Annotated in this window: 46 protein-coding genes and 3 tRNA genes (2 of these 49 only partly in view); 28 read left to right on the top strand and 21 right to left on the bottom strand. The window is 61.9% G+C overall.

Translation table 11 applies throughout. The features are described from left to right. The 8 genes from Q4S41_RS17995 to Q4S41_RS17960 form a co-directional block, all read left to right on the top strand. A protein-coding gene (locus tag Q4S41_RS17995) for a pirin family protein (protein WP_305032524.1) crosses the window boundary here: on the top strand, window positions 1–302 show its end. Its footprint begins 409 nt before the window's first position; only the last 302 of its 711 coding nucleotides appear in the window; the start codon falls outside the window, past its left edge; its stop codon occupies window positions 300–302. A 121-nt stretch (window positions 303–423) separates the two neighbouring features. Then, the gene (gene purU, locus Q4S41_RS17990; RefSeq protein WP_305032523.1) at window positions 424–1,257 is read left to right on the top strand and encodes a formyltetrahydrofolate deformylase; all 834 of its coding nucleotides are present in this window, start codon (window positions 424–426) and stop codon (window positions 1,255–1,257) included. A gap of 102 nt (window positions 1,258–1,359) precedes the next feature. Continuing rightward, complete coding sequence (locus Q4S41_RS17985; protein ID WP_305032522.1) at window positions 1,360–1,878, top strand: pyridoxamine 5'-phosphate oxidase family protein; 519 nt, start codon at window positions 1,360–1,362, stop codon at window positions 1,876–1,878. A gap of 164 nt (window positions 1,879–2,042) precedes the next feature. Then, window positions 2,043–2,726: an SIR2 family NAD-dependent protein deacylase gene (locus tag Q4S41_RS17980; protein WP_305032521.1), complete on the top strand. Its 684-nt coding sequence runs from the start codon at window positions 2,043–2,045 to the stop codon at window positions 2,724–2,726. A 169-nt stretch (window positions 2,727–2,895) separates the two neighbouring features. Next, window positions 2,896–3,138: a hypothetical protein gene (locus Q4S41_RS17975; RefSeq protein ID WP_305032520.1), complete on the top strand. Its 243-nt coding sequence runs from the start codon at window positions 2,896–2,898 to the stop codon at window positions 3,136–3,138. Window positions 3,139–3,309: 171 nt separating this feature from the next. Then, on the top strand, window positions 3,310–3,864 hold the full coding sequence (locus Q4S41_RS17970; RefSeq protein WP_305032519.1) for a metal-dependent hydrolase: 555 nt from the start codon (window positions 3,310–3,312) through the stop codon (window positions 3,862–3,864). Window positions 3,865–3,930: 66 nt separating this feature from the next. Further along, complete coding sequence (locus tag Q4S41_RS17965) at window positions 3,931–7,650, top strand: hypothetical protein (protein ID WP_305032518.1); 3,720 nt, start codon at window positions 3,931–3,933, stop codon at window positions 7,648–7,650. Window positions 7,651–7,752: 102 nt separating this feature from the next. Then, window positions 7,753–8,742, top strand: coding sequence for a Ppx/GppA phosphatase family protein (locus Q4S41_RS17960; RefSeq protein WP_305032517.1), 990 nt, complete (start codon window positions 7,753–7,755; stop codon window positions 8,740–8,742). A 132-nt stretch (window positions 8,743–8,874) separates the two neighbouring features. Here the strand turns inward: Q4S41_RS17960 and ppk1 are convergent, their stop codons facing one another. The 11 genes from ppk1 to Q4S41_RS17905 form a co-directional block, all read right to left on the bottom strand. Next, on the bottom strand, window positions 8,875–11,235 hold the full coding sequence (gene ppk1, locus Q4S41_RS17955; protein ID WP_305032516.1) for a polyphosphate kinase 1: 2,361 nt from the start codon (window positions 11,233–11,235) through the stop codon (window positions 8,875–8,877). 102 nt (window positions 11,236–11,337) lie between these two features. Continuing rightward, the gene (locus tag Q4S41_RS17950; RefSeq protein ID WP_305032515.1) at window positions 11,338–12,570 is read right to left on the bottom strand and encodes a sensor histidine kinase; all 1,233 of its coding nucleotides are present in this window, start codon (window positions 12,568–12,570) and stop codon (window positions 11,338–11,340) included. Window positions 12,571–12,581: 11 nt separating this feature from the next. Beyond that, window positions 12,582–13,028, bottom strand: coding sequence for a response regulator (locus tag Q4S41_RS17945; protein WP_305032514.1), 447 nt, complete (start codon window positions 13,026–13,028; stop codon window positions 12,582–12,584). Between the two features lie 6 nt (window positions 13,029–13,034). Then, window positions 13,035–15,341 carry an ATP-binding protein gene (locus Q4S41_RS17940; RefSeq protein ID WP_305032513.1) on the bottom strand — a complete coding sequence of 769 codons (2,307 nt, stop codon included), beginning with the start codon at window positions 15,339–15,341 and terminating at the stop codon, window positions 13,035–13,037. Then, window positions 15,323–15,919, bottom strand: a complete 597-nt coding sequence (locus Q4S41_RS17935; RefSeq protein WP_305032512.1) for a biliverdin-producing heme oxygenase — start codon at window positions 15,917–15,919, stop codon at window positions 15,323–15,325. Before Q4S41_RS17935 ends, Q4S41_RS17940 begins: the two co-directional genes overlap by 19 nt. Window positions 15,920–16,033: 114 nt before the next feature. Next, entirely contained in the window at window positions 16,034–16,423 is a 390-nt protein-coding gene (locus tag Q4S41_RS17930) for a RidA family protein (RefSeq protein WP_305032511.1), read from the bottom strand. 74 nt (window positions 16,424–16,497) lie between these two features. Next, on the bottom strand, window positions 16,498–18,492 hold the full coding sequence (gene gyrB, locus Q4S41_RS17925) for a DNA topoisomerase (ATP-hydrolyzing) subunit B (protein ID WP_305032510.1): 1,995 nt from the start codon (window positions 18,490–18,492) through the stop codon (window positions 16,498–16,500). Window positions 18,493–18,719: 227 nt separating this feature from the next. Further along, window positions 18,720–20,216, bottom strand: a complete 1,497-nt coding sequence (locus tag Q4S41_RS17920) for a T9SS type A sorting domain-containing protein (RefSeq protein WP_305032509.1) — start codon at window positions 20,214–20,216, stop codon at window positions 18,720–18,722. A gap of 599 nt (window positions 20,217–20,815) precedes the next feature. Continuing rightward, window positions 20,816–20,889: transfer RNA gene (locus Q4S41_RS17915), tRNA-Arg, on the bottom strand. A 22-nt stretch (window positions 20,890–20,911) separates the two neighbouring features. Beyond that, window positions 20,912–20,985: transfer RNA gene (locus tag Q4S41_RS17910), tRNA-Pro, on the bottom strand. Window positions 20,986–21,066: 81 nt separating this feature from the next. Next, a tRNA-Ser gene (locus tag Q4S41_RS17905) sits at window positions 21,067–21,154 on the bottom strand. 164 nt (window positions 21,155–21,318) lie between these two features. Here Q4S41_RS17905 and Q4S41_RS17900 point away from each other — a divergent pair. The 6 genes from Q4S41_RS17900 (at window position 21,319) to hisS (ending at window position 31,026) form a co-directional block, all read left to right on the top strand. Continuing rightward, entirely contained in the window at window positions 21,319–22,284 is a 966-nt protein-coding gene (locus Q4S41_RS17900) for a VWA domain-containing protein (protein WP_305032508.1), read from the top strand. Continuing rightward, window positions 22,281–23,300 (top strand): tetratricopeptide repeat protein, encoded by a 1,020-nt coding sequence (locus tag Q4S41_RS17895; RefSeq protein ID WP_305032507.1) that lies wholly within the window; start codon window positions 22,281–22,283, stop codon window positions 23,298–23,300. Before Q4S41_RS17900 ends, Q4S41_RS17895 begins: the two co-directional genes overlap by 4 nt. A 139-nt stretch (window positions 23,301–23,439) precedes the next feature. Continuing rightward, window positions 23,440–24,624 (top strand): acetyl-CoA C-acyltransferase, encoded by a 1,185-nt coding sequence (locus Q4S41_RS17890; RefSeq protein ID WP_305032506.1) that lies wholly within the window; start codon window positions 23,440–23,442, stop codon window positions 24,622–24,624. A gap of 225 nt (window positions 24,625–24,849) precedes the next feature. After that, the gene (locus Q4S41_RS17885; RefSeq protein WP_305032505.1) at window positions 24,850–26,304 is read left to right on the top strand and encodes a toxin-antitoxin system YwqK family antitoxin; all 1,455 of its coding nucleotides are present in this window, start codon (window positions 24,850–24,852) and stop codon (window positions 26,302–26,304) included. A 582-nt stretch (window positions 26,305–26,886) separates the two neighbouring features. Then, window positions 26,887–29,418, top strand: a complete 2,532-nt coding sequence (locus Q4S41_RS17880) for a TonB-dependent receptor domain-containing protein (protein ID WP_305032504.1) — start codon at window positions 26,887–26,889, stop codon at window positions 29,416–29,418. Between the two features lie 174 nt (window positions 29,419–29,592). Then, on the top strand, window positions 29,593–31,026 hold the full coding sequence (gene hisS, locus Q4S41_RS17875) for a histidine--tRNA ligase (protein WP_305032503.1): 1,434 nt from the start codon (window positions 29,593–29,595) through the stop codon (window positions 31,024–31,026). A gap of 81 nt (window positions 31,027–31,107) precedes the next feature. On the opposite strand, the gene Q4S41_RS17870 is transcribed toward hisS, so the two are convergent. Then, window positions 31,108–32,814: a T9SS type A sorting domain-containing protein gene (locus tag Q4S41_RS17870; protein ID WP_305032502.1), complete on the bottom strand. Its 1,707-nt coding sequence runs from the start codon at window positions 32,812–32,814 to the stop codon at window positions 31,108–31,110. Window positions 32,815–32,998: 184 nt separating this feature from the next. Between Q4S41_RS17870 and hutH the strand changes: the two genes are divergently transcribed. The 5 genes from hutH (at window position 32,999) to Q4S41_RS17845 (ending at window position 38,537) form a co-directional block, all read left to right on the top strand. Then, a complete protein-coding gene (hutH, locus tag Q4S41_RS17865) occupies window positions 32,999–34,492 on the top strand; it encodes a histidine ammonia-lyase (RefSeq protein ID WP_305032501.1) in 1,494 nt (497 codons plus the stop codon). Between the two features lie 244 nt (window positions 34,493–34,736). Next, on the top strand, window positions 34,737–36,668 hold the full coding sequence (locus tag Q4S41_RS17860) for a T9SS type B sorting domain-containing protein (RefSeq protein WP_305032500.1): 1,932 nt from the start codon (window positions 34,737–34,739) through the stop codon (window positions 36,666–36,668). A 131-nt stretch (window positions 36,669–36,799) separates the two neighbouring features. Continuing rightward, window positions 36,800–37,138 (top strand): YbaB/EbfC family nucleoid-associated protein, encoded by a 339-nt coding sequence (locus Q4S41_RS17855; protein WP_198070429.1) that lies wholly within the window; start codon window positions 36,800–36,802, stop codon window positions 37,136–37,138. Continuing rightward, window positions 37,122–38,177: a glycosyltransferase family 2 protein gene (locus tag Q4S41_RS17850; protein ID WP_305032499.1), complete on the top strand. Its 1,056-nt coding sequence runs from the start codon at window positions 37,122–37,124 to the stop codon at window positions 38,175–38,177. The genes Q4S41_RS17855 and Q4S41_RS17850 overlap by 17 nt, the downstream gene beginning before the upstream one ends. 99 nt (window positions 38,178–38,276) lie before the next feature. Next, window positions 38,277–38,537 carry a hypothetical protein gene (locus Q4S41_RS17845; protein WP_305032498.1) on the top strand — a complete coding sequence of 87 codons (261 nt, stop codon included), beginning with the start codon at window positions 38,277–38,279 and terminating at the stop codon, window positions 38,535–38,537. Between the two features lie 15 nt (window positions 38,538–38,552). Here Q4S41_RS17845 and Q4S41_RS17840 read toward each other — a convergent pair whose 3' ends face one another. After that, entirely contained in the window at window positions 38,553–38,771 is a 219-nt protein-coding gene (locus Q4S41_RS17840; RefSeq protein ID WP_046242767.1) for a PspC domain-containing protein, read from the bottom strand. Between the two features lie 162 nt (window positions 38,772–38,933). Here Q4S41_RS17840 and Q4S41_RS17835 point away from each other — a divergent pair, with 162 nt between their 5' ends. The 3 genes from Q4S41_RS17835 (at window position 38,934) to Q4S41_RS17825 (ending at window position 42,578) form a co-directional block, all read left to right on the top strand. Then, the gene (locus Q4S41_RS17835) at window positions 38,934–40,745 is read left to right on the top strand and encodes a tetratricopeptide repeat protein (protein WP_305032497.1); all 1,812 of its coding nucleotides are present in this window, start codon (window positions 38,934–38,936) and stop codon (window positions 40,743–40,745) included. Window positions 40,746–40,828: 83 nt separating this feature from the next. Next, on the top strand, window positions 40,829–41,812 hold the full coding sequence (locus Q4S41_RS17830; RefSeq protein WP_305032496.1) for a pyruvate dehydrogenase complex E1 component subunit beta: 984 nt from the start codon (window positions 40,829–40,831) through the stop codon (window positions 41,810–41,812). 187 nt (window positions 41,813–41,999) lie between these two features. Further along, complete coding sequence (locus Q4S41_RS17825; RefSeq protein ID WP_305032495.1) at window positions 42,000–42,578, top strand: DinB family protein; 579 nt, start codon at window positions 42,000–42,002, stop codon at window positions 42,576–42,578. Between the two features lie 50 nt (window positions 42,579–42,628). On the opposite strand, the gene Q4S41_RS17820 is transcribed toward Q4S41_RS17825, so the two are convergent. Further along, window positions 42,629–43,057, bottom strand: a complete 429-nt coding sequence (locus Q4S41_RS17820; protein WP_305032494.1) for an acyl-CoA thioesterase — start codon at window positions 43,055–43,057, stop codon at window positions 42,629–42,631. A gap of 97 nt (window positions 43,058–43,154) precedes the next feature. Next, window positions 43,155–43,886: a class I SAM-dependent methyltransferase gene (locus tag Q4S41_RS17815; protein ID WP_305032493.1), complete on the bottom strand. Its 732-nt coding sequence runs from the start codon at window positions 43,884–43,886 to the stop codon at window positions 43,155–43,157. A 137-nt stretch (window positions 43,887–44,023) separates the two neighbouring features. On the opposite strand from Q4S41_RS17815, the gene Q4S41_RS17810 reads away from it, so the two are divergent. Then, window positions 44,024–44,197, top strand: a complete 174-nt coding sequence (locus Q4S41_RS17810) for a DUF2256 domain-containing protein (RefSeq protein ID WP_305032492.1) — start codon at window positions 44,024–44,026, stop codon at window positions 44,195–44,197. 86 nt (window positions 44,198–44,283) lie between these two features. After that, entirely contained in the window at window positions 44,284–44,592 is a 309-nt protein-coding gene (locus Q4S41_RS17805; protein WP_305032491.1) for a hypothetical protein, read from the top strand. Here Q4S41_RS17805 and Q4S41_RS17800 read toward each other — a convergent pair. The 3 genes from Q4S41_RS17800 to ffh form a co-directional block, all read right to left on the bottom strand. Then, a complete protein-coding gene (locus Q4S41_RS17800) occupies window positions 44,589–45,413 on the bottom strand; it encodes a molybdopterin-dependent oxidoreductase (protein WP_305032490.1) in 825 nt (274 codons plus the stop codon). The two genes, Q4S41_RS17805 and Q4S41_RS17800, sit on opposite strands and share 4 nt — an antisense overlap. 11 nt (window positions 45,414–45,424) lie before the next feature. Then, window positions 45,425–46,153 (bottom strand): cytochrome b/b6 domain-containing protein, encoded by a 729-nt coding sequence (locus Q4S41_RS17795; protein ID WP_305032489.1) that lies wholly within the window; start codon window positions 46,151–46,153, stop codon window positions 45,425–45,427. A gap of 362 nt (window positions 46,154–46,515) precedes the next feature. Further along, on the bottom strand, window positions 46,516–47,880 hold the full coding sequence (ffh, locus tag Q4S41_RS17790) for a signal recognition particle protein (RefSeq protein ID WP_305032488.1): 1,365 nt from the start codon (window positions 47,878–47,880) through the stop codon (window positions 46,516–46,518). 156 nt (window positions 47,881–48,036) lie between these two features. Between ffh and Q4S41_RS17785 the strand changes: the two genes are divergently transcribed. Both Q4S41_RS17785 and Q4S41_RS17780 read left to right on the top strand, forming a co-directional pair. After that, on the top strand, window positions 48,037–49,347 hold the full coding sequence (locus Q4S41_RS17785) for a glycosyltransferase family 4 protein (RefSeq protein WP_305032487.1): 1,311 nt from the start codon (window positions 48,037–48,039) through the stop codon (window positions 49,345–49,347). A 15-nt stretch (window positions 49,348–49,362) separates the two neighbouring features. Beyond that, a complete protein-coding gene (locus Q4S41_RS17780) occupies window positions 49,363–51,087 on the top strand; it encodes a DUF6044 family protein (RefSeq protein WP_305032486.1) in 1,725 nt (574 codons plus the stop codon). A 6-nt stretch (window positions 51,088–51,093) separates the two neighbouring features. Here Q4S41_RS17780 and Q4S41_RS17775 read toward each other — a convergent pair whose 3' ends face one another. Then, the gene (locus tag Q4S41_RS17775) at window positions 51,094–52,029 is read right to left on the bottom strand and encodes a hypothetical protein (protein ID WP_305032485.1); all 936 of its coding nucleotides are present in this window, start codon (window positions 52,027–52,029) and stop codon (window positions 51,094–51,096) included. Continuing rightward, window positions 52,026–53,498 carry an MBOAT family O-acyltransferase gene (locus Q4S41_RS17770; protein ID WP_305032484.1) on the bottom strand — a complete coding sequence of 491 codons (1,473 nt, stop codon included), beginning with the start codon at window positions 53,496–53,498 and terminating at the stop codon, window positions 52,026–52,028. The genes Q4S41_RS17775 and Q4S41_RS17770 overlap by 4 nt, the downstream gene beginning before the upstream one ends. 231 nt (window positions 53,499–53,729) lie before the next feature. Here Q4S41_RS17770 and pseB point away from each other — a divergent pair, with 231 nt between their 5' ends. Then, on the top strand, window positions 53,730–54,749 hold the full coding sequence (gene pseB, locus Q4S41_RS17765; protein WP_305032483.1) for a UDP-N-acetylglucosamine 4,6-dehydratase (inverting): 1,020 nt from the start codon (window positions 53,730–53,732) through the stop codon (window positions 54,747–54,749). A 3-nt stretch (window positions 54,750–54,752) separates the two neighbouring features. On the opposite strand, the gene Q4S41_RS17760 is transcribed toward pseB, so the two are convergent. Continuing rightward, the gene (locus Q4S41_RS17760; RefSeq protein ID WP_305032482.1) at window positions 54,753–56,753 is read right to left on the bottom strand and encodes a T9SS type B sorting domain-containing protein; all 2,001 of its coding nucleotides are present in this window, start codon (window positions 56,751–56,753) and stop codon (window positions 54,753–54,755) included. A gap of 257 nt (window positions 56,754–57,010) precedes the next feature. Here Q4S41_RS17760 and pseC point away from each other — a divergent pair, with 257 nt between their 5' ends. Next, window positions 57,011–57,671: the 5' portion of a UDP-4-amino-4,6-dideoxy-N-acetyl-beta-L-altrosamine transaminase gene (pseC, locus tag Q4S41_RS17755; protein WP_305032481.1), read on the top strand. It continues 533 nt past the right edge of the window; the window shows 661 of its 1,194 coding nt (coding positions 1–661); the start codon lies at window positions 57,011–57,013; the stop codon falls past the right edge of the window.

Here is a 57,671-nt window from a genome sequence, read left to right as displayed (position 1 = left end):
AAGCCCAGCGCGTGAACCAGCTCACGACCATCGTGAGCAACGAGGAAGGCCAGGCCCACTGCTGGATAAACCAGAACGCCAAGCTCTCCCTCGGCTACTATACCGAAGCCCAAACGGTGCCCTACACCTTCCGGCCGCTGAACAAGCTGCTGTTTCTGTTCGTCATCAGCGGCTCCGTCACGGTGGCGGGCCAGGAGGTGGGCACCCGCGACAGCCTCGGCATCTGGGAAACGGATAATGTGAGCATAGCGGCGGCGGCTGGCACGCGGTTTCTGCTTATTGAGTGCCCGATTAACCACTGAGTTTTACTTGGCTTCACGACCAATCAGCCCGTTGCCCCCGCAGCGGGCTTTTTTTTGCCGCCTCCCCGGTCGCCCTCCCCCGCCAGCGGCTACATTTACGCCTTCCGCTTTCCCTTTTTTTATGGCGCAATTCCTCCTCATTCACTGCCCCGACGAGCCGGGGCTGGTTTACAAAATCACGGGCGTGCTCTTTCGGCACGGCCTCAACATCCTGCGCAACGGCGAATTTGTGGAGCGCGAGAACAGCCAGTTTTTCATGCGCACCGAGTTTGCCGGCGACTTCGAGCCCACCCGGCTGCACGCTGAGTTGACGGAATTACTGCCGCCCGGCTCCAGCATCCGCTTCTCCGACAACCACCCCAAGAACATTGTGCTCATGGCCACCAAGGAGCACCACTGCCTCAGCGAGCTGCTGGTGCGTCATGCCTTTGGGGAGCTCAATGCCCGCGTGCTGGCCGTCATCAGCAACTACGAGGTGCTCGGCGACCTCACCCGGCGCTTCGACATTCCGTTTCACTTCATCTCGCACCAAGGCATCAGCCGCGAGGCCCACGAGGCCGCCGTGCTGGCCACCCTGGCCCCCTACCGCCCCGAATTTGTGGTGCTGGCCAAGTACATGCGCATCCTCTCATCGGAGTTTGTGGCGCACTACCCCAACCGGCTCATCAACATTCACCACTCCTTTCTGCCGGCCTTCGTGGGGGCCAGCCCCTACGCCCAGGCCTACGAGCGGGGCGTAAAAATCATCGGGGCCACCGCCCATTTCGTCAACGAGCAGCTCGACCAGGGCCCCATCATTCACCAAAGCGTTATCCCCATCGACCACACCCAGAGCGCCCGCGAAATGGCCCAGGCCGGCCGCGACGTAGAAAAAATTGTGCTGGCCCACTCCCTCAAGATGGTGTTTGACGAGCAGGTATTTGTGAACCGCAACAAGACCGTCATTTTTGATTGAGGCAAGTCGGGTTATTGGTTGAACGTCATGCAGAGCGCAGCGAAGCATCTCGCGTGCTGCCACTAATCTTTTTTTTACGATTGAGTTACTACCACAAGCGCGATGCTTCGCTACGCTCTGCATGACGTTCTAAAAGCATCTTCACCAATAACCACCGCGCCCGCCCTGCCGTACTCCGCGCTCACGTATTCCATCCCCACCCTCATGGCCGAAACCACCCTCAAAGCCGTTGCCGCCAAAATGGCCAAGCTCGACATCACGATGCTCACCACCCACACCAGCCGCGGCCAGCTCAGCACCCGCCCCATGAGCAACAACGGCGACGTGGAATACGACGGCAACTCCTACTATTTCACCTACGAAGGCTCCCGCACCGTCTCCGACATCACCGAGAACCCGCACGTCAGCCTCGGCTTTTCTGGCCCCGACTACCTCTATGTGTCCGTGGTGGGCACGGCCACCCTCATCCGCCAGCGCGCCACCCTCGAAAAGCACTGGCTGCCCGAGCTGAAACGCTGGTTCAAAGACGGCATCGATACGCCCGGCATTGTGCTCATCCGCGTGCAGGCCCGGCGCCTCAAGTTCTGGCACGGCGAGGAAAATGGGGAAGTGACGCTGTAAGGGCAGTAAATTAGAATAGAGAAGAACGTCATGCAGAGCGCAGCGAAGCATCTTTACCGCAGTAGTAAACTCATTCGATTGAATTACTATTGGGGTAAAGATGCTTCGCTGCGCTCTGCATGACGTTCTATTAGTATCGTTCCTCCAAGTCCTACCCCAACCCCATGAAACACCTCGTCGTCCTCACCGGCGCCGGCGTCTCGGCCGAGTCCGGCATCCGCACGTTCCGCGACACCAACGGGCTGTGGGAAGACCACCGCGTCGAAGACGTGGCCTCGCCCGAAGGCTTTGCCCGCAACCCCGCACTGGTGCTCGATTTTTATAACCAGCGCCGCGCTCAGGCCCGCACCGTGCAGCCCAACGCCGCCCACCTAGCCCTGGCCGGCTTCGAGGAAGCCCCCGGCTGGCGCGTCAGCATCATCACCCAGAACGTGGACGACCTGCACGAGCGCGCCGGCTCCAGCGCCGTGCTGCACCTGCACGGCATGCTGAATGAGATGCGCTCCGTGGCCGACGAAGCCACCGTGTACCACTGCGAGGGCGACATCCACCTCGGCGACCTTGCCCCCGATGGCTCCCAGCTCCGTCCCCACATCGTGTGGTTTGGCGAGATGGTGCCCGCCATCGAAGAAGCCGCCGAAATCGTGAGCACCGCCGATGCCTTGCTTGTGGTGGGCACTTCCCTGCAAGTGTACCCGGCCGCGGGCCTGTTGCACTACGCCCCTGCCACCTGCCCCGTCTTCGTCATCGACCCGCACCAGCCCGAAGCCGGCCGCCGCGGCGTGCGCTACGTGGCCGAGGCCGCCAGCACCGGCGTGCCCAAGGTGCTTCAGGAGCTAGCGGGTTGATGGGTTGCCTGTTTGCCAGAACGTCCTGCTGAGCGCAGTCGAAACATCTCTACTGCAATAGTAATAATTACTGCTGCGGTAGAGATGCTTCGACTGCGCTCAGCAGGACGTTCTGGCTTTTTCTTGAAAAATCATCCATCAAATAATCTCTCTTTTCTACCTTAGCGCCATGTACAGAATCGTCACCAAATACCAGCTTTTCGGCCTGCGCAACGAGCACGACGCCGCCCACCAGCACAACCACATGATGCTAAGGCCCGTGGCGGGAGTGCCCGAATCCTTCGAAACCGAGCAAGCCGCCTTCGACTGGGCCCTGGGCAACCACGAAGACCTGCGCCACCACCCCGAATTCGTGGTGCTGCCCGTGCACCACATGGTTCTCACCTGGCGCCCCGAGGATGCCCCCCTCTAAAGGCGGCTTCTGGGCCGAGTTCTGGCCCAAAGCCCTCATCATTGCCGGCGTCGTCGTTGCCTTGTGGCTGCTGGAGCACTACGGCATCATCCGCCGCTGGTAAATTTTAGTTTGCGCTGGTCCGCCTCCCTTCGGGTGGGCGGACCAACTGCTTTTATTCTCGCTCGCTTCATGGCCTCCGCCTTCGCCCACGCCGCCCTGGGCGCCACCCTTGGCAAGCTGCTGCTGCCGCACCGGCGGCACTGGCCCTACTGGGTGGCGGCGGGCATCTGCGCTGCGCTGCCCGATGTGGATTCCATTGGCTACCGCCTGGGTGTGCCGTACGACAGCCTCTGGGGCCACCGCGGCCTCACGCATTCGCTGCTGGCGGCCGCGGTGGTAGCCGCATTGGGTACGCTGCTGGGCCAGTTGGCGCGGCCGGCGCAACGGCCGGCCGCCGGGCGACTGGCGTTGCTGCTGTTTCTGGCCACCGCCTCGCACGGCTTTCTTGATGCGCTTACGACCGGCGGGCTGGGGGTGGCATTCTTCAGCCCCTGGCACACGGAGCGGTATTTCTTTCCCTTCCGGCCCATCAAAGTTTCGCCGCTGAGCATCCGGGCTTTTCTGGGGGCGAAAGGACTGCGGGTGCTGGCCAGCGAGGCCATTTGGGTGGGGCTGCCGTGCCTGTTGCTGCTGTGGAGCCAGCGGTGGCGGCGGACAGCGTCCACCTCTTCGGCAGAAAACTAGCGGGTGGGCGGGCTGGGTGCATACTTTAGCCCGCGTTCTGCGTATTCCGGTGCATATCCATTCTTTATGCGCCTACAATTTCTCTCCGCGCTGGCCGCGCTTGGCCTTGCCGCTGGCCCGCTTTCGGCTCAAACCGCGCCCCCGGCTCACACCGTTTTCCTGCTGGGCAATACCGCCCAGGCCGAACTGCCCGCCGCCCGCCTCAAGCTGCTGCGTGCTACGCTGGAGCAGCAAACCGGTCCTTTCACGGTGGTGCACCTCGGCGACATCGTAAGCAACACCGGCTTGGCATCGAAGGGCGATACCGCCCTGGCCCAGGCCGCGCGCGACCGCGCCGACCAGCTTATTGCGCTGGTGAAGGGCCTGCCGCAGGGCAAAATATACTTCCTGCCCGGCGATAAGGACTGGGCCAACTCCGGCCGCGACGGCCTGAAAGCCGTGCGCCGCCTCGAAAAATACATCGAGAAGCAGCTGCCCGGCCAGAACGCCTTCATCCCCACCAACGGCTGCCCCGGCCCCGAAGTGGTGGACGTGGCCCCGCTGGTGCGCCTCGTGGCCATCAACACGCCTTGGTTCACGCACCCCTACGACCGGCCCGAAGCGCCTGATACGGATTGCAAGACCCTCACCAAGGAGGAGTTCCGCGAGCAGATTCAGGACCTGATTGACGACACCAAGAACAAGAACGTGCTGCTGCTGGGCCACCACCCGGTGGTGAGCAACGGTGTGTACGCCGGCCACGAGCCGCTGTCGCGCCACTTGAGCCCGCCGGTGTTCGGCACCATCTACGCCGCCTACCGCCAGAACGTGGGTTCGCCTCGCGACCTGGCCAGCCCCGGCTACCAGGAGCTGCGCAAGGAACTGCTGAACACGCTGCAAAGCAACCCCGGCGTTATTTACGCTGCCGCCCACGATTTCAGCCTGCAAATCACCCCCTTCCAGGGCAACTATCACGTGGTCAGCGGCAGCTTTGCCGAAAGTGAGCACGTGGGCGCCAAAGGCCAGTCGCTCTACAGCAAAAGCGAAGAAGGCTACACTACTCTCGAATACTTCGCCGATGGCACCGTAAAAACGCACGTTTTTGCCTTCGATAACAATGGCCAGGCGGCCAAAGACGCCTACACCGCCACCCTCTTCCGCTCGGCCTGCGCTGAAGGCGGCGACCAGAAAGCGCCCGCAAATCCCTTCATCACCAATTGCCCCGGTGCCACCAAAACCGTAGCTGAGGCCAAGCCCGACGCCCCATTCCAGGCCATGACGACCGTGGTGCCCGGCCCCGAATACAAACCCACGGGCAGCCGTAATTTCTTCATTGGCAAAATCTACCGCTCTTCCTGGCTGCAGCCGGTGACGGTAAAAACCCTGGATTTAGGTACCGAGAAAGGTGGCCTGCGCCCCACGGGCAAAGGCGGTGGACGCCAGACGACTTCGCTCAAGCTGGTGGCGGCCGACAGCTCGGAGTACGTTTTCCGCTCCGTGGACAAGGACGTCACCAAGATTCTGCCGCCGGAGCTGCGCAACTCCATTGCTTCGGACATTCTGCGTGACGTGACGGCCACGGCCAACCCGTATAGCAACCTGCCCATCAGCTACATGCTGGACCAGACGGACATTCTGCACGCCCGCCCGCGCCTTTTCCGCCTGCCCGACAACCAGCAGCTCGGCCCTTACCGCGCCGACTACGCCAACCTGCTCGGTACCCTCGAAGACTCGCCCAAAGACCCCAAAAAGAACCTGCCCGGCTTCGGCGGCTCGGATGAGGTGACGCGGAGCTTCGGCCTGTTCCGCAAGCTCTACAAGGACCACGACAACCAGGTGGACGCCCCCGCCCTGGCCCGCGCCCGCGCCTTCGATATGCTGGTGGCCGACTTTGGCAAGCACGAGGACAACTGGAAATGGGCCGGCTACAAGCAGGCCAACGGCGGCATCCTCTACCGCCCTATCCCGCGCGACCGGGACCAGAGCTTCACGCAGTGGAATGGCTTGCTCACCTACCTCGCCAACCGCGAGTGGGCCGTGCCCAGCATCGAGGGTTTCAACACCGAGTTTCAGGATATGAAAAGCCTGAACTGGCCCGCCCGTCACCTCGACCGTTTCCTGCTGCAAAGCCTTACCCGTGAAGACTGGCAGACAGCTGCCAAGTACCTGCAAGCCAAAATCACGCCCACTGTCATCGACGGCGCTACGGCGCAGCTACCCGCTGAAATTCAAGATAAGTCCGGCAATGACATCAACCGCAAGTTGAAGGCGCGCATCCAGGAATTACCCAAAGCCATTGATGAGTATTACCTGCTGCTCGCGCGCCGTGTCGATGTGGTGGGCTCGAACAAAGGCGAGGTTTTCCAAGTGAACCGCCTGCCCGATGGCCAGGTGCGCGTACAGATGTTTGACCGCGCCGGCGACACCGAAAACCCCAAAGGCGCCGCCCTTTTTGACCGCACTTTCAAGCCCAGCGAAACCGAGGAAGTGTGCCTCTACGGCCTCGCCGGCAAAGACGTATTTACGGTGACTGGCGACGGCGGCAGCCACAGCATTCTGGTGCGCGTCATTGGCGGCGACAGCAAGGACAAGATTGTGGACACCTCTACGGCCAGCGGCCTGCGTGCCCGCACCAAAATCTACGACGTGCCCGATACTGAGCTGCAGCTCGGCAAAGAATCGGACAACCGCACCAGCACCCGTCCGGGCGTGAATGCCTACGACCGCGAGCAGTTCGAATTCAACAGCTACCGCCCCAGCATCGGCCTGTTCTACAACGCCAACGACGGCTTCGGGGCCAGCGCGGGCGTCACGTTTCTGCGCCAGGGCTTCCGCAAGCCGGGCTACAAGAATATGTATTCGTTCGACATCCAGGGCAGCCTGAACGGTTTGCTGCAGTTCACGGCCAGCACCCGGCACCGCTACGCCATCGGCAAGATTGACGCGGGCGCTTCGGTCAGCTACGGCAGCTACTTCCCCTTCTACCGGTTCTTCGGGCTGGGCAACAACACCGGCTTCGACCAGACGCTGTACAACAACAAATTCTACAACGCCCGCTACCAGGGCTACACCGTGAACGCCTTCCTAGAGCGCACCTTCTTTCAGCGCAGCGTCATCCGGGTGGGCCCCTCGTTCGAGAATTACACCAGCGACTTCGCCGGCAACACCTACCTCGGCACCATCGATACCCGCCCCGCCGACGTGCGCCCCAACACCAGCGCCCAGCAGTTGGTGGGTCTCAATGGGGTGTTCGACCTCGACCTGCGCAACCGGCCCAGCTTCGCCCAGCGCGGTGTGCGCATCCGCCTGCAGCACGACAGCTACCGCCAGCTCACCAGCACCAAAAGCAACTTTGGTCTGTCGCAAGGCTTTGCCGAATACTACGGCACCGCCAAAATCGGAATTCCCGTCACCCTCGTGCTTAAAGGCGGGGGCGCCAAAAACTACGGCCCCGACAACGACATCCCGTTCTACAAATTCGCCAGCCTGGGCCAGAACGAGGGCCTGCGCGGCTACTACCGCAACCGCTTTAGCGGTGCCGCCAGCCTGTACTACAACACCGAGCTGCGCCTCGCGCTGGGCCAGGTTAAAAACGGTTTCCTGCCCTTCTACTACGGCGTGTTCGGTTTCTACGACCAGGGCCGCGTGTACTACCAGGGAGCCTCACCCGGTGGCTGGCACTCGGGCTACGGTGCAGGCTTCTACATCGCGCCGGTGGTCGAAACGCTGGCTTTTGCAGTCTCCTACCAGAAGTCGGTCGAAAGCTCGCTGGTTCAATTCGGCTTGGGTTTCCGTCTGGATAAGTAAGCGGTAAGCCGCGGCGGAGTTGCTGGCGCGCGTATGCGACGTGCGCCAGCAACTCCGCCGCGGCTTACCTTTGGGCTTTTATTCAATCCTGCCATTTCCTGCATGAATTTTCCCCTCCGTAAGCTCGCCGCCATTGATATTGGGTCCAACGCCGTACGGTGCCAGATTTCGGCGGTTTTGTATTACGAGGGCCGCTACCGCCTCAAGCGCGTAGAATACGTGCGCTTCCCCATGCGGCTGGGCGAGGACGTGTTTGCCACCGGCGAGATTTCGCCCGCCAAGGAGGAGCAGTTCGTCAAGTTCCTGCACTCGCTCAAGCTGCTGATGGAGGTGCACAGCGTGGCCCACTACCTCATCTGCGCCACTTCGGCCATGCGCTCAGCCGCCAACGGCGCGTCCATCGTGGCCCGCGTGCGCGAGCAGTTGGGCATGGAAATCAAGGTGATTGACGGCCAGGACGAAGCGTTTTACATCAACCGCGTTATCGAGCACGTGCTGGAAGATAAGCGCCACTACCTCCACATCGACGTAGGCGGCGGCAGCACCGAGTTCAACATCTACCACGACCGCCGCAAGGTGGCCGCTCAGTCGTTCGAAATCGGCTCCATCCGGCGCATGCAACAGGAAGAAAGCGGTGCCGCCAGCACCGATGCCCAGAACGAACTCTGGACCCGCATGGAAGCCTGGGTGCGCCACAACGCCCGCCAATACCACGTCACGCGCGCCATCGGCACGGGCGGCAACATCAACAAGCTCTACAGCCTCACTTCCGCGGCTCCCGATAAACCGGTGACCCGCCGCAGCCTCGTCACCACCCTCGACCGCCTCGCCGGCCTGAGCATGAACGAACGCGTGAACGTGGCCATGCTCAACCCCGACCGGGCCGACGTCATCGTGCCCGCCGGCCACATCTACCTTTCGGCCATGCAGTGGGCCAACGTCAACAACATGGTGGTGCCCGACATCGGCCTGAAAGACGGCATGTTGCAGGCCCTGTTCGAAGACTTCTTCGACGAGCTAAATCCCGAAGGCGGCCACCCCGCCCGCTTGCCCGTCCCCGATGTGCAGAACTCGCCGGCCGAAATGGAGTAGCGGTAGATAAAAAGGCAGTGTCATCCTGAGCGCAGCGAAGGACCTTATTCACGGTGAACAGTTCGTTCTAGCGTGATAAGGTCCTTCGCTGCGCTCAGGATGACACTGTCCTTATAGTTCCTACCAGTCCCCCTACACCCGGGCCGTAGCGGGCGTTATTGCATTCTCGTCCACGTGCCCGACCGGGGTGGAGTCGTCCTCGCAGGTATCCTCCACGTCGCCTTCGCCGAAGGCCTCATCCGTTTCCGTTGTAGCCTCCTGCGCTTCGGCCACAGCAACAGCGGCGGCTTCGGTCTCTGCCTCGAGGGCAGCGGCCTGGTCGAGGCGGCGCTGGGCCTGCACACCCAGCAGGGCCAGCATGCCTTCCGGAGTGGCCGTGGCCAGTTGGGCTTCGTCGCGTTTGAAGAAGTCGCGGTGCACGTTCACCACCGGTTCGCCGGGGGCCGGGCGCTGCCGGATGTAGGCGCCGTCTTCCCGCATCAGGTAGCTATTTTGGTTATCCATCATGTTCATCATCAGAATATTGATGGCCTCGCGCTTAAGCTGCGGATTAACTATCAGAAACAGCGCTTCAATGCGTCGGTCAAAGGAGCGCACCATGATATCGGCCGAGCCAGCATATACCTTGGCATCGCCGCCGTTGTGGAAATAAAACAGGCGGGTGTGCTCCAGGTAATCACCCACGATGCTGCGCACCTCGATGTTTTCGCTCAGCCCCGGCCGGCCCGGGCGCAGGCAGCAAATGCCCCGCACGATGAATCGAATGGGCACCCCCGCCTTCGCCGCCCGGTAGAACTCGTCGATAATTTCCTTGTCTTCGAGCGAGTTCATCTTCATCACGATGCCACTGGGCAAGCCCTTTTTGGCGTGCTTCACTTCCTCGCGGATGAGGTGAATGAGCTGCTGCCGCATGTCTTTCGGCGCCGTGATGAGGTACTCATAATCGTCGGGCTGCGAGTGCCCGGTGATGACGTTGAAGAATTCCGACACGTCGTGGCCATACACGTCGTTGGTCGTGAGCAAGCTAACGTCGGTGTAGAGGCGCGAGGTTTGCTCGTTGTAGTTGCCCGAGCCGATGTGCACATAGCGCGTCACCTTCTCCCCTTCCTTGCGGATAATCATGAGCAGCTTGGTGTGCGTCTTGTACTTGCTCACCCCGTAAATCACAAAGCAGCCGGCCTTTTCCAGCCGCGCGCCTTCGCGGATGTTCTTCTCCTCGTCAAAGCGCGCTTTCACTTCAAATAGAACCGAAACGTGCTTGCCATTCTCGGCCGCTTTCAGCAGCGCGGCCGACACGCGAGAATCATCGGCCAGGCGGTAGATGGTTTGCTTGATGCCTAGCACGTGCGGGTCGACGGCGGCTTGCTCCAGCAGGCGCACCATGGGGTCGATGCTGTTGTAAGGGTGGTGCAGCAACACATCGTGGTGCTTGAGGTACTCGAAGAGGTTTTCCTCGGCGCCTTCGGGCAGGCTGAGCGGCTGCACGGGAGAAGGCATTTTGGCGGTTTTGCCCCGGAAATTGGGGTGCCGCACAATCTGCCACAGGCCCTTTAGGTCAATCAACGAATTGATGACGAATACGTTGCCATTGTCGATATTCCACCGCTCGCGCAGCACCTGCATAAGGCTGGCCGAGGCGTTGGGTTCCACTTCCACGCGCACCACGCGGCCGCGCTTGCGGGTTTTCAGGCCCACCTGAATTTCCTTGATGAAGTCGTTGTCAATGTCGTCGGACTCTTCCAGCGTGAAATCGCCGTTGCGGGTGATACGGAAAAGGTCGGCCGACACAATCTCCACGTTGCGGAACAGGCGCGGCAGAAACTCGCGCACCACTTCCTCGATGGGCACAAAAATGACCTTATCCTTGCGCGTGAGCTCAAAAAACCGAGTCAGGTTCTGCGGAATCTGCACGAAGGTGAGGCGCTCCTGCCCTTTCTCGGCCTCGCCATCTAGTCCCACGGCCAAGCCATTGCCGATGCGCGTGACCACCCCGAAGATGAGCATCTGGTTCATCATCAGCGGGAAGCCGTGGTACGAGTCGTACACCATTGGCGTTAGCAGCGGAAACACGGTGTTCTTGAAATACCCGTCGGCCTTCTTGATTTCGAGCTCCGTCAGGTCGCTCATCTTCAAGATATTGAAACCGTTTTTCTCAAAATTAGGCTTCAGCTCGTTCAGATAGGTCAGGCTCTGGTCGTTCACGAAGCGGTGCGCGAAATCGAGCAGCTTGCGCCGGAAGGGCAGCTCGCGCAGACCGGAGTAGTCAATCCGCTCCTTGCCGTAGTCGAGATAGTTGTAGAGCGAGCCCACGCGAATCATAAAAAACTCGTCGAGGTTCGAACTCGTGATGGCCAGAAACTTAAGCTTATCAAACAAGCCCCGACCGGCATCCTGCGCCTGGTCGAGCACGCGGTAGTTGAAGCGCAGCCAGCTCAAATCGCGGCTGATGTACTTGCTTTTGCGGATTAGGTCGGAGGACTTAAATAATTTCATGGACCACGGATTGAACGGATTTTAACGGCTTAAACGGACTTTTAGGGTTCCGCGTCTCCGTTGGCCAGCAAATTAACGGCCAGCGAGGCTTCAAGGCCGCACTTACCGGCCGGTTTCGCCCACCGCCGGCCCCAAATACAGCCGAAACAGCGTGCCTTCGCCTTCCTTGCTCATTACTTCGATGTGGCCGCCCTGGGCCTGCACCAGCCGGTTCACCAGAAACAGTCCCACGCCCGTGCCCGACGAGGCCTGCGGGTGGAAGCGCCGAAACAGTTGAAATAGCTCCGTGCCGTGCCGCTCCATGTCGATGCCCAGGCCATTGTCGCGCACTTCCAGCAACGGCTGGCCCGCGTCGAGGCAGGCCCGTACCTGCACCCGGGCCGGCCGGTCGGGGGAGCGGTACTTCAGCGCATTGCTCAGCAGGTTGAGCAGAATGGTGCGCAGGCTGCCGCGCTCCACCTGCAGGGTGGGCAGGGCAGCAAAATCCGTTTCCACCGTGCCCTGCGCCGCCGCTACCTGGGGCTGCAGTAGGGTGAGCACCTCCTTGGTGAGGTCGGCCAGCACTACTTTTTCGGTGGGCTGGCCGCCGGTCATGCGCTCGGCCTGCACCACGGCCGACAGGTCCTCAATGGTTTTGCTCAGGTCCTGCAGCGAGGAATCGACTAAGCCCAGCACCACGCCGGCTTCCGGGTCGTGAAACGTGGCGGAGCTACGCAGTTCCTCAAACAGCCCGCGCAGGTTATCCACGGGCTGCTTCAGGTCGTGCGAGGCCGCGTACACGAAGTTGTCGAGGTCGAGGTTGGCGCGGGCCAGGTCGGTGTTGGCCGCCGTGAGCTGGGCGTTTTTGAGGGTGATTTCGTGGCGTGTTTCCGTCAGGGCGTCCAGCGACTCGCGCAGCTGCTGGTTCACGGCGCGCAGTTCCTCGTGGTAGCGGGCCACGTACTGCCGCCACTCGTTTTTCTCGATGGCGTGGAGCACCGTTTTCACCAGCAATTCCTGGTCGAACTGCCGCTTCACCAAGTAGTCGAGGGCTCCGGTGTTGAGGGCGCGCACGGCCAACTCCTCGCTGCCGCCGCCGGTCACCATCACCACGCACAGGCTATCGGGCGGCGTCAGGGTTTTCAGGTCGGCTAGGATGTCGAGCCCGTCGGCATCGGGCAGGTTATAGTCGAGCAGCACGCAGTCGGGGCGGTGGGCCAGAAACTGATTCCGCGCTTCCTCGCCCGTGGTGGCTTCCTCAAAGCTGATGCTTTCAAAGCCCAGGTGGCGGCCCAGGTAGCGGCGGTACAGGGCGCGGTCTTGCTCGTTGTCGTCAACGAGTAGAATCTTCTTCATGTACCGTCCTCCTACAAAGCCTTCGGCAATTCCGCCGTTTCCAGCCAGTATTGAATGGCGTGGCGGATTTTCTCCTCCAGGGCCGCGTACTCAATGGGCTTCGTCAGGTAGCTGTTGGCGCCCATCTGGTAGCAGTCGGCAATGTCGCCGGCGCTGGTCGAGGTGCTGAACACGATGACGGGGATGGATTGCAGCTTGGGGTCGCGCTTCATGATTTCGAGCACGGCGCGGCCGTCGGTGCCGGGCATGTTCAGGTCGAGCAGCACAAAGGCGGGCAACGTCTGGGGCCAGCCCACGGTTTTGCCGTAGCCCTGCAGGTACTCCAAGGCCTGGTCGCCATCTTCGCAACGCAGCACCGGGTTTTGCAGGGCGTGCTTCCGAAACACCCGGCTCAGGGCCATGAAGTCTTCGGCACTGTCTTCTACAACAAGGATGGGTTTGAGGGGCGATAACAGCACGACTGATTATTTGGGAATAGTAAAGTAGAAAGTGGCGCCCTGGCCGGGCTGGGAATCAACCCACAAGCTGCCGCCGTGTTTTTCAACCATCTTTTTGGCAATGGCCAGGCCCGCGCCAGTCCCTCCTCCGTACTTTTCCGGAGTGTGCAGGCGCTTAAACAATTTGAAGATATTGGTTTGGTGGCGGGCATCAATGCCGATACCATTGTCTTGTACGTAAAAAACGTAAAAGTTGGCGCGATTCAACTCCGGAAAAGTGTCAGTGGGCGCTTCTCCCACCCGAATGAGCTTTTCCGGCCGGTCGTTGTACTTCATGGCGTTCGTGAAGAGGTTGCTGAACACCTCCTGAATCCGAATCCGGTCGCCCATGATGGTGGGCAACTTATGGCGCACGATGAGCTGCGTGTGCGTCTCCTCAAACCGCAGTTGCAGCAGGTCGCGCACTTCTTCCAGCAGGTCGTTCAGGTCTATTTTTTCCAGCTCCAGTTCGGCGCGGCCCACGCGCGAGAGCTGCAGCAGCGACTCAATCAGCGACTCCATGCGCTGGCTCAGCCGCACCAGGGTCTGGAGGCGGTGCACGCCTTCCTCGTCCAGTTTGTCGGCGTAGTCCTCCAGCAAAAACAGGGCGTAGTTGTGAATGCCGCGCAGGGGCTCCTTCAGGTCGTGCGAGGCCACGTAGGCAAACGAGTCGAGGTCGTCGTTGCTGCGGGCCAGCTCGGTGTTGAGGCGGGTGAGGCTGCGGGCCTGGGCCTGCAGCTCGTTGAACACCTTGAGCCGGATGTCGGAAATGCGCAGCCGAATGTCCTTCACCGCTTCCAGCTCCACGGGCTTCCAGGGCGCGGCCGTGTTTTCCACCAGCTGCTTCCAGGCTTCGAACGACTGACGGGGGGAGAGAAAAATCTGGCCGTCGGCCAGCTTCTGGGGCTTCTCGTTCTGGCCGGCCCAGGTCACGGTGCGCACCTGCTCGGGCCGGAACCAGAGCAGGTAGTTGCCGGGCGCATCGGCCAGCGAAGCGGCAATGATACCGCTGGCCGTGGCCCGGAAGGCCAGCCCCGCCGGGTTGAGCGCGGCGTAGGACGAAGTCGAAAACACGTCCTGAGGGGCGTTTTCCTGCAGCCAGGCCAGCAGCTCGCGGATTTGGTCCCGCGAGGGCGTGGCCCCTAGCGTGGTAATTTCCTCGTTGAAGCACACCGCCGCCCCGCCGCAGTCGAACACATCCTTGATGGTGGGAAAGTGCCCGCACAGGCCGTCCACAAAATTGGCCGGCCCCGACACCGTGACGTGCTCAAACAGCTCATTTTGCCGCTCGCTGATGCGAAGCTGGTACTCGGTATTATCCAGCAGTTCCTTGCTGCCGAGCAGGGCCGAAAACGTCTTGCCGATGAACTGGCACAGGTCGCGCAGCTCGTAGCTCACCAGTCGGGGCGTGAGGTGGTGGCACGTCACCATGCCCCACAGCTTGCCCTCTTGGATGAGCGAAATGGTCATGGTTGCGCCCGAGCCCATGTTGCGCAAGTACTCCAGGTGGATGGGCGACACGCTCCGCAGCACGGCGTACGTCATGTCGGGCGGGCGGCCGGAGGCCGGGTTGCGCACCGGCACCAACGGCACGGGCGCGTAGCCGGCATCCGGAATGAAGCGCAGCCAGTTTTTGAGGTACATGGCCCGGGCCTGCTGCGGAATGTCGGTGGCCGGGTAATGAATGCCCAGCCAGGGGTCGAGGTCGGCGCGCTTGGCTTCGGCAATGACTTCGCCGCTCTCATCCGCCGCAAAGCGGTAGATGGCCACCCGGTCGAAGCCTGTGAGGGCCCGCACCTGGTCCACGGTGTGCTGGCAAAACTCCAGCACGGTGGCCGCGGCCAGCATCTGGCCCATGGCCGCGTTCAGGAAGCTCAGGTCAGGCGTGGTGCCTTCCAACTGCTCTACGGGCTCAAATTCCAGCCACAGCACTTCGTCGTAGCGGTGCATGATGAGCTTGAAGTAGGGCTGCCCGGCCACGCCATCGAGCTGCACGCCCAGCAGTTGGGGCGCCGTGCCAAGCGTATCAAACAAGCCTTCTACTTTCGCCTGCTGTTCGGGCGCCAGCACGCGGTCGAGGGTGCGGCCAATGAGGCTTTCGGCGGGCTGGCCGAGGTACGTTTCGGTGTTGGCGCTGGCCTGCACAATGTGGTGGGTGTGCTCATCGAGGCACAGCAGGAAGCCGTAGGGCTGAATGGCGCCCGGAATGTGAATGGGCTCCCGGTCACAGTTGCTCAGGGTAATGGGGGTGCCGAGCAGGCGCTCGTCGGAGTAGCTCACGGTTGGTTTATCCACGCATCAAGGTGTTGAAAAGTACGCGCGGCCGAAGCCACGATTTCGTCGGCCGTGGCCGGGGTTGCGGCGGCGGTCAGCAGTTGGCCAAACGTCTTCCACAGCGGCCCGGTTCGCTCGCCATAGCCCAAAAAATACCGCCGCAGAGGAATGCCCGCCCGCTCCAATTGCCGGCTGATGACCTGCCCGCCCAGCGTCGAGCCCTCCATCACGTAGAGCGCGCCCAGTAGCTGCGGCACCGTATGCAGTGGCGGCATATCGGGGCTCAGCGGCAGGCCGGGGTTGGCGGCCGGCCGCTGCAAATCTTCTAGAATCAGGTGCGCCCGGTAGCGCCGGGGCAACTCCCAGGCGGGGCCCAACTCCGCCTCGTGCGCGCGCAGGGCCGCTTCATAGGGCTGCAAGAACCCGTACATCCGCTCCAGAAACCGCGCCGTGCCGGCCGCCGTGGGCGCGCCTGCCCGCAGCGCCTCGTTAAACGGTCCGGCCTCCAAAGCGTCATGATACGGGCGGGTTTCGGCGCGCAGCCGGGCCAGGATGGTTGGCGCGGCAGGGGTTTCGGGCGAACTGGGAACGTTGGGCATCTAAGGCGGGCAAGCGTAGGGCAACGAGACAAGATATGCAGTAGCCAAAAATAGGCACGGACTGACGGTTCGCCTTTTCTGGAGCCGCTAATTTCTGGGTGGAAAAGCCGTCGCCTAACTTGCAATGATGGCTGTGGCCTCAATCTCAACCAGTAAGCGTGCGTCAATCAGCGCTTTTACTTCCAGCATCGACGAAGCCGGCCGAATATCCCGAAATACTTCGCCGTGCGCCCGGCCCACCGCTTCCCACTGCGAAATATCGGTCACAAAGATGCGCGTCCGCACCACATCGGCAAACGAAGCCCCGGCCGCGGCCAGCGCGTCACCAATCTTTTCCAGCACCCGCCGGGTCTGAATGTATACATCGCCCTCGCCCGTTATCACGTCGCCATCCTGCGCGGTGGTGCCGGCCACCTCCACCACGTTGCCCACGCGCACGGCGCGGGAGTAGCCCACTATCGGCTCCCACGGAGCACCAGAGGAAATCAACTGTCGTTTTTGCATTGATTCTGAAATGGGAAGTTGGGATAAAACAAAAAAGGCCCGCTTTGCAGCGAGCCTTTTTGAAGTTATGCAAGCTACACATCCAGCTTGGCGTATTTGGCGTTGCGCTCAATAAAGTCGCGGCGCGGGGCCACTTCGTCGCCCATCAGCATCGAGAACAGGTGGTCGGCCTCGGCGGCCGACTCCACCGTTACCTGCTTCAGGGTGCGGGTCATGGGCTGCATGGTGGTGGTCCAGAGCTGCTCGGCGTTCATCTCGCCCAAGCCTTTGTAGCGCTGCACGTTCACAGTTTCGGGCTTGCCCCGGCCCATGTCTTCTTGGGCTTGTTGGCGCTCCTCTTCGGTCCAGCAGTAGCGCTCCTCTTTGCCGCGCTTCACGAGGTAGAGCGGCGGCAGGGCGATGTAGATGTAACCCCGGTCCACCAGCTCGCGCATGTAGCGGAAGAAGAAGGTCAGAATCAGCGTGCGGATGTGCGAGCCGTCGATGTCGGCGTCGGTCATGATGATGACCTTGTGGTAGCGCAGCTTGTCGAAGTTCAGCGGGCCGGTTTCCACGCCCGTATCATCGGTAGTGAAAGCCAGCGACTTGCGCTCATTGAAGCTCACGCCCAATGCCGTAATCATGTTCCGGATTTCCTCGTTTTCCAGAATGCGGTGCTCCTGCGCTTTCTCCACGTTCAGGATTTTGCCGCGCAGCGGCATAATTGCCTGAAACGCGCGGTTGCGGCCCTGCTTGGCCGTGCCGCCGGCCGAATCACCTTCGACTAGGTATAGCTCGCAGATGGCCGGGTCCGACTCCGAGCAGTCGGCCAGCTTGCCTGGCAGGCTGTTCGAGGAGAGCACGCCCTTGCGCTGCACCATGTCCTTGGCCTTGCGGGCGGCGATGCGGGCCTTGGCAGCCAGAATCACCTTCTCCATGATGCGGTTGGCCTGGTTGGGGTTTTCGTCCAGGTACTGCGTCAGGATTTCGCCCACCACCGAGTTCACGGCGCCGCTCACTTCGGAGTTGCCCAGTTTGGTTTTGGTCTGGCCTTCGAACTGCGGCTCGGCCACTTTCACCGAGATTACAGCCGTCAGGCCCTCGCGGAAGTCGTCGCCGGTGATTTCCACCTTGGCCTTTTCAAACAGCTTGTTTTTGTCGCCGTAGTTTTTCAGTACCCGCGTCACGGCCGAGCGGAAGCCCGCCACGTGCGTGCCACCCTCAATGGTGTTGATGTTGTTGACGTAGGAATAGACGTTTTCCTGGTACGAGGTATTGTACTGCAGGGCCACTTCCACGGGCGTGCCGCCCTTCTCGCTCTCCACGTAAATGGGCTCCGAGAGCAGCGAGGGCCGCTGCTCGCCGTCGAGGTACTGCACGAAGTCGCGCAGGCCGCCGGTCGAGAAGAACTCTTCGCCGCGGAACTCGCCGTTCTCCAGCTTCTCGCGACGGTCAGTGAGGGTGATGCGGATGCCTTTGTTGAGGTAGCTCAGGTCGCGCAGGCGCGAAGCAATGGTGTCATAGCGGTATTCGGTTTCGGAGAAGATGCTGGCGTCGGGCAGAAACTGCACCTCGGTGCCGTGCTCGTCGGTGTCGCCGATTTCCTTCACCGGGTACTGCGGGAAACCGATTTTGTACTCCTGCTGGTACACGTGGCCTTTGAGGCGCACGGTCACCTTCAGGTCGGTGCTGAGCGCGTTTACGCAGCTCACGCCTACGCCGTGCAGGCCGCCCGATACTTTGTAGGAACCTTTGTCAAACTTGCCGCCGGCGTGCAGCACGGTGAGCACCACTTCCAGGGCCGACTTGCCTTCCTTGGCGTGCCAGTCCACGGGAATGCCGCGGCCGTTGTCGCGCACGGTGATGGAGTTGTCTTCGTTGATGGTGACGTTAATCAGGTCGCAGTGCCCGGCGAGGGCTTCGTCAATCGAGTTATCGACCACCTCCCACACCAAGTGGTGCAGGCCCTTGAGGCCGGTGTCGCCGATGTACATGCTGGGCCGCTTGCGCACGGCCTCCAATCCTTCGAGTACTTGAATGCTGTCAGCCGTGTATTCTGGCTGCGCGGTTTTTGCGGTTGTTTCGCTCATGTGGGCGGGATTAAATCAGGTCATAAAACAGCCCATCGGGCCGCTAGGTACTGAACACTCAAAAGTACATATTTAATCCCATTTTCAGGAATTTTCGCGGTTTTTATCCTCGGATTTTTTCATTTCTACCGCCACAAAACAGCCCAGCTAAATCCCAGAGCAACAGCCCATAAAAAAAGGCCTTTCCCGCTTGGGAAAGGCCTTTTTCAGCAAGCCTGAAACCGCGGTTAGTTGATAACCAGTTTCTGGGTGGCAATGCCGGCTTCGCCGCGCAGCTGCAGGGTGTAGATGCCGGTTTTTTCTCCGGTCAGGTCGATGGGGAAGTTCTTCGAACCTACCGTCGTCGCGTTCAGCGTCTGCGACTTCACCACCCGGCCCATGGCGTCAACCACCGTGATTTGCGCACCGGCCTTCATGGCCGTGCCCAGGCTCACATTGAACACGCCGGCAGCGCCGGGGTTGGGGTACACGCTCAACGAGCTTTGCAGCGCGGCATCGCGCGTGGCGGTGATGGTGGGCGTGTAAGAGCCCTTATACATGCCGCCTACGCCCAACGAGTCGGTAATCGAACCGATGTAGCCGGTGGCGCCCGTGGTGCCGGTAATGTATGCCGGCTGGCCGTTAGAAATCAGGTCGAGGGCCGAGAATACTTTTTGGTTGGTCAGAGGCGCCTGCATCGTGCTGATGTTTTTCCAGTTGATGCCGTCGGTGCTGTAGGAGCTGCCGTAGTTCTGGCCGCCCGTGCCAGGCACCACCGTAGAAATGGGGAAGCGGACCCCTACGCTGTAGTAAAAACCGTTCACGGCGTCGATGTCGTAGCGGAAGAAATCGCCGGCGGCACCCGCGGTGGCAGCAGCCGGCGTGATGGGCAACCAGCTATTCCCGCCGTCGCTGGTACGGATGAGGTTAACGGCCGTCACGGCCGTGCCCGTCACCTTCACGTTGTAGGCAATACCGTTCAGGGGGTCTTTGAAGGCAATTTTGCTGATGGTTTCGGTGAGCGGCGTGGGGGCGCTCTTGGTCCACGTTACGCCACGGTCAATCGATTTGTAGATATATTCCTGCTCATTGGCACCGCCCGAAGCACCACCAAACCAAATGGTGTTGCCCAGCGCGAAATACGAACGCACCAGCGCGGCTTCGCCGGCGAAGGGCGTCAGCACGCTGGTTTGCGGAATGCGCGTCCAGGTTACGCCGCCGTTCGTGGTGCGCAGAATCTCGAAATAGCCGTTGGTGGGGTCGCCCACGGCCACGCCCTCGTTGGCGTCGAACATGTACACGAAATCGAGGAAACCGCCGTTGGCCGCCACAAACTGCGTGTTGGTGTTCGTGGTTTTGGTCCAGCTCAGGCCGCCGTTGGTGGTGCGCAGAATGTCGCCGCCGCCAGCCGAGCCGTATTTGGCAGCAACCGCGGTCGTGCCCGAAACAGCGGAGATGTTAGCCGTTTCGTAGGTCGTATTGGCGCCGGTAGCCGAGATGGCATCGAAGTAGAATTCGTTGCCAGCGCCGTTGTTGGTGTTGAAAAAGTAGTTGGCTTTGCCATTGGTGGCGTCTTCGGCCACGGCCCAGGCCACGTTGGCCGACACCGTGTTGACGTGTACCACGTCGTAGCCCGGCGAAAAAGAAGCCATGTTGGTGGTGTTCACGAGCACCCAGGGGCCCTGTTGGGCCTGCGCGGTGCCCGCGGCACCTAGCAAGCCCAGGAAAAGTAGGAATTTATTCATGGTTGAAAAAATGTTTGGGGGTGGCTGAAAAGAAGAGGGTTGGATTAAAAAGTTGATGTTTGCAGCGTCCACTAGTTGGGTGTCACTAGTCTCGTTTGGGGGCCAAGATACGGACGGCAGCCGGTTTTTAGCATGAAATAACGTTCAGTTTAGCCCCGGTGTTGCGGTTTGCCAGTCTTCTATCTCCCGGATAAACACCATCAAACGCTTTTTTCGGCCGGGCTTAATCGGCTTAGCCCAAGCCTGCCGGTGTTCATTGGAAATGCAAAAGGCTTTTTTCCGAATCCAGAAAAGGGCCCGAACGGTGGCCTCGTTTGGCGTCGCGTATTTGACGGTCTATTCCCTGCTGCTATAAGAACGGTTGGCAACGGGGCGCAGTCCTCGGCTGCCGCGGCACAAGTTACCCGTTATTACCGGGTGCATTGGTGGCGAGCTGGGGGGCAAATCGACGGGCGCGCCCAACACGTCGACTGAGCCACCCGAAACCATCTGTGAGTTCGGGGGAGCCAGAAACACGCCACGAAAAAGCCCCAGGCCATACCCGGAATAGACGCCGAAAACCAAAAAAGCCCCTCACGCTGGCGTGAGGGGCTTTCAAGTGGCCCCGTTTGGATTCGAACCAAAGACCGACTACTTAGAAGGTAGTTGCTCTATCCAGCTGAGCTACGGGGTCGAAAACGGGGCGGGAAAATATGTCGGGGTGGCAGGATTCGAACCTACGACCTCCTGCTCCCAAAGCAGGCGCGATACCGGGCTACGCTACACCCCGAAAAAAAAATAATGTTGGGCTTAGAAAGCGTCCTACTGGGTGGAGCCCCAACGGGATGCTTTCGCAACCCAACATTATTAGTGGAGAAGGGGGGATTCGAACCCCCGGTAACCTTTAGAGCTACGGCAGTTTAGCAAACTACTGGTTTCAGCCACTCACCCACTTCTCCAGGCTGGTTTTCGCTTCCGTCTGAAGCGGGTGCAAATATACTAGCCGAACTGAATTGACCATACTCCAAGCGAAAAAATTATCTTTGGGGCCCGACAATCTGCTTCCTCGATTTGGGTTGTTGCTTTGCGGCGGCGCTGCCTTTCTGACCGTTAACTTCTGCATTTGATAACCTGGGCTTATCCTGATTTTATTGCCGTGGGCGTGGCGCTGGCCTTCGTGCTGCTATTGCTGGCCCGGCATTGGGCCCGGCTGGGGCGCGCCGGCCGGGCGCTGGGCAGCCCGGCCCGGCACCGCGGCTGGAAGCTGACGCTGCGGGTAGCCGCCGGGGTGGCCCTGCTGGTGGCGGCCATGGGCCCGTCGCTGGGCGTGAGCCAGCGCCCGGTGCGCACGGCCGGCAAAGACGTGTGGCTGCTCGTCGACGTGTCGCGCTCGATGGACGCGCCCGACGTGACGCCCTCACGCCTGCTGCGGGCGCAGGCCGAGCTGGAAGAGCTGGTGGCCCAGTTTCCGGCCGACCGGCTGGGGCTGGTGGTGTTCGGGGCCGAAGCCACGGTGCAGTGCCCGCTGACGTACGACCAGGCGGCGGTGCAGGTATTTATCCGGACGCTGCGCACCAGCCTGCTGCCGCCCGGCCCCACCACCCTGCGCGAGCCGCTGGAGCTGGTGCTCAAGCGCTTGGGCACCACGGCGGCCACGCCCCGGGCCACGGCCCTGGTGCTGGTGAGCGACGGCGAGGACTTTGGCGAAAACCTGGAGCCCGTGCTGCGGGAGCTGGGCCGCACCGGCGCCCGCATCTACACGGTGGGCGTGGGCACGGCCAAGGGCGCGCGCATTCCGAAACCAGGCGGTGGATTTGTGCGCGACAGCCGGGGCCAGGTGGTGGAAACGCGCCTGCGGGAAGCGGCCTTGCTGCAGCTTTCGGCCCAAACGGGCGGGCAATACGTGGAGCTGAACGACCAGCAAAACGGCTTCGACCCGCTGCTGCGGCTGTTGCGCAACATGCCCGGCCTGGCCGAGCAGGTGCGCACCGTGGCCGTGGCCGACAACCGCTACCGCTATACGCTGGCCGCGGCGCTGCTATTGATTGCACTGGACATTGCCCTGACATTAACGATTATCCGGCTATGAAATACCTGGTGCTGGCCGTATTACTATTGAGCGGACCGGGTTTGCAGCTGCTCACCAGCGTGCGCGACCGCAACGCGGCTGTAGCCACGGGCACCGCCGCCTACCGCCGGGGGGAAGCCGCCCAGGCCGTGGAAGCCTTCGAAACGGCGGTGGCAACCGGCACCCGCCGCACGCCCGACCCGCGCCTGCTGCTCAACCTGGCCCACGCACAAACCCGGGCCGGCCAGCTGGCGCCCGCTTACGCCACGTACGAACGCCTGCTTACGGGTAGCCCGGCAGCGCTGAGCAGCGTGGCGCGGCAGCAGCTGGCGGTTCAGGCCGCCCAGCGGGGCCAATTGGCGCAGGCGCTTGGGCTGCTGCGGCAGGCCTTGCTGCTGGACCCGCACAATGCCGGTGCGCGCTTCGACTATGAAGTGCTGAGCGAATATTTGGCCAAGCGGCCGAATGCGCCCAAGATGCACCCCCCGCCGACGCCTAAAGAGAAAAACAAGAATGCGGCTGATGAAAAGCCATCGCCCGAGAAAAACGGAGCAGCTCAAAATCAGCCGGCAGAGAAGGAAGGTTCTGACCGTAAAGGCGAGGTAAACGACCAAAAGCCTAGCCCCGCGCTGCCCACCGGCCCGCCTGCCGCCCGCCCCGATGCCACCGGCCGGCCCGACCAACGCCAACCCAGCGCGGCGCCGGGGAGCACGGCCGTCGGCGGGCGTACGCTGGGCAACGGCATCCCGCAGCCCTTACCTTCCGGAGAGGAGCCGGGCCAGCAACGCGGCCTCGACCGGAGCGCCAGTGCCTCCGCTCCTACTCCCAACGGCCGCAGCAACCGCCCCGGCACCGAAGCCGCCACGCCCGCCGACGTGCAGCTCCAAACCCAGCGCGAGCGCCTGCAGGCCATGAACCTGAGCCCCGCGCAGGCGCGCCAGCTACTGGAAACCCTGCGCGCGCAGGAGCAGCAGTACCTGCAGCAACTGGCGCGCCCGGCGGCGCAGAAGCCCGACCCTAATAAGCCAACCTGGTAATTTTTAACTGAAAACCAGCCCTCTGGCCGGGCAACCTAATCAGGCTAACACCTGTTAGGCTGACTACTCGTTCGGAGACGGTAAATCCGTACTTTTGCGGCCAGATTCAACCTCCCACCCCACTTCATTTAACATCGGTATGCAAACCAAAGAAGTTGTCATTATTTCCGCTGTCCGCACGCCCATTGGGTCGTTTGGCGGGGCGCTGGCGTCGTTGTCGGCCACGGAGCTGGGCGCGATTGCGCTGAAAGGGGCCCTGGAAAAGGCCGGCGTCGCGCCCTCGGAAGTCGAGCAGGTGATTATGGGCAACGTGATTTCGGCCAACCTGGGCCAGGCGCCCGCCCGCCAGGCGGCCAAGAAAGCCGGCCTGCCCGATACGGTGGAATGCACGACCGTTAATAAGGTGTGCGCTTCGGGCTCGAAGGCCATCATGTACGCCGCCCAGGCCATCATGCTGGGGCAGGCCGATGTGATTTTGGCCGGCGGCATGGAGAGCATGAGCAACGTGCCCTACTACCTCGACAAGGCCCGTTTTGGCGCCAAGTACGGGCACGGGCAGATGATTGACGGCCTCGTGCGCGACGGCCTGTGGGACCCTTACCATGACTACGCCATGGGCAACGCGGCCGAAAACACGGCCAAGGAAATGGGCATTACCCGCGAGCAGCAGGACGCTTTCGCCATTGAAAGCTACACACGTAGCGCGGCAGCGGCCAAAGCCGGCAAGAAGAAAGACGAAATTGTGCCCGTCACCATTGAGAGCCGTGGCAAAACCACCGTTATCGAAGATGATGAGGAGTACCTGAAAGTTGATTTCGCTAAAGTGCCCGGCTTGAAGCCGGCCTTCATCAAGGAAGGCGGCACGGTGACGGCCGCCAACGCTTCCACCCTGAACGACGGTGCCGCCGCCGTGCTGCTCATGAGCCGCGAGAAAGCCGACGCGCTGGGCCTCAGCCCCATCGGCCGCATCCTGGGCTTCGCCGATGCCGAGCAGGCGCCGGAGTGGTTCACCACTTCGCCCGCGCTGGCCATTCCGAAGGCCTTGAAAAACGCTGGTAAAACGGCTGCCGACGTGGATTTCTACGAAATTAACGAAGCTTTCTCGGTGGTGAGCCTGGCCAATAACAAGTTGCTGAACCTAGAAGGCGACAAAGTGAACAAGTACGGCGGGGCCGTGAGCCTGGGCCACCCGCTGGGGGCCTCCGGCGCGCGCATCGTGACTACACTGATGAACGTGCTCAAGAACGAGGGCGGTAAAATTGGCGTGACAGGCATCTGCAACGGCGGCGGCGGGGCCAGCGCCATTGTGGTGGAAGCATTGTAGAACCCGCCTTGCTCCTGAATGAACGTCATGCTGAGCGCAGCCGAAGCATCTCTACCGCGCAACGCAATTCATTTACTCCTGCGGTAGAGATGCTTCGGCTGTGCTTAGCATGACGTTCCTTTTTGCTCTGGCCCCACCAATTAATTGGTGGGGCTTTTTTTGGCCCGAATTTTAAGCGCCATTCATACTCTGCACGGAAATAGCATTTCCTGCGTTCTTGCGCCTATGAAATACCTGGTTCCTTTTTTCTTTTTGCTGCTGGCGCTGCCTTCTCATGGGCAGCGGCTGCGGCGATTTATTTCCTATTACGATTCGCTGAAGACCAACAAACGCGAGGTGTACACGGCCCTGGTGGCGGCCGATACCGTGCCGCAGGGCACCTACAAGCGGTTTTATCGCAATGGCAAGATGGAGCAGCAGACCAGCTTCAACCAAGGCAAGCGCGACTCGGCTTACGTAGAATTCCACCCCACTGGCACCCGGCGGCTGGAGGCGACCTACCGCGACGGCATCCGGCAGGGGCCGTTCAAAACGTATTATGACGACGGCAAGGTGGCGCAGGCGGGCTTCTTTGAAGATGATGTGCCGAATGGCGAAATCACCTACTACCACCCCGACGGCTCGGTGAAGCTGCGCACAACACTCACCAAAGGGCAGCCGAATGGGCCGCTGAAGTCGCTGTACCCGGACGGGAAGACCCAAGCCGAAATTACCTACGTGGACGGCCAGCCCAATGGCGCGGTGAAATTCTACTACCCCAACGGCGTGGTGCAAAGCGAAGGCAGCTTCACGAAAGGGCTGCTGTCGGGGCCGTACAAGACGTATTACCCGAATAGCCAGATTGAGGTGGAAGTGCTGGCCGACAAAAACGGCCGTGGCCGCTACCGCAGCTACTACCAAAGCGGCAAGCTCCAAACCGAAAGCACCTACGTGCCGGCCCCACTGGCCCAGCGCGCGGTGAAGAACCCGCTGGGCGACGACCTGACCAAGCGCGCCGCCCCAGTGAGCGGCACGGCCAACCTTGACGGGCCGGCCACCAGCTACTACGAGAGCGGCCAAATCAAAACCAAGCTCACTTATAAGAACGGCGTGCTCACGGGCCACGGCCTCGAATACTTCGAAAACGGCCACCTGCGCGAAGAAACTGACTACGGCAACGGCGGCAAGGACCGCAAAATCACGCGCTACCACGACGTGGCCGGGCAGGTTAAGCAGGCCGAAGAGCAATACAAAAGCGGACGCCCGGCCGGCACCTGGCGCGAGTTCTACCCCGATGGCAAGACGCCCCGCAAGGTGGAAACCTACGGCCCGCAGGGCAAGCTGGTGGGCGAACGCCTCACCTATTTCGACAACGGCCAGGTGCAGAGCCGCCAGCCGTATCTGAATGGCTTTATGGCTGGCGTGGGGCAGGAATATTTTCCTTCGGGCAAGGTGCGCAAGGAAACGACCTACGTGCGCAGCATGATTCAGGGCCCGTTTAAGGAGTATCGGGAAGATGGCAGCTTGGCCGTGAACGGACTGTACCGCAACAGCAAGCAAAGCGGTGTTTGGACCTATTATAAGGAAGACGGCACTACTGTAGACCGGACCGTAACCTACCGCAACGGCCAGCAAGTGACCGACCCGGTGCACCAGCCCAAGGCCAAGCCAAAACCTAAGGCACCGGTGAAGCGGCGGTAACTTGCTGCGACTAACAATAATTAGAATAGTCATGCAGAGTGCAGCGAGGCATCTTGCCTGCCACGGGTAATCCAATCGAAAGGTTTACCAGTGGCAGGCAAGATGCTTCGCTGCGCTCTGCATGACGTTCACACTCCAAGTAGAATCCTCAAGCCCTGGCCCAGTGGTCAGGGCTTTTTTCATGCTCAAAAGAAAAAGTGGGAACCTTGGGCAACCCTGAAATCAGTCGCTGCATCTATTGACTGAGCGACACATTCAGCCAATACACTGCGCCGAAGAAAATAAGACTGCTGCCAGTCATAAAATTTTCTTTCTGTAAATCAATGGGTAACGAAAACGAAAGCCATGCTTAACGCAGATATTTTGAAACAGTACCTTGCGTTACAAAGTACCTGCTTTACATTTGTTCCATACAACGCCAAGTAGCTGCCGTTAGCGTGTACCAAAGACGGCCCGCTACCGGCAATTTGCCTCCCACTCACCGGGAAAAATGGTGACTGAGCTTCTCTCCTTCGCAGCGGAACCGCGGCCGCTGCCCAACCTGAAAAGCTTCATCGCTCTCCCAATTCTCTTTTCTGCACCATGAAAACTTTTTTCACCTCCGCTTCGATTTTCCGCGTTGGCCGCGCCTTACTCGGCCTGACGATTGCCGCGCTGGCCCTACCCCTGGCCGCAGCGGCCCAGACCGGCGGCCCCGGCGCCGTGAGCGGTAGTTTGTTGGAAGCAGGCTCGGGCAAGGTCGTGCCTTTCTCGGATGTGCTGCTGCTGCGCGCCGCCGACTCCACGTTTGTGGCCGTGGCCCAGACTACGGAGCAGGGCACGTTTAAGGCCGGCGCGCTGCCGCTGGGCACCTACCTGCTGCGCGTGCAGGATTTGAACTACCAGGTGCTGCGCCGCCGCTTCACGCTGACGGCCGCGGCGCCCGCAGTGCAGTTTCCGGGCCTGAAAATGACTGCCGCGACGGCTACTAAGCTGAACGAAGTAGTGGTGACTGGCCAGAAGGCGGCCGTGGTGGAAGAGCTGGGCAAGCGCGTGATTAATGTGGAAAAAGACCTGGCCAGCGTGGGCGGCACGGCGGCCAACATCCTGCAAAACGTGCCCTCGGTGAGCGTGGACGTAAACGGCACGGTGAGCATGCGCGGCTCTTCCAACATCACCATTCTGATTGACGGCAAGCCGGCGGGCGTGAGCAACGGCGGCACCGGCGGCCAACGCCTCGACCAGATTCCGGCTTCGCGCATTGCCCAGGTGGAGGTAATAACCAACCCCTCAGCCAAGTACGACGCGGCCGGCGGCGGTGGGGTTATCAATCTCATTACCAAAAAGGAAACCCGCTCCGGCACCAATGGCACCGCGTCCATCAACCTGGGCACCAACGACAAATACAGCGGCAACCTCAGCCTGAGCCGCAAAGTGGGCAAAGCCACCTGGAGCGGCGGCTACGACGGCCGAGACGTGACCTACGGCAGCAAAGGCCACAGCGAACAGACGGCCCGGGTGGGCACTGAAACGGTGCAAACCACACAGATAGGTGTCGGCAACGAAATTCACCGCAACCATAACCTGCGGGCCGGTGTGGAGCTTGAACTGCCTAAAAACCAGACGCTGGGCCTGAACGTGAACGGCGGCACCGAGCGCAACCTCGAAGGCGAAGGCCAGGAGTTGACCCAGCAAACCAACAACGGCCCGGTGCAGCGTGCCCGCGGCCGCCAGGACCTCGATGTGCAGGTGAAGATGCTGAACTACGGCGGCAACTACCGCCGCACCTGGGAAGCCCACAAGGGCCGCGAACTGACGGCTAACTTTGGCGGCGTAGTGATTGATGCAAACGTGCCGGTGGTACAGCGCCAGTACGCCGAGGCCGGCTCGGCGGGTTTGCCGCAGCCCGGCACCCGCCAGCTGCTGGAGCTACTGGGCAACATCCAGTACGGGCAAATTGACTACACCCACCCGCTGGCCGATGGCAAAGGCCGCCTCGAAATGGGTGCCAAGCTGGAACATCAGGGCAACAACGGCAGCAACAGCTTCGGCTTCGCGGCCAACGAAAGCCGCCCCGACGACTTCGTGAACGACCCCGCCCGCTCGCTCACTTACGCTTCCAACCAATTGGTGCCTGCCGCTTACGTCACGGCCCAGCACAGCCTCGGCCCGAAGTGGAACGCCCAGGTGGGCTTGCGCTCCGAATACACTTACCTGAGCGGCAGCATTGAAGGTGGCGTGGGCATCAACCAGCGCGGCAGCCTGCAGCAGGATTACCTGAGCTTCTTCCCCTCGGCCCTCATCAGCCGCGACTTTGGCAAGGAGCCCGGCCAGAACCGCCTGCAGCTGAGCTACGCCCGTCGCCTCAACCGCCCCAACTTCATGCAGCAGCTACCGCTGGCCATTTATCAGGACCCGCGCAGCTACCGCCTCGGCAACCCGCGTTTGCAGGCCGAATTCAGCAACAACATCGAACTGGGCCACCAGCTGACCGTGGGCCAGGCCACCATCACGAGCACCGTGTTTGCCCGCATCACTACCAACTCCATCCAGCGCCTACGCTACGTGGACACCGTTGCCACGCGCCTCGCCGGCAACGCCGGCCTCGTGACGGCCGAAACCTACGACAACCTAGGCACCACCACCAACCTCGGCGCCGAACTGAGCCTCAACCAGCCCCTGGCCAAGTGGTGGCGCCTGACGGCCAGCACCAGCCTCTACCGCGCCCAGATTGCCGGCAACGGCATCGCCAGCAACCGCACCGCCCTGGTGGGCACCGCCCGCCTCGCCAACAACTTCACCATCCGCCCCACCCTGGAAATGCAGCTGAGCGGCAACGTGCGCTCGGCCTCCGTCACGGCCCAAGGCCGGCAGCTGGCTTGGGGCCAATTGGACCTGGCCCTGCGCCAGCGCCTCTTCTCCGACCGCGCCGCCCTTACCCTGCGCATCTCCGACCTGCTGAACACCAGCTCCTACCGCACCGAAGTGGCCACCGACGCGCTGGCCAGCACCCGCTACGCCAAAGACGAAACCCGCGTGGGCTGGCTGGGCTTCACCTGGTACATCGGCGCCAGCAAGGCCAAGCCGGGCCGCATCGAGGCCGCACCCCAGGGCGGCGGCGGCTTCGGCGGCTGAGTTGCCTAAGTTTTCCCTGATACCACCCCGCTTTTCTCTCCTTCTTTCTGCAAGCAGCCCCGTCGTCGGTTTGGTCCGGCGGCGGGGCTTTGTGTTTTGGATGGCACCCTGCCGCCGTTCGACGGTCTCGAATATTTCGTCGTCGGCTTACGCAGTCCCTACCTTTGCCCAGTTATGCAAAAACCGAGTATTCCCAAGGGCACCCGCGACTTTGGCCCCGCGCAGGTGGCGCGCCGCCAGCACATTTTCAACGTCATCCGCCGCACGTTCGAGTCATTTGGCTTCGCGCCGCTCGAAACGCCGACGCTGGAGAACCTGTCGGTGCTCACGGGCAAGTACGGCGACGAAGGCGACCAGCTCCTATTCAAAGTGTTGAACTCCGGCGATTTTGCCAAGGACGTGACGGCCGACGACCTGGCCACCGGCTCGAAAGCCCTGCTGCCCAAAGTGGCCGAAAAAGGCCTGCGCTACGACCTCACCGTGCCCTTCGCCCGCTACGTGGCCATGAACCGCGGCACGCTCACCTTCCCCTTCAAGCGCTACCAGATGCAGCCCGTGTGGCGCGCCGACCGCCCCCAGCGCGGCCGCTACCGCGAGTTTTACCAGTGCGACGCCGACGTGGTGGGCACCGACTCGCTGCTGTGCGAAGCCGAAATCGTGCTGATGATGGCCCAGGTGCTGGGCGGTCTCGGCCTGCACGACTTCACCATCAAAATCAACCACCGCGGGGTGCTGCGCAACATTTACCAGGCGCTGGGCGGCGAGGGCCGCGAGACGGATTTGTTCGTGGCCATCGACAAGCTCGATAAAATCGGGCGCGACGGCGTGACCAAGGAGCTGCTGGAACGCGGCTTCTCAGAACCGACCATCGAGACGCTGTTTGCCCTGCTGACGGTGGAAGGCACCTACGAGGAGAAACTGCAGCGCCTGCTGGCCGGCTTCGTGACGGCCGGCGTGGAGCCGGATGGCGTGCGCCCCACCACGCCCGACGTGGACGCCGACTCGCCCGAGCCGCTGGCCAACTACCGCGGCCTCACCGAACTGGCCGAGGTACGCGACTTGCTCACGGCCTCCGGCTTCCGGCAATTCGACCGGCTCGACTTCGACCCCACCCTGGCGCGGGGCCTTTCCTACTACACAGGGTGCATTTTCGAAGTCAAAATTAACAACGTGCAGATGGGCAGCGTGAGCGGCGGCGGACGCTACGATAACCTCACCGGCTCGTTTGGGCTGCCGGGCGTGTCGGGCGTGGGCTTTTCGTTTGGCGTCGACCGGCTGTATGACTGCCTGGAGGCGCTGGACCTCTTCACCGTGACGGGCGAAACGCCCACCCGCTGCCTCCTCACGCATTTTGATGTAGCCAGCGGCCGGGCGGCCCTGCCGCTGCTGGCCCAGCTGCGCGCCGCCGGCATTCCCAGCGAACTATACCCCGACGCCAGCAAGCTGCAAAAGCAGTTCAAATACGCCGATGCCAAGGGGATTCCGTTGGTTATCATCATGGGGCCGGAGGAAGTAGCCACCGGCGTGGTGAAAGTCAAAATCATGCAAACCGGTGTGGAGCGGGTGCTGCCGTTGGGCGAAGTGGTGGCGGCCCTCACGGCGGAGTAAAGGCGGCGCCGGGAGAGCGCAAGAAAGTAGAACGTCATGTCGAGCGCAGCCGAGGCATGACGGTCTTTATTTTACAAACACCTACTCCACCGCCACGCGTCGGCTCACCTGCTGCCCGGCCAGCGTAGCGCGCAGCACATACAGCCCCGCCGGCAGCCCGCGCAGCGAGAGCGCCGCGGCATCGGCAAAAGTCCGTGCCAGCCGGCCCTGTGCGTCATACAGGCGCAGGCCATTCGGCTGAGCACCCGTGGGAAGCTGTAGTCTCAGCTCGTTCGTGGTCGGATTAGGGTATACAGAGAACCCCAAAGCATCAGCGGCGCGCTCGGTGCTGAGCAGGGTGCCGGAGTTCTGGATGCGGCCCGCGCAGATGTCGCGCCCCGTAGGAGCTGCGCCCGGCGAAGACCAGTACACCTGCACCGAGCCGTTGGGCTGGCCAACGGGCACGTAGTCGAACTCGTAAGGCCGGTTGTCGGCTATTGAATGGAGGATGACGCCGGGCGCGGCGAAGGCCATGGCGCCCGTTGGCAGAATTTTCTGCGCGCGGAAGTTGGCAATATTGGTGTCGGTGCTGTAGAAAGCCATAACGGAACCGTTGTCCGACGGCGCGAGCTTGGGCCGGGGGTAAGCAGCCGACAAAGAATAGACGGGCACCCCGTTGGGCGTCCAGGCCAAGGTGCCGGCCGCGTCGATTTTCTGGGCGTAGCACTTGTAATCGAAGCTGCCGCTGCCCCCGCGGGCGTCCTCCCATATCATCCACAGGGCGTTATCGTGCCAGATGGCGTGGGGGTTGGTCTGGAAGGCGGGGTCGGTGCTCAGGGCCACGTAGCCGGGGCTGGCCCAGCCCAAGGCGCCGCTGGGCAGCACTTTGGCCACCAGTGGGTCGCCGCCGTTTGAAGTCCAGGCCACGTAGAGGTTGTTGGCCGGGTCGGTGAGCAGCTGCCAGTCGGAGCCGCGGCCCGAGGCCCCGCCCGCCGAAATAGTGGTGTAATTGGCCCAGACGGCTGCCCCGGCCGCACTGAACCGCTGGGCGTAGATGGGCGAACTCAGGCCGCCGGCGCTGGCCACCATGTAGAAGCCGTCGGCACCGTCACCCACAGTGTGGTAGTAGTCGGAGGCGAAGATGCCCACGGGTACCACCACCGTCTGCCGGTCGTTGTTGGGAAAACTTAGTACACCAGTAGGTCCTATCTTATTGAAGGTGAAGCGGGCGCTGCCGCCGTTCAGCGCCAGAGCGTGTGTGATGGTGGCGCCCGTGCTGGTGGGAATGATGTTGAGGCCCTGCTCGCTTTCGTAGATGACGGAGGGCAGGGTGCGGTAAGCCACCACGGTTGGGATGGACCATTGCGCATCGCCGGCCGCGCTGTAGTACTGGCAGCGCACGGTGTCGCCGCCCACGCCGAACGCGCCCTGCACCCAGGCCACTAGCAGGCCGCTCTGCCACGGAATGGCGCGCAGCCCGAAAATATCGCGGCTGCCGGTCTGGAACAGGCGCTTGCCGTTGGCGGGCAGCAGCGGCCCGCCCGCCGCGTCGAGGTGCTGGGCGTAAATGGCGGTGCCGAGGCCGGCGTTGTTGCCGTTGCGCTTGTCAATCCAGACGCTGTAGGAGCCGCCCGAGCCGTCGGCAAAGGCCTGCACGCCAAACTGGTTATTGGTGGCATTGCACACAAACTGCGTTTGCGACGCCACGGTGGAGAACTGGGCGCGGGCCAGCTCCGGCAGTAGCAAACACAGCAGCAACCAGCCATAGAGGAGCTGCCCGGGGGCCGGGAATACAGTAGATTTTTTCATGGGAAGCCGGGATGAAGCAGGGAAAGGAGCAAATTCAACTACAATATAATAAAAATTCTATTTATAATTTCAATGTCCTGCTTTTCCCATCGCCGTCGCTTTACCCACGTTCCAGCCGGCCAACTACGGAAATACGGCTAGTTTTGCAGCCACCCCCAACCGCCCCCTCACCCACCACCCCCGAATGCCCACCCATACTATTTCGCCCGCGCAGCCCCTCACCCTGGCCGCGCTGGCCGCCCTGCTGGCCGATGGCCGGCCCGTACAACTTGGCGACGACGCCAAAGCCCAGATTGCCGCCTGCCACGCCTACCTGCACCAGCGCCTGGCCCACGATACCGGCCCTATCTACGGCATCAACACCGGCTTCGGCTCCCTATACAATGTGAGCATCGCGCCCGAGGAACGCGCCCAACTGCAGGTGAACCTGATGATGTCGCACGCCTGCGGCACCGGCGCCGAAGTGCCCCAGCACCTCGTGCGTCTTATGCTTTTCCTCAAAGCCCAGAGCCTGAGCTACGGCCACAGCGGCGTGCAAACCACCACCGTCGAGCGCCTTGTGGCCATGTACAACCGCGAGTTGCTGCCCGTGGTGTACGAGCAGGGCAGCCTCGGCGCCAGCGGCGACCTGGCCCCGCTGGCCCACCTCTGCCTGCCCATTTTGGGTTTGGGCGAAGTCAATTACCAGGGCTACCGCCTCGCCGCCGCCGACGCCATGAGCCTTTTCAGCTGGGCGCCGCTGGAGCTGCAAGCCAAGGAAGGCCTGGCCTTGCTCAACGGCACCCAGTTCATGCTGGCCTACGCCGCGGACGGCGTGCTGCGCGCCCAGCGCCTGGCCAACGCCGCCGATGTCATCGGCGCGCTTTCCACCGAAGCCTTCGGGGGCTGCACCGACCCATTTAATGAGAACCTGCACCGCATCCGGCCGCACGCCGGGCAGGTACTGGTGGCCCGGCGGCTGCGCGAGCTGCTGGCCGGCTCGGAGCTGCAAACCCAGCCGCGCCATGCCGTGCAGGACCCCTACTCCTTCCGCTGCCAGCCGCAGGTGCACGGCGCCTCGCGCGATGCCTTGGCCTACGTGGCCCAGGTGGTGGAAACCGAGTGCAACTCCGTGACCGACAACCCCAACATCTTCCCCGACGAAGACCTGATTCTGAGCGGCGGCAACTTCCACGGCCAGCCCCTGGCCCTGGCCCTCGACCACCTCGCCATTGCCATGGCCGAGTTGGGCAGCATCTCGGAGCGCCGCACCTACCAGCTCATTTCCGGCCAGCGCGGCCTGCCCACCTACCTCGTGGCTGAGCCTGGTTTGAATTCGGGCCTGATGATTCCGCAGTACACCGCCGCCGGCATCGTGAGCCAGAACAAGCAGCTTTGTACGCCCGCATCGGTGGATAGCATCGTGAGCAGCAACGGCCAGGAAGACCACGTGAGCATGGGCGCCAACGCCGCCACCAAAAGCCGCCGCGTGCTCGACAACGTGGAGCAGGTGCTCGGCATTGAGCTGCTGACGGCTGTACAGGCGCTGGCTTTCCGCCGCCCGGCCCGGACGTCGGAAGCACTGGAGCGCGTAGTGGAAGCCTTCGGGCAGGAAGTGAAGTTCGTGGTGCGCGACCGGGTGCTGTACCCCGACCTGCACAAGGCGGCGGCTTTCGTCCGTACGTTTGATTGGCAATAAGCGGGCGGGCTTGTTCGTAATGAGTTCGGTTTTGTTGAACCATTCGCCGCGGCCCGAATTTTGTGCATTGCAGGGCCGTTGTGCTTTTCCTACGAATTGAAAGTTATTTATGAGGTGGGTGTACTGGCTTTATTGTTTCGTGGTGCTGGGACTGGGCTTCTCAACGCCCTCTTACGCCCAACCTCCTCAACCTTCCCAGTGCGCGAGTACCCCACAGCCCGACAGTACTTTCCACGCTGTTGATGTGCAAACCGGCAAGCGGGTGACTTTCTTTTGCGTGGGCCGCAGCGTGCAGTTCAGGCTCGATGGGGGCCGCAATATTGCTAACCCCAATAACTTCGTGTATTACGGCGTGAAACCGGGCACCGGTGCGGCTGCCGACTGGCCGGCCTGCACCCCGAACCCCTCGAATAGCAATCCGGCCGCCCCTAATTACGCCACTTACGTGTACACGCCCACCCGCGCCGATGTGGGACTCGTCACGGTTTCGGAGCTGGCAACCGCTGATAATACGATTCTGCCGCCACGCGGCGCAACCTATTACATTCGTACTTACCAGGTATTCGACAATGTAGCGCCTACTTTCACTGTGGCGCCATGCCCCAGCAACAATGCGCTGGTGACCATCACCGATATCATTTACAACAGCTACACCATCCAGGCCGGCACCGGCGCGGTGCAAACCATCGCACCTGGTCAATCAAAAGTCAATACCATTACGCTGAATGGGGCCACTTCCGTCACGGTTCGGGGGTTTTATAATGCCCCCAACACCTGCGAAAGCCTCCCCTCGACGCAGGCTATTGCCCCGCTGGCGGCCCCCCAAACTCCGCTCTTGACCTCGTTTACCCTCCAGGCCCCCTTGCCCAGCGGCGCGGCCACGCTAATCGTGGGCCAACTGCCGACCGGCTACACCTACACCCTGCAGCGCACCGATGCCAGCGCGCCCGGCGGCTACACCCCGGTGGCCAACGTGCCAGCTGGCAGCCCTCCTATCACCTTGGCCACCGTGGTTGCTAACAGTGGCTACCGCCTGCTCCGCACCGACCCTTGTAACAGTCTTCCTGACGTTTCGGAGCAACTCTATCCTCTCAGCTTAAGCGGCAATTCTACACAGAATCGTAACCAGCTGCTTTTCAACGACGGCGGTGCGCCCGGCACGACCTATACCGTGACGCGCGATGACATTCCGTTCACCGCCTTCACCGTCATTCCCGGCGGGCTGGAAGATGCTACCGGAACCTGTAAGACCAGTTACCGCTACCGGGTGACGGCTACCTACCCGCGCGGCGGCAAGTCGGTTTCCAACGAAATCACCATTCTCACGCAGTCCAACCTACCGCCGCCCCAGCCCAAGCTGCTGGCCAGCTTCAACCTGCGAAACGTGGTGGAGCTGACGCCCCTGCTCGCCACCAACAGCCTGCCCAGCGGCAGCACTCTGTACTACCGCAAGGCCAGCGGCGGCAGCGCCCCGGCGCCCTTTGCCACCACCACTACGTTGCGCCCCGCCCGAGACTCCACCGCCCTGGCCGAACTGCGCGCCGCGTCGCCCTGCTACTCCTTAAGCCAGGCCGATGTGTGCGGCAATAATTCGCCGGAAAGCGCCAGCACCTGCCCGGCCCTGCTCAGTGCCGGGCCGGCCGATGCCGACGGCAGCACCGCCACTCTGACCTGGACGGCCTTCACCGGCCCCGACCCCAGCCAGCCGGCCAGTTACGTGCTCCAGCGCCTGAACCCCGATAATTCGGTGCTGCCCGGCAGTGTGACCGTCAGCGGCGGCAGCTACACCGACCTCGTGCCGCCCACCAACCGGCAGGTGTTGCGCTACCGCCTGCAAATCGGCGGCGCGGGCCTGCCGGCGGGCACGTTCAGCTATTCCAACATTGCCACCGTGACGCGGCAGTTGTTCCTGACTATTCCCACGGCCTTCACCCCCAACGGCGACGGCCTGAACGATGTGCTCGAAGTAAAAGGCAAGTACCTGGACAACTACACTTTCGTGGTGGTGGACCGCAACGGGCAGGAGGTTTTTCGGGGCGCCAAACGGGCCGACGTTTGGGACGGCACCATTCGGGGCCACGCGCCGGTGCCGGGCGCCTACGTGTGGCGCTTCAGCCAATACAACGAGGACGGCACGCCATTCACGGCCACGGGTGCGGTCACCATCCTCAAGTAAAACGCGGTGTGAACCGGAGGCGCAACCAACCTTGTGGCACGTTTAGGCGTCTTTGGTAAACTATGAGCTGGCGGCACTCTTTCCAACCGCCTTTTTGTTCACTGCTCATTATATAATTGTTAACGAAAACCATGGCATTCGACATCACCGGCATGATGGGCAAAGTGAAAGAGCTGCAAGACAAAATGCAGCAGGCCCAGCAGGAAATCCAACACATTACCGCCACGGGCGAAGCCGGCGGCGGTATGGTGCGCGCCACGGCCAACGGCCACCGCAAAATCCTCAAGCTCGAAATCGACGAAACCCTCCTCACTCCGCAGGACCGCGACATGCTGGCCGACCTCGTGGTAGCCGCCGTGAACAAGGCCCTTGACGAAGCCGCCGAACTGGCCCGCCAGGAACTCCAACGCAAAACCAGCGGCCTGATGCCCAACGTGCCCGGCCTCGACCTGAGTGGCTTTGGCGCCTAACGTGGGGCCCGTGGGTGCTTGCGCCGACGTGGCCATTGTCATTCTGAACTGGAACGGGGCTGCTTTTCTCAGCCGTTTCCTGCCCGGCGTGCTCGCCCACGCCGACGGCGCCCGTGTCATCGTGGCCGACAATGCCTCAACCGACGACTCGGCGGAGGTGCTCTCGCGCGACTTCCCGCAGGTGGAAATGATGCTGCTGGAATGCAATTTCGGCTTTTGTGAGGGCTACAACCAGGCACTGGCGCAGGTCGACAGCGACTTCTACGTGTTGCTCAATTCCGACGTGGAGGTAACCCTGGGCTGGCTGCGCCCCCTGCGCGCCCTGCTCGAAGCCAACCCGCGCATCGCCGCCGTGCAGCCCAAAATCCTGGCCGCAGCCGACCCCACGTACTTCGAATACGCCGGCGCCGGCGGCGGCTACCTCGACCGTCTGGCTTATCCCTTCTGCCGCGGCCGCCTCTTCGATACCCTCGAAAAAGACCACGGCCAGTACGACGACCCGCGCCCCGTGGCCTGGGCCAGCGGCGCCTGCCTGCTGGTGCGCCGCAGCGCCTGGCAAGCCCTGAACGGCCTCGAACCCGCCTTTTTCGCGCACATGGAGGAAATTGACTTTTGCTGGCGCCTCCAAAACGCGGGGCACGAGGTGTGGTACCACGGCGGCAGCGCCGTGCACCACGTGGGCGGCGGCACCCTGCCCAAAACCAACCCGCGCAAAACCTATCTCAACTTCCGCAACGGCCTCGCCCTGCTCTATAAAAATGCCGCCCCCGATGAGCTACTGTGGGCCATGGGGCAGCGCCTAGTGCTCGATGGCGTGGCTGGCCTGAAATTCCTGGCCAGCGGGGAAGTTGGCAACTTCTGGGCGGTATTACGGGCGCACTTCAGCTTCTACGGCTCCTTTGGCTACTGGCGCAAGAAGCGGCAGGCGGCCCGGCCGCACCTGCGCGTGGCCCAGCGGGCGGGCGTGTACAAGGGCAGTCTGGTATGGGCTTATTTTGCGCAGGGCAAGCGTAAGTTTTCGGAGCTGGGCATCCGTTAAAGGCAGCGCCCAAGCGGCTATATTTGGCTTTTCGGCTTAGCTAAGCTGTTGTTTTCACCTTTATTGATGCAAAAAGCCCTACTTCTGCTGCTGGCCGGCGTGCTGCTGGTGTTCATTTCGCTGGGTCCAGCTTCCGCGCAAAGCTTCCACCGTTTCGGCCATGCCAACCGCTCCCACACCAAAAAGGCAGAACACTCCAACAAGCACGTCAAGCACCGCGACAAGAAAAAAGTCAAGAAGAAAAAGCCCGAGAACGACAAGAGCCGGCGCCGCAAAGAAGCCAAGCTGCAAAAGGAACGCCGCGCAGAAGGCGTAGCCATTCCGGAAGCAACCGAACCCGAACCGAAGGAGAAGGAATAGGCAGAGCGCGCGGGGCTACAAATCCCACACGGTGCTGCGCTGCTGGCGCATGGCCCGGCGCACGTTCATCCAGAAAGCCCCCGCGAAGTAGAGCACGATGGGCGAGCCGAACGTGAAAAACGAGGCGTACACAAACGAGAGCCGTACGCTGCGCGTGCTGAACCCCCACTTTTGGGCCAGGGCCGAGCACAAACCAAAGGACTGCGTTTCGAGGTAGTCGGTGAAGCGTTTCATGGGCGGTAGCGGCTAGCGAAAAACAGATTGTCTGGGCTAAGATAAGGTGTCGGCGGGCCGAGGGCAAGCCCGACCGCGTAATTTCGCCGGCCCAGGCCCGACTATTTGAGCGCCTTTTACGTTGGAAGGGCAGACTTTCGTTTCCCGTTGTTGCATATTTTGATGAGTTATTTTCTGCGGCCAGTGGCCCACGGCTTGCTGACAACCACGCTGTTATTGTCGGCCTGCGCGCTGCCGCGGGTGCTGAAGCAGGCCGAAGCCGGCCGCACGGTATCGGCCCGGCCCACGCCCCTACTGGCTTCGGGCGAGGCCGTCCCGTTTGAGGTAATTGCCCGGGTGCCAGCCAGCCACCTGCACAAGGGTGTTGCTTATGAGTTGCTGCTGCGCTACCGCTACGAGCACGGCCTGCGCGAAGACACCCTCGGCCGCCTCACCTTCACGTCGGGCAATTACGTGTATGACGACGAGCACAAAGGCCAACTCGTCGCCACCCAAAAATTCAGTATTCCGAACACACCCGGCCGCAACCCCGGCGAGCTGCTGGCCCACGCCCAGGTGCGCGAGCTGAAAAAGAACGGCAAAGTGCTGCGCGCCGATGCCGACGTGCTGGTGGCCCGCGGCATCGCCGACCCCGCCCGCCTCGTCACCCGCGAAGACACCGTGCTGACGCTGCTGCCTGAACACGCCAACAACACCATGAGCGGCACCCGCGTGCTGCCCTTTTACTTCGATGAGGACAAGTGGTTTATCCGCGGCTACCTGGGCACCAACGTGCAGGCGCTGGAAGACCTCATCGACGCCAACCAGCACACCAAGCAGGTGCTCATCATTGCGGGCCACTCGCCCGACTCGACCGACGCCCACAACCGCGCCCTGGCCAGCAAGCGCGTGCGCATGCTGCTCTACTACTACAAGCAGCGCGTGAAAACCTTCTCGTATCTCAATAAAAACGAGAGCATTCGCTACGACACCCTGGCCTACGTGCGCAAGTGGGACACCTTCCTGAGTAAGGTGACATCTTCAGCCCTCAAGGCCGACCAGATTGATTCCGTCGTGTCCATCATCAACGACACGCGCGGCACCTTCGAGCAAAAGGAAAAGGCCCTGCATAAGCTCACCTATTTCGATTACATCGAGGACTATATCTACCCCGTGCTGCGCTTCGGCACCGTGGCCGTGACCTACACGGCCCCTAAGCGCTACGATTCGGAGGTGTATCTGCTTTCGAAAAAGATTGTCGAAAAGCAGGTGGAAGCCGACGCTCTTACGCCCGAGGAACTGCGCTACTCGGCCTCACTCACCCCGCTGCTGGCTGAGAAGCAGCGCATCTACGAAGTGGCCGCCGCCAACAACCCGAATAGCTGGGAGGCTTTCCACAACCTAGGCGTGGTGCTGTTGCAGCGCGGCGAAAAAGAGCCCACCGCCAAAACCCAGAAAGCCTACTACCACCGCGCCGCCGTCAATTTCACCCTGGCCGCGCACCGCAACCCCACGGCCGAGTTCTTCTACCACGCGGCCACGGCCTACCACCGGGCCGGCGACCGCCTCGAAGCCCTGCAGAACTACGACTACGCCATCAAGCTGGGTGGCCCCCGCCCGCTGCTGCGCAAGATTTTCTCCGACCGCGCCGCGCTGGAAATCGAAGTGGGCCAGCCCGATGAAGCCCTGCGCAACCTGCAATACGCCGGCCCCTCCTACCAAAATGCCCTCAACAAAGGCCTGATACTAGTAGGCCGTGAAGGCTACGACCTGGCCCTGGAACAATATCGCCTGGCCCAAGCCCTGCGCCCCACGGCCGCCGCGCCGGTCTACGGCATGGCGGTGGTGGCCGCTCGCCAGAAGAACGAGGCCGAAATGGGCCAGCTGCTCAAGCAGGCTATTGCGCTGGACCGCAGCTACGCCCAGCGCGCCGTGGAGGACTTAGAGTTTCAGGACTACGCGCAGGGCAAGGTATTCCGGGAAGCCTTGAAGTAAGCCCGAATTAGCTTTGGCCCGACGCCCCCGCCTGTCGTAGCTTTGCCAAACGGCTGAAAACCGGCTTTACCCTAAAGAAAACCATGCGTCAAATTCAATTTCGTGAGGCCTTGCGCGAGGCCCTGTCCGAGGAAATGCGCCGCGACCCGCGGGTGTTCCTCATGGGCGAAGAAGTGGCCCAGTACAACGGTGCCTACAAAGTGAGCCAAGGCATGCTCGACGAGTTCGGGCCGGAGCGGGTGATTGACACCCCGATTGCCGAGCTGGGTTTTGCCGGCATCGGCGTGGGCGCCGCCGCCAATGGGCTGATTCCCATCATCGAGTTCATGACATTCAACTTCTCGTTGGTGGCCATCGACCAGGTGATTAACTCGGCCGCCAAGCTGTATTCGATGTCGGGCGGGCAGTACTCCTGCCCCATTGTGTTCCGCGGCCCAACGGGCAACGCCGGCATGCTCAGCAGCCAGCACTCGCAGAACTTCGAAAACTGGTATGCCAACACGCCCGGCCTGAAAGTGGTGGTTCCCTCGAACCCCTACGACGCCAAGGGCCTGCTCAAAGCCGCCATCCGCGACCCCGACCCCGTCATCTTCATGGAATCGGAACTGATGTACGGCGACAAGGGCGAAGTGCCCGAGGAAGAGTACCTGCTCGAAATCGGCAAGGCCAACATCGTGCGCCAGGGCAAGCATGTGACGCTGGTGAGCTTCGGCAAAATGATGAAGATTGCCTACGCCGCTGCCGACGAGCTGGCCAAGGAAGGCATTGAGGCCGAAGTAATTGACCTGCGCTCGGTGCGTCCGATTGACTACGACACGCTGGTGGCTTCGGTGAAGAAAACCAACCGCATGGTGGTTATCGAAGAGGCTTGGCCGCTGGCCAGCATTTCGAGCGAGCTGGCCTACATCGTGCAGCGCCGCGCCTTCGACCACCTCGACGCGCCCGTCATCCGCATCACCTGCGCCGATGTGCCCCTGCCCTACGCTCCCACGCTCATCGAAGCCTCGCTGCCCAACGTGGCCCGCGTGGTGAAAGCCGTGAAAGAAGTGACCTACGCCAAGGCATAATTTTGGCCTTTGGCGACGAATAAAAAGCCCCGCTGGCGCTGCCAGCGGGGCTTTTTATTGCCCATTTAATTCGTAGCTGAGGCAGCGGGGGCAGCTACAGGCATGCGTTCAAACAGCGCACTCATCTACCTATCATCAAAGTTCCCGTACCTTTTGCGCACTCCCGCCCATCTCCGTTCCCACCACCATGAACCACCGCCTGCACCTCAAACTCGAACAGCTGGAACACGCCACCGAACGCCTATTAAAATCGGCCGAAGCGCTGGGACCGGACAGCGGCAAGGCGCCTGCGCCGGGCAGTTGGTCGGCCAATCAGGTGGTTCACCACTTGCTGTTTATTGAGGGCAACATCGTCCAGTATATCCAGAAGAAGATGAACTCCGAGGAAATGCTGCCCAAAGTGGGCCTGCTGACGCGGCTGCGGGCCCGCGTGGTGCGGCTGTTGCTGCGGCTGCCAGGCTTCAAGTACAAGGCGCCGCGCGGCGTGGCCACCCTTACTGACGCCGGCAACCTGCCAAGCCTGCCCGAGCTGCGCCGAACCTGGGAAGCCACCCGCCGCCAGTTGGAGCGCGTGCTGAACGAGTTTCCAAGCCGGCACCTGAACCGGGCCATTTTCCCGCACCCCCGCTCGGGGCGCATCACCATCTATCAGGTGATGGACTTCCTGCTCGACCACTTGCTGCACCACCAACAGCAGCTCGGGCGCATCACGAAGGCCCTCCGGCCGGGTGCTACCGTGCGGGCAACTGCCGATGCGCAGGCGTAAAGCACGAATGCCCCAAAGCTGCAACTTCGGGGCATTCGTGCTTTATAGCGTTACTTGGTTGGGGCTTCGTATACCGGCATGGAACTGAAGGCATCGGCCAACTCGGCGGGCGGCACGGTGAGCTTGCGGCGGTCGAGGTCGAGCCAGGCGCCATCGACGGTAACGGTGGCAGCCACCCGGCCATCGGCTTTGAAGATGGTGTGGACAATGGTCCAGCGCGAACCATCGGCACTGGCGGAGGCGAGGTGGCCGTTGACGCGAATTTCTTCGCCGATGTTCACCTCTTTCAAATACTTGGTTTCTTCCCGAAAAAGGATAGGACCGAGCCGCAGTTGGGCGAAGCGCTTCACATCGAAGCCCCATTGGGACAGCAGCACCACGCGCTGGTCGGCGGCAAAATCGGCATAGGCAGAGTGGCGCATGTGGCCGTTGGGGTCCATGTCGGCCCAGCGGGTGCGGTAGGTAATTTCGTTGGTCATATTTTAGTTAACGGTTTGTAGTAAACAGTGAGCCGTTTGCCTTGAGCAATGAATTGACTTTTTGACCTTCTCATTGTTCATTGCTAACTGTTCACTGCTAACTGATTTGCAGACGTACCAGGTATTGTTCATTGTCGTCTTCGCCAATGAAATCGGCGGTGTAGCCGGCGGCTTCGGCGGCGTCGTTGAGCAGGGCCGCATCGATGAAGAGCCAGGGAAAAGGCTCGCCGTCCTGGCCTCTATAGGTCAGGCGGTATTCTACTTCGCCGTAGTAGGGGCCGTTGAGGTTGATGCGCAGGGCGCCGTCCTCGTCCTCGTACAGGTAGCGGATATCGGAGGAAGTGGCCAGAATCTGACCGTCGGGGGCCAGCAAGGTGCGGGCGTGGGCTAGGAATTTATCGAGCCCATCGAGCGTGCCGGTCAGGCCGAGGCCATTCATGAGCAGCAGAATGGTATCGTAGGGCAGTTCGGAGGCGGGCTTGGCGCTGAATAAGTCGTGCCGCGCCACGTTCTGCACGCCGCGCTCCGACATCACCTGCACCGCGCCGGCCGACACGTCCACCGCTTTCACGTCGAAGCCCCGGCTCTGGAGTTCCAGGCTATGGCAGCCGGCGCCGGCGCCAAGGTCGAGCACGCGGCCCCGGCTTTCGTCGAGGGCCTGGCGCTCCAGCTCGGGCATTTGCAACACCGTGCGGAAGAAATAGGCGGCGGGCAGCGGCTCGTCGTCGGCCGCACTGCAATGCACCGTGACGGTGGCATCGGCATCGTGGCCGTGGTGGTAGTCGAGCAGGGCCTGGCCCAGAATGTCGGGAGCAGAAGTATTGGTCATAAATAAAAGAGGCCGAAGAAAGGCCACGGCGCCGGAGCGACGGCTGGAGGCACTTACGGCTTTGGAGCCGAAAAGTACCCAAAACTTCGCGGGGGCGCCGGCCGTTTCCCTGCCAGTTGCTACTACTTTCCCTGCCCATGCTCCCCGCCAAACTACGTAAAGGCCAGCTGCCCACCAAAATCTGCGTCACCTGCGGCCGTCCGTTCGAGTACCGCAAAAAATGGCGCGCCAACTGGGAAGACGTGAAATATTGCGGCGAGAAGTGCCAGCGCAACCGCCCGGCCAGCACCCCGGCCAGCCCGCTCCTCTGAACTGCCGCAATTCTAAAGTGTATCTTTTGGGCGGTCCCGCCCGTTCTGCCATCAAACCATTCTGCTTAGCTTAGCTTACCCCACTCATGGCCTCCAACCTCGATTACCTGGACCCCGCATTCAAACCGCTGGAAGAAAAAGTAGATGCTTACCTGGAAGCCGAGAAGGCGCTGAACCGCGCCAAAGTGGCGCCTGAAAGAGGCGAAACTTCCCCTGACGCAGCTGGCCTGCAAGCTGAGCTGACTCGTTTGGAAAAGGAAATCATCGACATGCTGCCTACTCGCGACGAATGGGTGAAAGTAAACCTGGGCTACGGCCCCAGCCGGGTAGGTGCCTGGCACGTGCCCGCGCTCAATGGCGCCCCCGAGCGGTACGAGCTACGCGTGATTCACTAGTGGCCTGAGTCCCAGTCGTAGCCCATTTCGGCCCAATAGTCCTTCGGACGGGTGTCGACGAAGGCGATGGTCCCGATGCGCTTAATGTGCTTGATGCCGTATTTGAGCGGCGTGACGAGGCGGAGCGGGGCGCCGTGGTTGGGCGTGAGCGGTTGGCCATTCATCTCGTAGCACAGCAGCGTTTGCGAGTGCAGCACGGTATCCATGTCAAGGCCCACGTAGTACTTTCCATCGGGCGTGTCGATGGCGGCATAAGGCGCCAGGTCGGCTGGCGGGTTGAGGGGGTCGATAGGTCGGCCGCTGCGAGTAGCCAACGGGTATCTGGCCAGGAAATCAGACAAACGGGTGCCAGCCCAATGCACAATGACGCTCCAGCCCTCGATGCACTTTAGCTCCGTCACCATTTCCACTTTGGGCAGCGCCTGTACGTCAGCCAAGGTAAATTCTCGTGTTTGACCAGTGCCGTAACCTTGCACACGCATGCGCCAGGTGGCAGGGTCCAACTCACTCTTGAGGCCGTAGGTGCCGTTCTTGCGCGGAGTGCGGGCGCGGGCGCGGGCAAACTCCGGTGCCAGCCGCGTCTGCTTAAAGTAAGCGTGGCTGAGCTGGCCGTTGGCATCAAGCACCTTGCGCACGCGGTGTGGCATGCCCTCGTCATTGGGCTCGGAAAACAGCCAGCGCAAGCCGCCAAAGCCCGCTAGCCCGGCCAGGCCGAGGCCAATAAACGAGCGGCGCGAGCGGCGCCGAGCTTCGGCCAGCACTTCGGCCTCGGGGCGCAAAGGCTGCTGATTGGCAGCAGCATCGGGGGTTTCGTCAGTCATTTCAGAAATAGCTACTTGGTTGACGAAAGGGAAGCATCGGCGGCGGGCAGCGAGGTGGGGCCAGCCTTGATTTCGTGCGTCGCGGGGTCGACATCCACTATTTCGAAACCGGCCACCATGGCTCGGAAATTATTCCAGCCGGCGCGCACCACCTGGGCAATGTGCACGATGAAAAACAGCACGTAGCCAATGGTGAGCGCGAAATGGATGATGCGCGCAAACTCGTAGCCGCCCAGCAACTGCGTGAGCCAGCCAAACTGCACCGGCTTATAGATGGCCAGACCCGTGAGCAACGACCCCAACCCCATCAGTATGACGCTGGTATAAGCAATTTGCTGGGCACCGTTGAACTTGCGCACCGGCGGATGCTGCTTGCGCAAACCCAGGTCGAAGAGCGTGACCTGAATGGCTTCCTTGAAGGAGTGCCGATTGGGCAGCAGGTAGCGCCACTCGCCCGAAAAAATGGTGTAGAGCACGTAAAGCAGGCCATTGAGGAAGAATACCCACATCAGCACGAAGTGCCAGCTCATGCCCTGCGCCAGCTTGTATTCGAGGTGGAATGCTTGGTAGAACGACTGCGGGAAGAACTTGAGCAGCGTGGTTTTGCCCCAGCCGAGGCGGTATACGTCGTTGGCCCAATAAATCCAAAGCCCGCTCCAAATCATGAGGCTGAGAACGGGAAAATTGACCCAGTGAAACCAGCGAATGGCCAGCGGGTGCTTTTCAACGAGTTGCTTCATACGCGGCGGTCGGTTAGGAAATATGGCACAAGGTACGCCGGCCGAACAACCAGCTTTGCCTCCCTAGACGTTGCCAACCGCGCAGCCTTACACCCGGTTCTGGCAAATAAAAAAAGGACGACGCAGTGCGCCGTCCCTTTCCATACCAAAACACCTTAAAAAACTATTCTTTCACGATGAGGCTAACAAGAATTGCACCAAAAGATTCCAGCTGTGTTAAATTTTTTCGCAACACATTTGATGTGTGCAGTTTATACTCCCCACATTATAGGAATCGCCGAAAATAATTTGGCCCAACGAAAAAGCCCCAGCATGTGCCGAGGCTTTTTCGTTGGGCTGAAAACAGATACGAATCGCCGGGCCTAGCGGCCCATCATGCCGCCGCCGCCGCGCATACCGCCCATCATCTTCTGCATCTGGGCCAGGCCGCCTTTAGTCTGGCTGAGCTTGTTCATTTTGCGCATCATTTGGCGCATCTGGTCGAATTGCTTCATCAGGTCGTTCACCTGCTGCAGCTCCGTGCCCGAGCCTTTGGCCAGGCGGCGCTTGCGCGAGGCGTTCAGCAGGTCGGGGTTGGCGCGCTCCTGCTTGGTCATGCTGCGGATGATGGCCTCGACGGGCTTGAAGGCGTCGTCGTCGATTTCCACGTCCTTCATGGCCTTGCTCATGCCCGGAATCATGCCCATCAAATCCTTGATGTTGCCCATCTTCTTGATTTGCTCGAGTTGGCCGAGGAAGTCGTTGAAGTCGAACTGGTTTTTGCGGATTTTCTTCTCAATGCGCTTGGCTTCGTCCTCGTCGAACTGCTGCTGCGCGCGTTCGACCAGCGAAATCACGTCGCCCATGCCCAAAATGCGCTGGGCCATGCGGTCGGGGTAGAACAGGTCGAGGGCGTCCATCTTCTCGCCCGTCGAGATGAACTTGATGGGCTTTTCGACCACTGCCCGAATCGAGAGGGCCGCGCCGCCGCGCGAGTCGCCGTCGAGCTTGGTGAGCACCACGCCGTCGAAATTGAGGCGGTCGTTGAAGGTTTTGGCGGTGTTCACGGCATCCTGGCCGGTCATGGAGTCCACCACGAACAGCGTTTCGCTGGGGTTGATGGCCGACTTCACAGCCTCAATCTCGCGCATCATCTGCTCGTCCACGGCCAAGCGGCCGGCGGTGTCGATGATGACCACCTTCTTGCCGTTTTTGCGGGCGTAGTCGATGGCGTTGCGCGAGATTTCAACCGGGTTTTTGTTCTCGACTTCCGAGTACACTTCCACGCCTATTTGCTCGCCGAGCACCTTCAGCTGGTCGATAGCGGCGGGGCGGTACACGTCGCAGGCCACCAGCAACACGTTGCGGCCCTGCTTCTTGACGTAGCTGGCCAGCTTGCCGGCGAAGGTAGTTTTGCCCGAGCCCTGCAGGCCCGAGAGCAGAATCACGGCCGGGTCGCCTTTGATGACGATGTCTTTCTTCTCGCCGCCCATGAGCTCGGTGAGCTCATCGTACACGATTTTGACCATGAGCTGGCCCGGCGACACGGCCGTGAGCACGTCGCGGCCCATGGCGGCGTCCTTGATTTTGTCGGTTACTTCTTTGGCAACCTTGTAGTTAACGTCGGCGTCGACCAGCGCACGGCGGATTTCCTTGATGGTGGCCGCGACGTTGATTTCCGAGATGCTGCCCTGACCTTTCAGGGTTTTTATCGCCCGGTCGAGCTTATTGGAGAGACTATCGAACATGGATTCGCTGGGTTGAGCGGGAGAGACAAGAGGACTGACTGCGGGCACCGAGCCGCGCCAAATCAGGCAGTTATTGAACCCCAAAAGTAACCACAAAAGGCCGAAAACCGGCAAACCACGTACCTTCGCGGCCCGCTTGCCCTCCCCTGCTGTTCCGTGTCCGCCCTACGTCCGCTGCGCCTGCTCGTCATCACCTATTATTGGCCGCCTTCGGGCGGGGCCGGCGTGCAGCGCTGCCTGAAATTTGTGAAGCACCTCGGGCATTTCGGCGTGGAGCCCACGGTGATAACCGTGGACCCGGCCCAGGCCACCTACCCGGTACGCGACGAAAGCCTGCTGGCCGAGGTGCCAGCCGGCGTGCGCGTCATCCGCACTGGCACTACGGAGCCGTTTGAGAGCTACAAGAAGCTGACCGGCCGGGCCGTGCCCTACGGCGGCTTTGCCAACGAAGGCAAGCCGGGCGCCATGCAGAAAGTGCTGCGCTTCGTGCGCGGCAACCTGTTCATTCCGGACCCGCGCCGGGGCTGGAACCGCCACGCCCTGGCCGCCGTGGAAAAGCTGCTGGCTGCTGGCGAGCAGTTCGACGCCGTGCTCACTTCGTCGCCGCCGCACTCCACCCAGCTCATTGGGTTGGAATTGAAAAAGCGCCACGGCCTGCGCTGGCTGGCCGATATGCGCGACCCGTGGACGGACATTTATTACTACAAAGACCTGCACCACACGCCGCTGGCCGCCTGGCTCGATGCGCGCTACGAGCGGCAGGTGCTCACCCAGGCCGATACCGTGCTGGTGACCTCGCCCGAAACCAAGCGGCTGTTTATGGCCAAGCTGCCGGAGCTGCCTTCGGCCAAGCTTCAGGTGCTGCCGAATGGTTACGACGAAACGGACTTCTGCCAGCCCTCGCAGCCGCCCACAGACTGCCTGCGCATCACGCACACCGGCACCATCACAGAGTTGTATCACATTGACTGCCTGCTCAATGTCATTACCAGCTGCGCCGCCCGGCATCCTGAAGTGCCGCTGCGGCTGCGCTTCGTGGGGCAGGTTTCGGCCCAATTGCGCCAGCAAATTGAACAGGCGGGCCTGCTAACAGCCACAGAGTTTATACCTTTTGTGCCGCACGATAAGTCGGTAGAATACCTGCTCAGTTCCTCGGTGCTGCTGATGGCTATTCCGGACGTGCCGCGCAATTTCGGCATTCTGCCGGGCAAGATTTTCGAGTACCTCGCGGCCAACAAGCCCATTCTGTGCGTGGGCCCGGCCGGCTCCGACGCCGACAACCTGCTCCAGGAATGCGAGGCGGGCCAAGCCTTGCCCTACCAGGATTCAGCACTAATGCTGGCTACGCTGGAAACACTAGTGGCCCAGTGGCGCCAGAACCCCAACCTCGACCTGCCGGCCGTGAGCCACAACCGCTATTCCCGCCGCGCGCTGGCCGGGCGGCTGGCCGAAATTGCCGCCCGCTAATTGCAACCACGCCCAATGAAGAGTGGAAGCCCCTTTTTACGGCCGTTGTCGCTGGCACTGCTGGGTCTGGCGCTGTTTCTGCTACCCTTTTTGCTGCTGCAAAGCCACAGCTACCTTACGATTCACGACAACCTAGATACGGAAATTGGCAGCCCCTACCTGCTGAACAAGTTCCGGGTAGTATTCGACTATCGGCCCACCACGGTGATTCCGAGCATCATGAACGGGCTGCCGCGCAACGCCCTACGCTCGGGGCTGAACCCGACGGTGTGGCTGTTTGGGGTGCTGCCGTGGGCGGCGTATCTGGTTAATCAGGCACTGGTGCGGCTGCTGGGGCTGCTGGGCATGTGGGCACTACTGCGGGCGCGCTGGCTGCCGGAGCCGGGCCAGCGAGGCCTGGCGGCCGGCCTGGCGCTGGCCTGGGCTACGCTGCCCATCTACTCCATTTATGGGCTGACGGTGCTAGGCCAGCCGGCGCTGCTACTGGCCGTGTTGCGCCTGCGCGACGGCCGCGGGCGCTGGTGGGACTGGCTGCTAGTGGCGGCATTTCCGGTGTGGACGTTTTTTGTATTTGTGGGGCCGTTTATAGGCGGCGCATTGGCCGGGCTGGCGCTCTACGACTTCTGGCATGGGCGGCGGGCGGCGGCACTTCGGGTGGCTCTGGCCACGGGCTTGCTGATGGCCATGTATGTGGTGGTGGAGTGGCCGCTGTTTTACTCGTTGCTTGTGGCACAGCAGTTCATATCGCATCGGGTAGAACATGACTTGTTGCGGCAAACGCAAATGGGACTGCTGCCCGGCTTGCGGCAGTCGCTTAATTTTCTGGTGCTGGGGCAATACCACTCCAGCCAGTTTTTTCGGGGAGCCGTGGCGCTGGCCGTGCTGGCCGCGCTGGCTTGGGCACCGGGCGGGTGGCGAGTGGCCGCCCGTCGGCTGGCGCCGTGGCTGCTGGATATTTTGGGGGTGAGTATTTTTTGCGGATTCGTTCTGCAGGGCGTGGCTCTGGTGCAACATCAGCTGCCCTTGCTGCACGCTTTTAATCTCACGCGGCTGGGGTTTCTGCTGCCGCTGGCCTGCTTCGGGGTGCTGGCGTTGGGCTTGCGCCTGCTGCCAATTCAGCGCCGGCTGGTGGCGGCCGGGATAGTGGCCGTGCAGCTACTCATTGGCCTGCTCATGAATACGGAATGGACCAACAACCTGCGCGAATTGGCCGGCCGACCGAAAAAGGGCCAGCCAAACTATGCACAGTACATGGCCAAACCGCTGTTTACCAGCATCAAGCAGCACCTGGCCCAACGCACGGGCCTGCCGCCCAGCGGCTACCGCGTGGGCTGCCTGGGCTTCGCGCCAGCCGTAGCGCAGCTCAACGATTTCTACACCCTCGACAGCAACCAGAACAACTACCCGCTGGCATATAAGCACCAGTTCCGGCCGCTTATTGCCGGTGAGCTGGCCAAAGACGCGGCCCTGCGTACTTACTTCGATGCCTGGGGCAACCGCTGTTTTTTCTTCGCGCACGAGCTGGGCCGCAACTTCCTGGTGCCGGCCGCGCCCGTGCGCACCGTGCAGGATTGGGCACTCAACGCAGCTGCTTTCAAGCAATTAGGCGGGCGGTTTATTCTCAGCGCGGCGCGGCTGGCGCATCCGGCCCGTAGCGGCCTGCGCCCGGTGGCCGATTTTGCCCACCCAGATTCCTACTGGCACATTTACGTGTATGAAGTAGCCGAAACAGCCAAGTAGAAAAGGCTACTGCGCGGCCAGCATTTTGGCTAAGTCCTTGGCCAGTTGCTCGCTGAAAGCTGCGCTGGCGTTGCGCTGCAGGTGGTTGCCATCGGTGGTGGCGTAGGGCTGGGCGCTGTAATCGAGGTAGGGCACGGCCGAGTTGTTGGCCAGTCGGCGCATGAGTTGGTCGAAGCCGGGCTGGTAAACTTGTTCCAATTGCAGCAGCGACGGCCCGACGGGCAGGCGCACTAGTACCACGCGGCCGTGGGGCTTCAGGAACTCAATGGTTTGGCGCAAGGCCTGTAGCCGGCTCGCCGAGAGGTGCTGAGCAGCGGCCAGTTGCTTATAATCCTGCAGCTTGCGGGTGGTGCGGGCGCGCACCTGGGCGCTGTCGGTGCCAATGTTGACTTCCAGCCAGCCGTCGGGGTGCAGGCGCTCGGTGGCGGTGGCGTAGTCGAGCAGCAGGCGGTAGAGCGGCTTGGTTTGGTAGCGCGTGAGGTAAGGCAGATTGGGATTCTGGCTCACCTGATGGAGCTGGCCAATGAACGACTGGTCCTCCGGAAAGACCCCTTCCGGGCCGGTGAGCGACAGCGACCACGGGTCGACGGCTACAATAAAAAGGCCGTTTTTCACCTCCGGGCGCAGCTTGCGCTGGATACTGCGCAAATAAGCCTGGCCGTAGGGCGAGTGCGTGAGCGTGAAAGCGTAGTTAAGCAGCGGCCCCTCAAACCGGCCGCCCAGCCGCGCCGCCAGCACCGCCGGCCGGATTCCCTGCGCCGCCCGCGAGGTGCCCAACACCAGCGAGCCCGCGGGTGGGCTGGTGAAACGGCCGTAAAACGCATCAACCTGCCCGCGCCGCAGCACCGGGCCCAGCGCCAGCGCACCCAGCAGCGCCGCGCTGGCCAGCAGCGCCAGCCGCCCCAGCAGCTTCAGAACCGCAGAATTATCGGGCCGCTTCAAAATTGAAAATAAATAAACGAGGTGCTGTTGAACACGCCTAGGTACAGAATTAGCAGCGCCAGCCCGGCGTAGCCGGCCCAACGCACGGCCGCCGGTTGGGCCGAAACCCAGGCCTGCAGACTGCGCGCCCGGCCGAAATATTCGAGGACCAGCATGAGGCACACGCTGAAAGCGGCCACGGCCAGTTCGGGCCGGTAGTGCTGCGAAAATTCGAGCAGCAGCGTGGCCGTGCCGCGCCCGCCCAGCGTGTTCCAGCTGCTGAACAGGTGCTGGCTGATGAAAATGGCATCGTCCAAAGTGTTGGCGCGGAAGAAAATCCAGGCGTAGGCCACCAGCCCGAACGTGAGCAGCACGCCCCCAGCCCGGCGCAGGCGCGGGTGCGCCGTCAGCCCCGTGAGCTGCGCCAGCCGCTCTCGCGCCGGCCGGGCCCAGGTGCTGAGCACCAGGTACAGCCCGTGCAGCCCGCCCCAGACCAGAAACGTCCAGTTGGCGCCGTGCCAGAGGCCGCTGATGAGAAACACCGCCAGCAGGTTGCCATAGGCGCGGGCCGGGGCTACGCGGCTGCCCCCCAGCGGGATATACACGTAGTCGCGAAACCAGCTCGACAGCGAAATGTGCCAGCGGCGCCAGAACTCGGGCACCGAGGCCGACAGGTAGGGCTGCCGGAAATTGAGGTTGAACTCGAAGCCGAGCACCCGGGCGGCGCCCCGCGCCATGTCGGTATAGCCCGAAAAATCGCCGTAAATCTGAAAGGTAAAAGCCAGCGTGGCCAGCAGCAGCAGCGGCCCCTCGGGGTGCTGGCGCGGGTTGTTGAAAATCGGGTTGACGAGCAGGGCCAGGCGGTCGGCCACCACCACTTTCTTGAACAATCCCCAGGCCATGAGCCGCAACCCACTCACTACGCGCTGATAATCAAACTCGTGCTCCCGCCGAAACTGCGGCAGCATGTGCCCGCCGCGCTCAATGGGCCCGGCCACCAGTTGCGGAAAAAACGCCACGAACAGGGCAAACCGTCCGAAATTCCGTTCCGCTGCCAACCGGCCCTGGTACACATCGATGATGTAGCCCACCGACTGAAACGTGTAGAACGACACGCCCACCGGCAGCAGCAGGCCCAGCACCGGCCCGCTGCCGTGCGGCAGGTGGAATGCCTCGGCCAGCTGTAATACGGAGTCGCGAAAGAAGTTGAAGTACTTGAAAACGAACAGCGTACCCAGATTGCTGGCCAGGCTGAGGTAGAGCCAGGGCCGCCGCGCCGCCTTGGTGGGCAGCTGGCTCATGCGGTAGCCGCTGTAGTAGTCAAGGACGGTGGTGGCGAGCAGCAGCAGGGCATAAATAGCCCGCCAGCTCATGTAGAAATAGTAGCTGGCAGCGAGCAGCAGCGGGTTGCGCCAGCGGGGCGGCAAGCCAAAATAGAGCCCGACGACGAGCGGGAAAAAGAGGAGAAAGTGGAGGGAATTGAAAAGCATGCGGGGCGCGGCAGCGGCTGGGCGGTGCGAAGGTCGGCAGCGGCGGGCGTTTTAAGAGCGGGCCTGTCATCCTGAGCGCAGCGAAGGACCTTTTCACCTTGAAACGACTAGCAGTAATTCAGCCGATGATGACGTGAGCAGGTCCTTCGCTGCGCTCAGGATGACAGGCGGCATTAGCGCCAATCCTAATTGAACTACTTTTGCAGTCCTGTTTTGGCTTCCCCTTTTTTCATGGCTCTCGACCTCAACCACAAATCCATCCTCGTTACGGGCGGCACCGGCTCGTTCGGCAAGCAATTCGTCCGCACCGTTTTCGAAAAATTCCCGCAGGTGAAGCGCCTCGTGGTGTTCTCGCGCGACGAGTTGAAGCAGTACGAGATGAGCCAGGAATTCAGCCCGGCCAAGTACCCGGCCATTCGCTATTTCATTGGCGATGTGCGCGACCCGCAGCGCCTGCACCGCGCCTGCGAGGGCATCGACATCGTGATTCACGCCGCCGCCCTCAAGCAGGTGCCCGCCGCCGAGTACAACCCGATGGAGTGCATCAAGACCAATATTTTCGGCGCCGAAAACGTCATCAACGCCGCCCTCGACTCCGGCGTGAAGGACGTGGTGGCCCTGAGCACCGACAAAGCCGCCGCGCCCATCAACCTCTACGGCGCCACCAAACTGTGCTCGGATAAGCTCTTCGTGGCGGCCAATAACATGAAGGGCAGCCGCGACTTACGCTTTTCGGTGGTGCGCTACGGCAACGTTATTGGCTCGCGCGGTTCGGTGGTGCCGTTCTTTTTGCAGCAGCGCCACACCGGCGTGCTGCCCATCACTCACCCCGACATGACGCGCTTCAATATCTCGCTCGAAGAAGGCGTTGATTTGGTGCTCTATGCGCTGGAGCACGCCTGGGGCGGCGAGATTTTCGTGCCGAAAATTCCTTCCTACAAAATCACGGAAGTGGCCCGCGCCATTGGCCCGGAGTGCGAGCAAAAAATCGTGGGCATCCGCCCCGGCGAGAAGCTGCACGAGGCCATGATTACGGAAACCGACGCCCTGAGCACCGTGGAACTGGACCGCTACTACGTCATCCTGCCCTCGATGCCGACCTGGGACGTGGATAAATTCATTGCCAACTTCCACGGCAAGCGCGTGCCGCTGGGCTTCCAGTACGATTCGGCCAACAACGAGGAATGGCTCGATGCCGAACAGATTCGAGATGAAATCCGCCTGCACGTGGACGCGGATTTCGTGGCCTAGTGGCTAGCGCCGCACCTCCAGCCAGCCCTTGAGGCGCTGATTGGAGGTGCGGTTGCTGAGCTGGTAATAATACACGCCGTCCGGCTGGCCCTGAGCGGCCCAGCTGTTGTCGTACTGCTCCTGCCAATGCACCTGCCGGCCCCAGCGGTTGAAGATGCGCAGGCTCCAGTCCGCCGCATTGAGCCCTTTGAGCACGAAAAGCTGGTTGAGCGCGTCGCCGTTGGGGGTGATGATGGTGGGCAGCGCCGGGCAGTCATTCACCGTGATGCTGACTTCTTTGGTGGTGAGGCAGCCGCTGGGACTGGCCACCGTGACGCGGTACGTGCCGGAGGTGCTGACCTGGAATTCCGGGCCGGTGCTGCCATCCTGCCAGCGGTAGGTGCTGCCGGCGGGCTGCGGGCCCACGCTTAGCAGCGGGGCCTCGTCGGCACATAACGTGCGAGACACGCCCAACTCTACCACCGGCGCCTCATAGACCTGCACCGTTTGGGTGCCCGTGAACTGCTGGCCGCTACCCGTGCTGATGCGCAGCGTGACGGTGTAGGTGCCGCCCTCCCGATAAGTATGCGACGGCGAGTCGCCAGTGGCCGTATTGGCCGCGCCGGAAGCGGAGTCGCCAAAATCCCAAGTGCGCGCAGTGGGCGTGGCCAAGGGGCTCACCCACGACACAAAAAACATTTCCTGATTGGCGCACACGTTGCGGGCGGCGATGTAAATCAGCCCTGCGCCGGTGCCGGCGCGCAGGTTCAGGTCGCTGAGGGTGAGGGGGAAGGTGCCGGTGCTGGGTTGGCGGGGCGCGAGGCTGAAAGCGCTGCTTTGCCATTGGCAGCCGTTGCCCAGGGCGTTGGGCGCGCTGATTCGGCCTAGTTGGGAATTGCCGTAGCTCACGTAGAGGTTGCCGTCGGGCGCCAGCTTCAGGTCGCGCATTTGCGGAGAAGCGCCGGGGCCCTGAACCTGGATGGGTGTTCGCGTCGCATCTATCATTTGGGCCGAGCCGGCCAGCAGGTTGTACTGCAGAGGGGCAACGCCGGCAGTGTCGGCGTAGAGGCGCGTGCCGTCGGGCGAGAACTCCAGCCCGGTCAGGGTGCTCAGAAAGCCGGAGCCGCTGCCTTGGTTCATCACCCAGTGCGAGCCCTTGGCGCGGGTGGGCAGCTCCTGCGCGTTATCGACCTGGCCGGTGGAAGTATTGAACCGGGCTAATTCCAGCCGGCCGAAAACGTGCAAGGTTGAAGGCTGGCTGGCATTGACGAGCAACGCCAGCTGTAAGCCATCGACGGAGGCCTTGAAGATGCCGTTGGAGCTAATCCAGCGGGGCTGCTGGCTGATGACCGGCGTGGCGGCCAGGCCGCCGGACCCCAGCAGCCAACTGCAGTACTGCCCTTCGGTGGTGACGCCGATGAGCCACAGGTCGCGGCCGTTGGTGTGGCGCACGGCGGCCCAGTTGCAGGCCAACCCGTAGATGGGCCCCTGGATGTGCAGGGCAAAATCGGGCAGCCGGACGCTGTCGCGGGCCACGATGCTGCCCAGGCCGTTGCGGGTGCTCATGTCCACCACCGCATAGGGCAGGTACAGCGGCGTAGTGCTGCGCGTGGGGTATTCGTTCGTGTAAAATTCGCGCTGACTCACAAATACATAGTAGCGGGTGGTGCTTCCCGGCTGGGGCAGCGCCAGCACCTGCCGCACGTTGGCGCTGAAGTTGCGCAGCACCTGCGACACGTTGCGCCCGGGCATGAGCCGGCCGTTGCGGTCCCAAACCCGGTAGCCGTCGGATGAAAACTGGAAGTTGCCCGCGCCGTCGGAAATGGCCGCGGCCCCCTGCGGAAACCGCACGTGGCCATTGAGCAGCGGCTTTGCCTGCGGAATGGGCGCCACGAACGAAATGCCGGCGCTGTCGCCGAAGTACCAGTTGAAGTATTCGCACTGGGCTTGGGCGGAGCCCGCCAGGCCCAGCACCAGCAGGAGCACGCGCGCCATCGACTGCCAGTTAGGTAGAATTGACATCATATTGCAAGGTAGAAACGCCCACAACGCTGACCCGCCAGCTGGGGCGCAGGTTGCATGAGCCAGCCCCCCACCCAAATATGGGCAGAACAGGCGGTGCGCTGGTGTGGGCGTATTGGGGTAGCGCACTGCCGGCTATCCTCGATTGCCCGGCTGCCGAAGGCCTGAAGCCGGCAGTGCTTATCATAGGCAAGCGCTTGGCTAGTGCAAAAGCGGACTTTTCTGCGTGGCCCGCCGCATTCCCTTTTACCTTTGCCCCGATGCCTGATTCCGCCTTCCACCCCGCCCGCCCCCTGCCCTACGGCCGCCAGTTCATCAGCGAGGCCGACGTGGCCGCCGTGGTGGCCAGCCTGCACGCCGACTTCCTCACCCAGGGGCCGACGGTAGCCGAATTTGAAAAGCAGTTCGCCCAGTATATCGGTGCCCGTTATGCCGTGGCCGTGAGCAACGGCACGGCCGCCCTGCACCTGTGCGCTCTGGCCCTGAACGTGCAGCCCGGCCAGCGCGTCATCACCACGCCGCTCACCTTCTCTGCTTCTGCCAACTGCGTGCGCTACTGCGGCGGCGAAGTCCATTTTGCCGACATTGACCCTGCCACCGGATTGATTGATTTGGCCAAAGTGCGGGCCTTGCTCGAAGCGCATCCGAAAGGGTATTTCACGGGCCTGATTCCGGTTGATTTTGCCGGGCTGGCCGTGAACCTGGAGGAAGCGCGCCGGCTGGCCGACGAGTTTGGCCTCTGGCTGATTGAGGACGCCTGCCACGCGCCCGGCGGCTTTTTCATCGACTCGCAGGGCCGGGAGCAGCGCTGCGGCAACGGCAACTTTGCCGACCTGGCCATCTTCAGCTTCCACCCCGTGAAGCACATTGCCACCGGCGAGGGCGGCATGATTACCACCAACTCGGAGGCGCTGTTCCACC

The organism is Hymenobacter convexus (assembly GCF_030580955.1).
Classification (GTDB): Bacteria; Bacteroidota; Bacteroidia; order Cytophagales; family Hymenobacteraceae; genus Hymenobacter.
Note: the sequence above shows the minus strand (reverse complement) of the source record. Positions and strands in the feature narration are given on the sequence as shown.

What these genes read in the sequence shown, in the direction of transcription:
- Q4S41_RS17980 (WP_305032521.1), top strand. Translation starts at nt 2,043, where the DNA reads ATGAAACACCTCGTCGTCCTCACCGGCGCCGGCGTCTCGGCCGAGTCC.
- Q4S41_RS17770 (WP_305032484.1), bottom strand. Translation starts at nt 53,498, where the DNA reads ATGCTTTTCAATTCCCTCCACTTTCTCCTCTTTTTCCCGCTCGTCGTC.
- Q4S41_RS17895 (WP_305032507.1), top strand. Translation starts at nt 22,281, where the DNA reads ATGAAATACCTGGTGCTGGCCGTATTACTATTGAGCGGACCGGGTTTG.
- Q4S41_RS17840 (WP_046242767.1), bottom strand. Translation starts at nt 38,771, where the DNA reads ATGAAACGCTTCACCGACTACCTCGAAACGCAGTCCTTTGGTTTGTGC.
- Q4S41_RS17885 (WP_305032505.1), top strand. Translation starts at nt 24,850, where the DNA reads ATGAAATACCTGGTTCCTTTTTTCTTTTTGCTGCTGGCGCTGCCTTCT.
- Q4S41_RS17870 (WP_305032502.1), bottom strand. Translation starts at nt 32,814, where the DNA reads ATGAAAAAATCTACTGTATTCCCGGCCCCCGGGCAGCTCCTCTATGGC.
- Q4S41_RS17805 (WP_305032491.1), top strand. Translation starts at nt 44,284, where the DNA reads ATGGCCTCCAACCTCGATTACCTGGACCCCGCATTCAAACCGCTGGAA.
- Q4S41_RS17830 (WP_305032496.1), top strand. Translation starts at nt 40,829, where the DNA reads ATGCGTCAAATTCAATTTCGTGAGGCCTTGCGCGAGGCCCTGTCCGAG.
- Q4S41_RS17800 (WP_305032490.1), bottom strand. Translation starts at nt 45,413, where the DNA reads ATGACTGACGAAACCCCCGATGCTGCTGCCAATCAGCAGCCTTTGCGC.
- Q4S41_RS17960 (WP_305032517.1), top strand. Translation starts at nt 7,753, where the DNA reads ATGAATTTTCCCCTCCGTAAGCTCGCCGCCATTGATATTGGGTCCAAC.
- hutH (WP_305032501.1), top strand. Translation starts at nt 32,999, where the DNA reads ATGCCCACCCATACTATTTCGCCCGCGCAGCCCCTCACCCTGGCCGCG.
- Q4S41_RS17795 (WP_305032489.1), bottom strand. Translation starts at nt 46,153, where the DNA reads ATGAAGCAACTCGTTGAAAAGCACCCGCTGGCCATTCGCTGGTTTCAC.
- Q4S41_RS17890 (WP_305032506.1), top strand. Translation starts at nt 23,440, where the DNA reads ATGCAAACCAAAGAAGTTGTCATTATTTCCGCTGTCCGCACGCCCATT.
- Q4S41_RS17965 (WP_305032518.1), top strand. Translation starts at nt 3,931, where the DNA reads ATGCGCCTACAATTTCTCTCCGCGCTGGCCGCGCTTGGCCTTGCCGCT.
- pseB (WP_305032483.1), top strand. Translation starts at nt 53,730, where the DNA reads ATGGCTCTCGACCTCAACCACAAATCCATCCTCGTTACGGGCGGCACC.
- Q4S41_RS17835 (WP_305032497.1), top strand. Translation starts at nt 38,934, where the DNA reads ATGAGTTATTTTCTGCGGCCAGTGGCCCACGGCTTGCTGACAACCACG.
- Q4S41_RS17930 (WP_305032511.1), bottom strand. Translation starts at nt 16,423, where the DNA reads ATGCAAAAACGACAGTTGATTTCCTCTGGTGCTCCGTGGGAGCCGATA.
- Q4S41_RS17780 (WP_305032486.1), top strand. Translation starts at nt 49,363, where the DNA reads ATGAAGAGTGGAAGCCCCTTTTTACGGCCGTTGTCGCTGGCACTGCTG.
- Q4S41_RS17920 (WP_305032509.1), bottom strand. Translation starts at nt 20,216, where the DNA reads ATGAATAAATTCCTACTTTTCCTGGGCTTGCTAGGTGCCGCGGGCACC.
- Q4S41_RS17985 (WP_305032522.1), top strand. Translation starts at nt 1,360, where the DNA reads ATGCTTCGCTACGCTCTGCATGACGTTCTAAAAGCATCTTCACCAATA.
- Q4S41_RS17880 (WP_305032504.1), top strand. Translation starts at nt 26,887, where the DNA reads ATGAAAACTTTTTTCACCTCCGCTTCGATTTTCCGCGTTGGCCGCGCC.
- hisS (WP_305032503.1), top strand. Translation starts at nt 29,593, where the DNA reads ATGCAAAAACCGAGTATTCCCAAGGGCACCCGCGACTTTGGCCCCGCG.
- Q4S41_RS17855 (WP_198070429.1), top strand. Translation starts at nt 36,800, where the DNA reads ATGGCATTCGACATCACCGGCATGATGGGCAAAGTGAAAGAGCTGCAA.
- purU (WP_305032523.1), top strand. Translation starts at nt 424, where the DNA reads ATGGCGCAATTCCTCCTCATTCACTGCCCCGACGAGCCGGGGCTGGTT.
- gyrB (WP_305032510.1), bottom strand. Translation starts at nt 18,492, where the DNA reads ATGAGCGAAACAACCGCAAAAACCGCGCAGCCAGAATACACGGCTGAC.
- Q4S41_RS17825 (WP_305032495.1), top strand. Translation starts at nt 42,000, where the DNA reads ATGAACCACCGCCTGCACCTCAAACTCGAACAGCTGGAACACGCCACC.
- ppk1 (WP_305032516.1), bottom strand. Translation starts at nt 11,235, where the DNA reads ATGAAATTATTTAAGTCCTCCGACCTAATCCGCAAAAGCAAGTACATC.
- Q4S41_RS17820 (WP_305032494.1), bottom strand. Translation starts at nt 43,057, where the DNA reads ATGACCAACGAAATTACCTACCGCACCCGCTGGGCCGACATGGACCCC.
- Q4S41_RS17815 (WP_305032493.1), bottom strand. Translation starts at nt 43,886, where the DNA reads ATGACCAATACTTCTGCTCCCGACATTCTGGGCCAGGCCCTGCTCGAC.
- Q4S41_RS17810 (WP_305032492.1), top strand. Translation starts at nt 44,024, where the DNA reads ATGCTCCCCGCCAAACTACGTAAAGGCCAGCTGCCCACCAAAATCTGC.
- Q4S41_RS17760 (WP_305032482.1), bottom strand. Translation starts at nt 56,753, where the DNA reads ATGATGTCAATTCTACCTAACTGGCAGTCGATGGCGCGCGTGCTCCTG.
- Q4S41_RS17950 (WP_305032515.1), bottom strand. Translation starts at nt 12,570, where the DNA reads ATGAAGAAGATTCTACTCGTTGACGACAACGAGCAAGACCGCGCCCTG.
- Q4S41_RS17970 (WP_305032519.1), top strand. Translation starts at nt 3,310, where the DNA reads ATGGCCTCCGCCTTCGCCCACGCCGCCCTGGGCGCCACCCTTGGCAAG.
- ffh (WP_305032488.1), bottom strand. Translation starts at nt 47,880, where the DNA reads ATGTTCGATAGTCTCTCCAATAAGCTCGACCGGGCGATAAAAACCCTG.
- Q4S41_RS17975 (WP_305032520.1), top strand. Translation starts at nt 2,896, where the DNA reads ATGTACAGAATCGTCACCAAATACCAGCTTTTCGGCCTGCGCAACGAG.
- Q4S41_RS17935 (WP_305032512.1), bottom strand. Translation starts at nt 15,919, where the DNA reads ATGCCCAACGTTCCCAGTTCGCCCGAAACCCCTGCCGCGCCAACCATC.